At 70.8% G+C, this 55,306-nt stretch carries 56 protein-coding genes and 1 pseudogene (1 of these 57 cut by a window edge); 27 read left to right on the forward strand and 30 right to left on the reverse strand.

Features of this window, described 5'->3' with window-relative positions:
• Both F4553_RS35435 and F4553_RS35440 read right to left on the reverse strand, forming a co-directional pair.
• On the reverse strand, positions 1–151 hold the start of the coding sequence (locus F4553_RS35435; RefSeq protein WP_184845313.1) for an ROK family transcriptional regulator. 1,079 nt of this gene lie to the left of the window's left edge; 151 of the gene's 1,230 nt are visible here — the first part of the coding sequence; the start codon lies at positions 149–151; its stop codon lies beyond the left edge, outside the window.
• Positions 152–284: 133 nt separating this feature from the next.
• Positions 285–1,268 carry an ArsR/SmtB family transcription factor gene (locus F4553_RS35440; protein ID WP_184845314.1) on the reverse strand — a complete coding sequence of 328 codons (984 nt, stop codon included), beginning with the start codon at positions 1,266–1,268 and terminating at the stop codon, positions 285–287.
• Positions 1,269–1,422: 154 nt separating this feature from the next.
• Here F4553_RS35440 and F4553_RS35445 point away from each other — a divergent pair, with 154 nt between their 5' ends.
• Both F4553_RS35445 and F4553_RS35450 read left to right on the forward strand, forming a co-directional pair.
• Positions 1,423–2,244, forward strand: coding sequence for an alpha/beta hydrolase family protein (locus F4553_RS35445; protein ID WP_184845315.1), 822 nt, complete (start codon positions 1,423–1,425; stop codon positions 2,242–2,244).
• 53 nt (positions 2,245–2,297) lie between these two features.
• Entirely contained in the window at positions 2,298–2,813 is a 516-nt protein-coding gene (locus F4553_RS35450; RefSeq protein ID WP_221470611.1) for a hypothetical protein, read from the forward strand.
• Between the two features lie 87 nt (positions 2,814–2,900).
• On the opposite strand, the gene F4553_RS35455 is transcribed toward F4553_RS35450, so the two are convergent.
• The 4 genes from F4553_RS35455 to macS all read right to left on the reverse strand — a co-directional run bounded on the left by F4553_RS35455 (position 2,901) and on the right by macS (position 7,504).
• The gene (locus tag F4553_RS35455; protein ID WP_184845317.1) at positions 2,901–3,770 is read right to left on the reverse strand and encodes a DUF6999 family protein; all 870 of its coding nucleotides are present in this window, start codon (positions 3,768–3,770) and stop codon (positions 2,901–2,903) included.
• A complete protein-coding gene (locus F4553_RS35460; protein ID WP_184845318.1) occupies positions 3,760–5,625 on the reverse strand; it encodes a 3-oxoacyl-[acyl-carrier-protein] synthase III C-terminal domain-containing protein in 1,866 nt (621 codons plus the stop codon). The genes F4553_RS35455 and F4553_RS35460 overlap by 11 nt, the downstream gene beginning before the upstream one ends.
• A gap of 84 nt (positions 5,626–5,709) precedes the next feature.
• The gene (locus F4553_RS35465) at positions 5,710–6,369 is read right to left on the reverse strand and encodes a response regulator (RefSeq protein WP_246467569.1); all 660 of its coding nucleotides are present in this window, start codon (positions 6,367–6,369) and stop codon (positions 5,710–5,712) included.
• A gap of 10 nt (positions 6,370–6,379) precedes the next feature.
• On the reverse strand, positions 6,380–7,504 hold the full coding sequence (gene macS / locus F4553_RS35470; RefSeq protein ID WP_184845319.1) for a MacS family sensor histidine kinase: 1,125 nt from the start codon (positions 7,502–7,504) through the stop codon (positions 6,380–6,382).
• 144 nt (positions 7,505–7,648) lie between these two features.
• Here macS and F4553_RS35475 point away from each other — a divergent pair, with 144 nt between their 5' ends.
• Genes F4553_RS35475 through F4553_RS35485 form a run of 3 tightly spaced genes read left to right on the forward strand, consistent with a single transcriptional unit; the run spans position 7,649 to position 9,426 of the window.
• On the forward strand, positions 7,649–8,023 hold the full coding sequence (locus tag F4553_RS35475) for an SH3 domain-containing protein (protein WP_184845321.1): 375 nt from the start codon (positions 7,649–7,651) through the stop codon (positions 8,021–8,023).
• Between the two features lie 60 nt (positions 8,024–8,083).
• Positions 8,084–8,560: a ribonuclease HI gene (rnhA, locus tag F4553_RS35480; protein WP_184845323.1), complete on the forward strand. Its 477-nt coding sequence runs from the start codon at positions 8,084–8,086 to the stop codon at positions 8,558–8,560.
• Between the two features lie 41 nt (positions 8,561–8,601).
• Entirely contained in the window at positions 8,602–9,426 is an 825-nt protein-coding gene (locus tag F4553_RS35485) for a methyltransferase domain-containing protein (RefSeq protein ID WP_184845325.1), read from the forward strand.
• 57 nt (positions 9,427–9,483) lie between these two features.
• On the opposite strand, the gene F4553_RS35490 is transcribed toward F4553_RS35485, so the two are convergent.
• A complete protein-coding gene (locus tag F4553_RS35490) occupies positions 9,484–10,059 on the reverse strand; it encodes a TetR/AcrR family transcriptional regulator (protein ID WP_184845327.1) in 576 nt (191 codons plus the stop codon).
• A gap of 235 nt (positions 10,060–10,294) precedes the next feature.
• Between F4553_RS35490 and F4553_RS35495 the strand changes: the two genes are divergently transcribed.
• From F4553_RS35495 to F4553_RS35520, 6 genes are all read left to right on the forward strand, one after another.
• Positions 10,295–12,520, forward strand: a complete 2,226-nt coding sequence (locus F4553_RS35495; RefSeq protein WP_184845329.1) for an MMPL family transporter — start codon at positions 10,295–10,297, stop codon at positions 12,518–12,520.
• 353 nt (positions 12,521–12,873) lie between these two features.
• Positions 12,874–13,794, forward strand: coding sequence for an ABC transporter ATP-binding protein (locus F4553_RS35500; protein ID WP_184845331.1), 921 nt, complete (start codon positions 12,874–12,876; stop codon positions 13,792–13,794).
• Entirely contained in the window at positions 13,787–14,674 is an 888-nt protein-coding gene (locus F4553_RS35505; protein ID WP_184845332.1) for an ABC-2 transporter permease, read from the forward strand. The genes F4553_RS35500 and F4553_RS35505 overlap by 8 nt, the downstream gene beginning before the upstream one ends.
• Complete coding sequence (locus F4553_RS35510; protein WP_184845334.1) at positions 14,671–15,582, forward strand: ABC transporter ATP-binding protein; 912 nt, start codon at positions 14,671–14,673, stop codon at positions 15,580–15,582. Before F4553_RS35505 ends, F4553_RS35510 begins: the two co-directional genes overlap by 4 nt.
• Positions 15,583–15,593: 11 nt before the next feature.
• Positions 15,594–16,307: an ABC transporter permease gene (locus tag F4553_RS35515; protein ID WP_184845336.1), complete on the forward strand. Its 714-nt coding sequence runs from the start codon at positions 15,594–15,596 to the stop codon at positions 16,305–16,307.
• Between the two features lie 209 nt (positions 16,308–16,516).
• Positions 16,517–18,022: a vanadium-dependent haloperoxidase gene (locus F4553_RS35520; protein ID WP_184845338.1), complete on the forward strand. Its 1,506-nt coding sequence runs from the start codon at positions 16,517–16,519 to the stop codon at positions 18,020–18,022.
• A 47-nt stretch (positions 18,023–18,069) separates the two neighbouring features.
• Here the strand turns inward: F4553_RS35520 and F4553_RS35525 are convergent, their stop codons facing one another.
• Together F4553_RS35525 and F4553_RS35530 are read right to left on the reverse strand one after the other, a co-directional pair.
• A complete protein-coding gene (locus F4553_RS35525) occupies positions 18,070–18,447 on the reverse strand; it encodes a PIN domain-containing protein (RefSeq protein WP_312875514.1) in 378 nt (125 codons plus the stop codon).
• Between the two features lie 14 nt (positions 18,448–18,461).
• The gene (locus tag F4553_RS35530; RefSeq protein WP_184845340.1) at positions 18,462–18,815 is read right to left on the reverse strand and encodes a hypothetical protein; all 354 of its coding nucleotides are present in this window, start codon (positions 18,813–18,815) and stop codon (positions 18,462–18,464) included.
• A 225-nt stretch (positions 18,816–19,040) separates the two neighbouring features.
• Here F4553_RS35530 and F4553_RS35535 point away from each other — a divergent pair, with 225 nt between their 5' ends.
• A complete protein-coding gene (locus tag F4553_RS35535; RefSeq protein WP_312875515.1) occupies positions 19,041–20,492 on the forward strand; it encodes an SDR family NAD(P)-dependent oxidoreductase in 1,452 nt (483 codons plus the stop codon).
• 82 nt (positions 20,493–20,574) lie between these two features.
• On the forward strand, positions 20,575–21,153 hold the full coding sequence (ssuE, locus tag F4553_RS35540; RefSeq protein ID WP_184845342.1) for an NADPH-dependent FMN reductase: 579 nt from the start codon (positions 20,575–20,577) through the stop codon (positions 21,151–21,153).
• Between the two features lie 17 nt (positions 21,154–21,170).
• On the opposite strand, the gene F4553_RS35545 is transcribed toward ssuE, so the two are convergent.
• The 3 genes from F4553_RS35545 to F4553_RS35555 form a co-directional block, all read right to left on the reverse strand.
• A complete protein-coding gene (locus F4553_RS35545; protein ID WP_184845344.1) occupies positions 21,171–21,803 on the reverse strand; it encodes a response regulator in 633 nt (210 codons plus the stop codon).
• Positions 21,803–22,465: a sensor histidine kinase gene (locus F4553_RS35550; RefSeq protein ID WP_184845346.1), complete on the reverse strand. Its 663-nt coding sequence runs from the start codon at positions 22,463–22,465 to the stop codon at positions 21,803–21,805. The genes F4553_RS35545 and F4553_RS35550 overlap by 1 nt, the downstream gene beginning before the upstream one ends.
• A gap of 157 nt (positions 22,466–22,622) precedes the next feature.
• On the reverse strand, positions 22,623–23,600 hold the full coding sequence (locus F4553_RS35555) for a helix-turn-helix domain-containing protein (RefSeq protein WP_184845348.1): 978 nt from the start codon (positions 23,598–23,600) through the stop codon (positions 22,623–22,625).
• 225 nt (positions 23,601–23,825) lie between these two features.
• Here F4553_RS35555 and F4553_RS35560 point away from each other — a divergent pair, with 225 nt between their 5' ends.
• Complete coding sequence (locus F4553_RS35560; RefSeq protein WP_312875516.1) at positions 23,826–24,860, forward strand: S1 family peptidase; 1,035 nt, start codon at positions 23,826–23,828, stop codon at positions 24,858–24,860.
• A 45-nt stretch (positions 24,861–24,905) separates the two neighbouring features.
• Here F4553_RS35560 and F4553_RS35565 read toward each other — a convergent pair whose 3' ends face one another.
• The 4 genes from F4553_RS35565 to F4553_RS35580 all read right to left on the reverse strand — a co-directional run bounded on the left by F4553_RS35565 (position 24,906) and on the right by F4553_RS35580 (position 30,187).
• Positions 24,906–26,534 (reverse strand): acyl-CoA dehydrogenase family protein, encoded by a 1,629-nt coding sequence (locus F4553_RS35565; RefSeq protein WP_184845350.1) that lies wholly within the window; start codon positions 26,532–26,534, stop codon positions 24,906–24,908.
• A gap of 172 nt (positions 26,535–26,706) precedes the next feature.
• Positions 26,707–27,660, reverse strand: a complete 954-nt coding sequence (locus tag F4553_RS35570; protein WP_184845352.1) for a pirin family protein — start codon at positions 27,658–27,660, stop codon at positions 26,707–26,709.
• 9 nt (positions 27,661–27,669) lie between these two features.
• Positions 27,670–28,809 carry a glycoside hydrolase family 88 protein gene (locus F4553_RS35575; RefSeq protein WP_184845354.1) on the reverse strand — a complete coding sequence of 380 codons (1,140 nt, stop codon included), beginning with the start codon at positions 28,807–28,809 and terminating at the stop codon, positions 27,670–27,672.
• A gap of 94 nt (positions 28,810–28,903) precedes the next feature.
• Positions 28,904–30,187 carry a glycosyltransferase gene (locus F4553_RS35580; RefSeq protein ID WP_246467942.1) on the reverse strand — a complete coding sequence of 428 codons (1,284 nt, stop codon included), beginning with the start codon at positions 30,185–30,187 and terminating at the stop codon, positions 28,904–28,906.
• Positions 30,188–30,328: 141 nt separating this feature from the next.
• Between F4553_RS35580 and F4553_RS35585 the strand changes: the two genes are divergently transcribed.
• Positions 30,329–31,411, forward strand: coding sequence for a DUF5925 domain-containing protein (locus F4553_RS35585; RefSeq protein WP_184845358.1), 1,083 nt, complete (start codon positions 30,329–30,331; stop codon positions 31,409–31,411).
• A gap of 56 nt (positions 31,412–31,467) precedes the next feature.
• Here the strand turns inward: F4553_RS35585 and F4553_RS35590 are convergent, their stop codons facing one another.
• The 3 genes from F4553_RS35590 to F4553_RS35600 form a co-directional block, all read right to left on the reverse strand.
• The gene (locus F4553_RS35590) at positions 31,468–32,127 is read right to left on the reverse strand and encodes an FKBP-type peptidyl-prolyl cis-trans isomerase (protein ID WP_312875517.1); all 660 of its coding nucleotides are present in this window, start codon (positions 32,125–32,127) and stop codon (positions 31,468–31,470) included.
• A gap of 214 nt (positions 32,128–32,341) precedes the next feature.
• A complete protein-coding gene (locus tag F4553_RS35595) occupies positions 32,342–32,803 on the reverse strand; it encodes a hypothetical protein (protein WP_184845360.1) in 462 nt (153 codons plus the stop codon).
• 140 nt (positions 32,804–32,943) lie between these two features.
• Positions 32,944–33,378, reverse strand: coding sequence for a GNAT family N-acetyltransferase (locus tag F4553_RS35600; protein ID WP_184845361.1), 435 nt, complete (start codon positions 33,376–33,378; stop codon positions 32,944–32,946).
• 62 nt (positions 33,379–33,440) lie between these two features.
• On the opposite strand from F4553_RS35600, the gene F4553_RS35605 reads away from it, so the two are divergent.
• The gene (locus F4553_RS35605) at positions 33,441–33,839 is read left to right on the forward strand and encodes a hypothetical protein (protein WP_184845363.1); all 399 of its coding nucleotides are present in this window, start codon (positions 33,441–33,443) and stop codon (positions 33,837–33,839) included.
• A gap of 186 nt (positions 33,840–34,025) precedes the next feature.
• Here F4553_RS35605 and F4553_RS35610 read toward each other — a convergent pair whose 3' ends face one another.
• The 4 genes from F4553_RS35610 to F4553_RS35625 form a co-directional block, all read right to left on the reverse strand.
• A complete protein-coding gene (locus F4553_RS35610) occupies positions 34,026–34,451 on the reverse strand; it encodes a hypothetical protein (RefSeq protein WP_184845365.1) in 426 nt (141 codons plus the stop codon).
• A 21-nt stretch (positions 34,452–34,472) separates the two neighbouring features.
• Positions 34,473–34,985, reverse strand: a complete 513-nt coding sequence (locus F4553_RS42685; protein ID WP_184845367.1) for a methylated-DNA--[protein]-cysteine S-methyltransferase — start codon at positions 34,983–34,985, stop codon at positions 34,473–34,475.
• Between the two features lie 238 nt (positions 34,986–35,223).
• Positions 35,224–37,440 (reverse strand): hypothetical protein, encoded by a 2,217-nt coding sequence (locus tag F4553_RS35620; protein WP_184845369.1) that lies wholly within the window; start codon positions 37,438–37,440, stop codon positions 35,224–35,226.
• Positions 37,441–37,481: 41 nt separating this feature from the next.
• The gene (locus F4553_RS35625) at positions 37,482–38,423 is read right to left on the reverse strand and encodes a nucleotidyltransferase domain-containing protein (protein WP_184845371.1); all 942 of its coding nucleotides are present in this window, start codon (positions 38,421–38,423) and stop codon (positions 37,482–37,484) included.
• Positions 38,424–38,646: 223 nt separating this feature from the next.
• Between F4553_RS35625 and F4553_RS35630 the strand changes: the two genes are divergently transcribed.
• Positions 38,647–38,958, forward strand: coding sequence for a type II toxin-antitoxin system Phd/YefM family antitoxin (locus F4553_RS35630; protein ID WP_184845373.1), 312 nt, complete (start codon positions 38,647–38,649; stop codon positions 38,956–38,958).
• Entirely contained in the window at positions 38,955–39,347 is a 393-nt protein-coding gene (locus F4553_RS35635) for a type II toxin-antitoxin system VapC family toxin (protein WP_184845375.1), read from the forward strand. Before F4553_RS35630 ends, F4553_RS35635 begins: the two co-directional genes overlap by 4 nt.
• Positions 39,348–39,409: 62 nt before the next feature.
• Here F4553_RS35635 and F4553_RS35640 read toward each other — a convergent pair whose 3' ends face one another.
• The gene (locus F4553_RS35640) at positions 39,410–40,051 is read right to left on the reverse strand and encodes an RDD family protein (protein WP_184845377.1); all 642 of its coding nucleotides are present in this window, start codon (positions 40,049–40,051) and stop codon (positions 39,410–39,412) included.
• Positions 40,052–40,199: 148 nt separating this feature from the next.
• On the opposite strand from F4553_RS35640, the gene F4553_RS35645 reads away from it, so the two are divergent.
• A complete protein-coding gene (locus F4553_RS35645) occupies positions 40,200–43,193 on the forward strand; it encodes a C25 family cysteine peptidase (protein ID WP_184845379.1) in 2,994 nt (997 codons plus the stop codon).
• A 137-nt stretch (positions 43,194–43,330) separates the two neighbouring features.
• Here the strand turns inward: F4553_RS35645 and F4553_RS35650 are convergent.
• Both F4553_RS35650 and F4553_RS35655 read right to left on the reverse strand, forming a co-directional pair.
• A pseudogene (locus F4553_RS35650) lies at positions 43,331–43,831 on the reverse strand (GNAT family N-acetyltransferase); the annotation flags it as partial.
• Between the two features lie 2 nt (positions 43,832–43,833).
• Positions 43,834–44,304 (reverse strand): MarR family winged helix-turn-helix transcriptional regulator, encoded by a 471-nt coding sequence (locus F4553_RS35655; RefSeq protein ID WP_184845383.1) that lies wholly within the window; start codon positions 44,302–44,304, stop codon positions 43,834–43,836.
• 346 nt (positions 44,305–44,650) lie between these two features.
• Between F4553_RS35655 and F4553_RS35660 the strand changes: the two genes are divergently transcribed.
• Both F4553_RS35660 and F4553_RS35665 read left to right on the forward strand, forming a co-directional pair.
• The gene (locus F4553_RS35660; RefSeq protein WP_184845385.1) at positions 44,651–45,484 is read left to right on the forward strand and encodes an SGNH/GDSL hydrolase family protein; all 834 of its coding nucleotides are present in this window, start codon (positions 44,651–44,653) and stop codon (positions 45,482–45,484) included.
• Positions 45,485–45,670: 186 nt separating this feature from the next.
• Positions 45,671–47,035, forward strand: coding sequence for a carbohydrate-binding protein (locus F4553_RS35665; protein WP_184845387.1), 1,365 nt, complete (start codon positions 45,671–45,673; stop codon positions 47,033–47,035).
• 114 nt (positions 47,036–47,149) lie between these two features.
• Here F4553_RS35665 and F4553_RS35670 read toward each other — a convergent pair whose 3' ends face one another.
• Together F4553_RS35670 and F4553_RS35675 are read right to left on the reverse strand one after the other, a co-directional pair.
• Entirely contained in the window at positions 47,150–47,884 is a 735-nt protein-coding gene (locus F4553_RS35670) for a hypothetical protein (RefSeq protein WP_184845389.1), read from the reverse strand.
• A gap of 80 nt (positions 47,885–47,964) precedes the next feature.
• Positions 47,965–48,435 (reverse strand): DUF4190 domain-containing protein, encoded by a 471-nt coding sequence (locus tag F4553_RS35675; RefSeq protein WP_184845391.1) that lies wholly within the window; start codon positions 48,433–48,435, stop codon positions 47,965–47,967.
• Positions 48,436–48,528: 93 nt separating this feature from the next.
• Here F4553_RS35675 and F4553_RS35680 point away from each other — a divergent pair, with 93 nt between their 5' ends.
• The 3 genes from F4553_RS35680 to F4553_RS35690 are packed head-to-tail and all read left to right on the forward strand — an operon-like array spanning position 48,529 to position 51,087.
• Positions 48,529–49,137 carry a hypothetical protein gene (locus F4553_RS35680; RefSeq protein WP_184845393.1) on the forward strand — a complete coding sequence of 203 codons (609 nt, stop codon included), beginning with the start codon at positions 48,529–48,531 and terminating at the stop codon, positions 49,135–49,137.
• Positions 49,109–50,401, forward strand: coding sequence for a M20/M25/M40 family metallo-hydrolase (locus F4553_RS35685; RefSeq protein WP_184845395.1), 1,293 nt, complete (start codon positions 49,109–49,111; stop codon positions 50,399–50,401). The genes F4553_RS35680 and F4553_RS35685 overlap by 29 nt, the downstream gene beginning before the upstream one ends.
• Positions 50,402–50,442: 41 nt before the next feature.
• Positions 50,443–51,087 (forward strand): hypothetical protein, encoded by a 645-nt coding sequence (locus F4553_RS35690; RefSeq protein WP_184845397.1) that lies wholly within the window; start codon positions 50,443–50,445, stop codon positions 51,085–51,087.
• A gap of 210 nt (positions 51,088–51,297) precedes the next feature.
• On the opposite strand, the gene F4553_RS35695 is transcribed toward F4553_RS35690, so the two are convergent.
• Entirely contained in the window at positions 51,298–51,486 is a 189-nt protein-coding gene (locus tag F4553_RS35695) for a DUF5703 family protein (RefSeq protein ID WP_184845399.1), read from the reverse strand.
• Between the two features lie 50 nt (positions 51,487–51,536).
• Positions 51,537–52,490, reverse strand: a complete 954-nt coding sequence (locus F4553_RS35700) for an aldo/keto reductase (RefSeq protein WP_184845401.1) — start codon at positions 52,488–52,490, stop codon at positions 51,537–51,539.
• Between the two features lie 260 nt (positions 52,491–52,750).
• On the opposite strand from F4553_RS35700, the gene F4553_RS35705 reads away from it, so the two are divergent.
• Genes F4553_RS35705 through F4553_RS35715 form a run of 3 tightly spaced genes read left to right on the forward strand, consistent with a single transcriptional unit; the run spans position 52,751 to position 55,296 of the window.
• Positions 52,751–53,812 (forward strand): LLM class F420-dependent oxidoreductase, encoded by a 1,062-nt coding sequence (locus tag F4553_RS35705; RefSeq protein ID WP_184845403.1) that lies wholly within the window; start codon positions 52,751–52,753, stop codon positions 53,810–53,812.
• A gap of 7 nt (positions 53,813–53,819) precedes the next feature.
• Complete coding sequence (locus tag F4553_RS35710; protein WP_376776333.1) at positions 53,820–54,650, forward strand: undecaprenyl-diphosphate phosphatase; 831 nt, start codon at positions 53,820–53,822, stop codon at positions 54,648–54,650.
• A 13-nt stretch (positions 54,651–54,663) separates the two neighbouring features.
• Positions 54,664–55,296, forward strand: a complete 633-nt coding sequence (locus F4553_RS35715) for an Rv2135c family putative phosphatase (protein WP_376776334.1) — start codon at positions 54,664–54,666, stop codon at positions 55,294–55,296.
• Positions 55,297–55,306 lie beyond the last annotated feature (10 nt).

The raw sequence follows: 55,306 nt of genomic DNA on the forward strand, positions 1-55,306 counted from the left end.
CCGTGGGCCGTGAGAGTCCAGTGAGGACGGTCAGCTCAGCGCGCGTGCGGGGGCCGTGGATGCGAAGCACCTCAGCCACCCGGCGCGTGTTGGGGCTGAGCGTCCCGAGCATGCGGACATACTTCATCTCCGGCCTAGTTTTGTCAAACATTGACTGAACCTCGGGCAAGAGCCCGAAATGCCACGGCCCGTCCGACATCCGCCGTCACATTTTGCAGCAAAGCCCGCCTATTCATGCATGAATAGACGGGCTTTGCTGCAAAACATGAAGAGATCACGAAGGTTCAGTCATTGCGGAGCAGCTCCATGCCGAGGCGGGTGAGCTGATGGACCATGCGGTTGCGGTCGCGGTGGCTGGTGATCAGCCGGGCGTCGCGCAGGATGGTGGCGTGCTCGCTCGCCGACGCGACGGAGATGGCCGCCCGGCGGGCCAGATCGCTGGTCGTGGCACCGGTGCCGATCGCGTAGAGCATCGCCGACCGGGTCTGCCCGATCAGGGGGCCGAGGCTGCCGTTCTCCTTCGCCTCGACGGTGACGATGGTGCCGGGCGGCCGCTCCACCGGATAGATCAGCACCGGTGGCAGCTCCGGGTCGAAGAGCGTGACCGGCTGGACGAGGTTGAAGTAGGACGGGATGAGGGTCAGGCCGCGACCGCCGAGGTGCACCTCCTGGTCGCGGTGCGCCGGGACGCGCAGCTCGCCGCCGGAGTAGGAGGCCATCGGCCGAAGGCTGTTGAGCAGCGCCTCGACGCCGCCGTTCATCATCTCCCGCATCCGCTGGCCGCGGTCGCGGTCGATCGCCGAGTCGATCCGGGGCTGGTGCGGGGCGATCGCCAGCGAATGGAAGGCCCGCATCGAGTCGGTGAGCCGCTTCAGCGCCGCCGGCTCGCCCCGGACCAGTTCGGGGATGCCCGGCGGCAGCTTGCTGTTGCGCTCGGCGAGCCGCCGCAGATCGCGGCCCAGCATGGGGATCGGGGTCGAGCGGATCGCTTCGAGGCCGTACTCCAGTCCTCGGGCGGACTCGGCCGGGGTGAGGAAGTCGGGGTAATAGCCGATGGTCGGGCTCAACGCGAGCAGCAGCCGGAGCTCGTCGCGGGGCACCTTCGCCTTCAGCTCGGCCAGGCTCGTCTGCCGCCACTCGGTGAAGAGGAGGTCGCCCTGCTGTCGGCGGAGCATCTGCAGACCCATGATCATTTCCCAGCCGGGGTCCGGCTGGGACGCGATGCGCGTACGGGCGATGTCCTCGGAGGTGAACACGATCCGCAGCATGAAACCCCTCCCCGTCGAAGTGACGTGACTCTACCGCCAGGCGGCTACAACTGGTCAGACGCTGATGATGCCGCAGCGGATGCGCCGAGGGTCCACTATTTCCCACGGGCCGGGGCGCCCTCGCCCGCATGTTACCTATGCGTAGCATCGGGTCATGCAGTTCCTCGTCGATCGGGGCACGGACCGGCTCGCCGTTCGCCGCCACGACAATCCGCGGGCGGACACCGTCATCGTGATCTTCCCGGCGATGGGCGTCCCGGCCGGCTACTACGACCGTTTCGCCGCCGCCCTGGTCGGGGCGGGCTACGAGGTGGCCGTCGCCGACCTGCGCGGCACCGGGGACAGCACGCCCCGCCCCACCCGCGCCTCCGCCTACGGGTACGCCGACCTCGCCGACGACGTGGGCGCCGTCCTCGAATCGCTGGCCGACCGGCGGGCCGGACGCCGGACGCTGCTGCTGGGGCACTCCCTCGGCGGGCAGGCGTGCGTTCTCCGGCTGGCCCGGTCGAGTGCCTCGGTCGACGGGCTGGTGCTGATCGGCGTCGGCCTGCCCTACTGGCGGAGCTACGACCGCCGGCGCCTCGGCGTCTACGGATTCACCCAGGCGATCGCCGCCACGAGCGCCCTGCTCGGCATCTGGCCCGGCTGGGGCTTCGGCGGCAGGCAGGCGCGCGGGGTGATCCGGGACTGGGGACACACGGCTCGCCACGGAGTGTTCCCCGGCGGGCTCGGGGAGGAACGGCTCGCCGGGATCTCGGTGCCGGTGCTCGCCATCAGCGTCGACGACGACCGGTACACGCCGCCGTCGACCACCGACCACCTGACCGCGAAGCTGACCGGATCCGTGGTGACCCGGCACCATCTGAGCCGGGACGAGGCCGGTGTCGCGCTCGACCATTTCCGCTGGGTGAAGGCCGGATCGGCGATCAGCCGCCGCATCGACACCTGGCTGGGCGACCGGGTGATCGCCGACTGACCCGAGGGCTGCGGCCTTCGGCCGGGTCGGCATATCGTGCGAGGATGCCCGACATGGTGCGTCGCATGCTGCTGGTCGGAGGTGCCGCATTGGCCCTCATCGGTTTCGTCCTGGGCCTGAGCTCCATCGCCCTGCCGTGGCTCGACATCGATGTGGTGGCCCGGGTCGACCTCATCGGCTTCTCCCGCCAGCAGCACGACTCCAAGCCCGTCTTCGCCCTCGACGGCGGCGCCTGGTTCTTCGTCGTCCTGATGCTGCTCTTCCTGCTTGTCCTCGCCGCCACCCTCACCTCGGGCGCGGTCTCCCGCCTCCTCGGCGGCGCCGGCATGGCGCTCTCGGTGGCCGGCCTCGCGGTCGTGGTCGCGATCTGGCCCGACACCGATGCCGGAGACTCTTCCGTGGTCTCCGCCCTGGGCTTCGCCCAGGCCCAGACGGAGCTGACGGTGGGCGTGGGCGCCGTCCTGGCCCCGATCGCCCTGCTCATCCTGGGCGCCGCGGCCCTCCTGATCGGCCTGGGCGGCGGCATCGGCGACTGGCTCCGCCGAGTAGTGGCCGCAGCCGCCGCGTAACCCCAAAAATTCGCGTTGATCAAGGGAAGACTCGCCGCACATCGGACACCCGAGATGGTGAGTCTTCCCTTGATCAACGCGAATTTTTCAGTGGGCCGTGGACACGGTGGCGGGGAGGGGGCGGGAGCGGTGCTGGGCGCGCAGGCGCAGGAGGTACGCGTGGGCGTACTCGCAGATGACGGCGTGCTCGTAGACGGCCCTCGGGACGTCCAGCGTGCTGTCGACGCGGACCATCACGCCCGCCGGGGACCAGGTGCGGAACGTCGGGTCGCCGGTGATCGTCGACAGCACCGCCATGACCGACTCGTCCAGGCGCAGCGAGTGCACCGCCCGCCTGTACTCCTCGCTGCTCAAGCACAACGCGAACGGGATGTTCATCAGGCACAGCGCGGTCTGGATGTCCAGGCGCAGCCACCGCCTGGCCCCCGGCGACACGTCGATCGGCGGCACGGTCAGCATCGAGCAGTCCAGCTCGCCGATGGGCTTCGCGGCGAGCGGGCGCCCACCGGCGGCGACACCGAGCGAGATGAGCACGTCGTAGACGTTGATGTCGTGCTCGATCACCGCCCGGTTGCCGAGGTCCGCGATCGACGTCGGGCGCAGCGCCACCTCGGGCAGGCCGGGCAGCCCGGCGTTGCGGGCGGCGAAGACGAGCAGGTTGGTCTCGATGATGAAGTGCCGGATCAGCATCGTCGCGGCCTCCGGCGAGACGAAGCGGCGGATGAACCAGACACAGAGGCGGTCCATGGTGGCGTGCGCGGTGAACTGCACCGGGACGACCCGCTTGACGATCACGATGAGGGCGACGGCGAGCCGGGACACCACCCGCGTGACGGGGTAGAGCCAGCGGCGGGACCAGCCGCGCTGGTCGCGTACCACCATCCGGAGCGTGCCCGGGTCGAAGGGCAGGGCCGGGTCGGACAGGATGGCCGACCAGACCGTCGGTTCAGGCCGCATCGTCGACCTCCGCGAGCTGCATGGTGTAGAGCCGGGCCACGACGGCGGCCGTGCGGACGATCCGCTCGGCGCGCGGCCGGTCGATCAGCCCGGAGCGCAGCAGCGCCCGGAGCTGCTCGAAGTGGTCGTCGTCGTTGGCGCCGTGGTAGCGCAGGAACCGCACCTGGTCGTCGCCGAGATCGAGCTGCTCCTGCAGCCGCCGCGCCCAGCCGAGCGCCTTCGCGGTGCCGAGGCCCTCGATGACGAACATCGCGCCGAGCAGGTCGACCGGGTCGGGCTGGCTCGCCTGGTGGAACATGAAGGCCGACAGCGCCTCGGAGCCGATGTTCTTGCGCGCGCCCCGGATCTCGGCGAGGGTGCCGCCGACGGCGCAGAAGTCCTCCTCCAGCAGCTGGTAGTCGCGGTGCTCCTCGGCGGCGTGCCGGATCGCGGCGCTGCGCAGTTCGAAGAGGTCGACGGAGAAGTTCGAGGCCGCCCGGGAGATCCACCGGCCGCCCTCGACGACCTGCTGCCGCAGGTGCAGCAGCAGCGCCTGGTAGTCGCCGAGGGTCGCGGTGCCGGTCTCGATCCGGCGGATCAGCGGTACCTTCGCCAGGCGCCGCTCCAGGTCGCTCCAGACGTGAGCCAGCTCCAGCACGGTCCAGCGGACCACGCCGTTGTCGTCGGCGGCGGGTTCGCCGAGCGGGGAGGGCGTCTCGACCGGCGCCGCGACAGCGAGCGGTGCGCCAGAAGGCGACGGTCCGACGCAGGTCAGCAGCGCGAACGCGAAGGTGAACCGGCCCGACTCGGGCACGATCAGCAGGATCTGCTCACCGGGCTGGAAACGGTCGGTCTGCCAGCACTCCTCCAGCATGACGAAGATGCTCGCCGCGCCGGTGTTGCCCCGGGTCTGCAGGTTGCTGAACCACTTCTCCTCGTCGATCATCAGGTCGGCCTCGCGGAGCAGCCGGAAGATGTCGGCCTTGAAGTGCTCGGCGCTGTAGTGGCACAGCACATGGTCGATCTGCGCCGGGTCGAACTTGCCGGCCCGAACCAGGGCGACGAACTCGCGCAGCCCGACCTGGAAGAGCCCGGGCAGCGCCCGGACGTCCTGGCGCAGGCGGAGCATGCCGTCGGCCTCCGCCTGCGCCACGCTGGGCTGGTCGAACCAGGTCCGGCCGACCTCCGCCACCGGGCCGTCGAGCCCCGCCCGCATGCAGACGGGGTGCTCGTGGGCGTAGGAGACGGTGTGCACCCAGTCGACCCGCAGGCTGGTCCGGTCCGGCCTCGGCTCGGCCTCCAGCACCACCGCGCCCGCGCCGTCGGAGAGCGTCCAGCGCAGGAACTCCGCGTCGAACGTGCTCCGACTCCCCGTGGCGAAACGGCGAGCGGTGAGGGTCCTGCTGACGAGTTCCGATCCGACCGCGACGGCCATGTCGTGCTCGCCGAGGCGTACCGATGCGGCTGCCGCCTTGAACGCGGCCATGCCGGAGGCGCAGACGCCCGAGGAGGAGAGCAGCTCCATCGGACCGCCGCCGAGGCGGCCGTGGACCATCGAGGCGAACCCCGGGACCAGCAGGTCGCCCTGAGTCGTGCCGGTGGCGAGCATGCCGACCTCGTCGATCGTCACGCCCCGGTCCTTGGCGGCCCGCTCGACCGCCTCGGCGGCGAGCTCCTCGTTGAGCATCGTCGTGGTGCCGTCGTCGTCGATGGCGTAATGCCGGGTCCGGATGCCGTTGGCGGACAGGACCCGGGCCCGCGAACCCGGCGCGTCGTGCTGCGCGCCGAGCCGGCGGGCGATCTGCTCGTTGTCGACCGGCTCCCCGGGCAGGAAGGCGCCGCAGCCGGTGATGTAGATGTCGCGCGTTTCAGCCATGCCCCTATCCAGCCACCGCGAGGGCCGGGGCGGATCCGCGCGCGGGCTCAGATCCGCCGGGGGGTGCTACTCAGGTCGACCTACTCAGTCCTCGGCGTCCAGGCCCTGCTCGATGGCGTATCGCACCAGCTCCACGCGGTTGTGCAGCTGCAGCTTGCCGAGCGTGTTCTGCACGTGGTTCTGCACCGTGCGGTGCGACAGCGTGAGCCGCTCGGCGATCTGCCGGTAGGCGAGGCCCTTCGCCACCAGCCGCAGCACCTCGGTCTCCCGCTCGGTCAGGGTGGGCGCGCCCGCCCCGCCGCGCGGTGCGTCGGCCATCCGGCGGAACTCACCCAGCACCAGCCCGGCCAGGCCGGGGGTGAAAACAGCATCACCATCGGCGGTACGCCGGACCGCCGCCAGGAACTCCTCGCGCGCCGCCGACTTGACCAGGTATCCCGCCGCGCCCGCCTTGACCGCGTCGAGCACGTCCTGCTGCTCGCCACTGGCCGAGAGCACCAGGATCCGCGGGCAGACCCCGAGCAGCCCCCGGATCACGTCGACCCCCGACATGTCGGGCAGGTGCAGGTCGAGCACGACGACATCGGGACGGGCCGCACCGGCCACCCGGACCGCCTGGGCGCCCTCGCCCACCGCCGCGACCACGTCGTAACCCGCCTCGGCGAGGTCCCGGGCCACGCCCTCGCGCCACATCGGGTGGTCGTCGACGACCATCACCCGGGTCGCCCGCTCCTGACCTGTCATGACCGGGAGCCTAGCGGCCCGGCCGGGACATGCCGAAGTCGCGGACCCGCATCTCGACCTCGACGCCCTGCCCGGGCGCGCTGGTGATGGCGACCTCGCCGCCCAGCTCGCGGATGCGTCCCCGGATCGACTGGGCGACACCGAGCCGCCCCGCCGCCTCGGCCTCGGCGAGCCGTTCCGGAGCCATCCCGACGCCGTTGTCGCGGACCGTCACGGTGACCTCGCCCCGCTCCTCCTCGACCAGCACCCACGCCTTCGCCCCCGGCCCGGCGTGGGCGCGGACGTTGTCGAGCGCCCCGGCGACCGCCGCGGCGAGCTCGGTGGCGGTCGCCCGGCCCAGGATGACCGGCGTGGCCGGGGTGGCTATCTCGACATCGGTGGTCGTCATCGGCCGCAGCAGTTGCCGCAGGTCGACCAGCCCGGCCCCGGCGCCCGCCTCGACCGGCCCGAAGCCGACGAGGGCACGCAGCGTCGCCTCCTGCTCCCCGGCGAGCCGTCCCAGCTCGGCAGCCTCGCCGCCCAGCTCCGTACCGCGGCGCTGGACGAGCGCGAGCACCTGGAGCACGCCGTCGTGGATGCCCCGGGCCAGCCGTTCCCGCTCGCGGGTCGCCGCCTCCAGCTCGACCGCGTGCTGCATCCGGGCCTCGGCGGCGGCGGTGACGTGGGTGAGGTAGCCGACGGCGAACCCGGCGAGCAGCAGCAGGACGGTGCCGTTGAAGACCGACTGGTTGACGGTGCCCCGGACGCTGAGGTCGAGTGCGCCGAGGAAGAGCGCCGTCGCGACGGCCCACCGGCGCCCGCCGAGGATGGCGCTCGCGAGCACGGGACCGGCGACCCACGCCATCGTCAGCGTCGACGCGCCGGACCGCAGCGCGGCGGCGGGGATGACGAGCTGGCTGGCGAGCAGGCAGGCCGAGGTGACGGTGAGGTCGGCGGCGACGAGCGGCCAGCCGCGCCGTTCGGGGGAGGAGTACCCCCAGACCGAGACGCCGGTCCAGGTCACCATCACGCCGAAGATCATGAAGCCCAGGACCGGGCGGGTGAAGGTGGCGTAGTTGCTGATCGTGAGCACCGCGGCGTACCCGAGGGAGGCGATGCGGAACGCGCCGATGGCCCGCCACAGCGGAGTCTCCATGCTCACAAACAATGATCATGGCATGAACTGTCACCGTGGGGCAACCACGCGTGATCGTTGCAGCATGGACCACAAGGGACACTTGACACCGTCAATGGTTCCTGGCAAGGATATGCCCCGGGTCACATAGAAGGGGTCGCACTTATGAATCTTCGTTCTCTCCAGGCGGCGGGGGCCGCGGTCCTGCTCGGCGCGGCGATGAGCGTGGTCGCGTTCGCCACCCCCGCCAGCGCCGGCTGCGCCCGCGGGTATTACGACTGGGACAAGCTGCCGGTGGGCAAGCTCTTCGACGGTTCCAACGTCAACATCCGCACGGGCCCGTTCCTCAGCTGCGGCGTCGTCGGCACCGGGCAGCTCAGCCACTCCGTGGACTTCTGGTGCTACACCACCGGTGACACGGTCACCCGCAACGACGAGACGATGCGCACCTGGACCTTCGTCCGCGACACGACCAACGGCGCCACCGGCTGGGTGGCGGACCTGTTCCTGGACTACAACGGCAGCGGCTACTCCTGCTGACCGCCGCGACGGGCCCGGCATCCCGGGCCGGGCCCACGGCGCGGAGTAGAGTCGGCGACCATGTCCGACCTCCCAACAGCGACCGTCGTCGAGATCTATACCGACGGGGCGTGCAGCGGCAACCCCGGCCCCGGCGGCTGGGGAGCGCTGCTGCGCTACGGGGCGCACACCCGTGAGCTGTTCGGCGGGGAGCCGGAGGAGACGACGAACAACCGGATGGAGCTCATGGCGGCCATCCGGGCGCTGGAGAGCCTCAAGCGGCCGGTCTCGGTGCGGCTGCACACCGACAGCACCTATGTTCGCAGCGGGATCCTGAGCTGGCTCGCCAAGTGGAAGAGCAACGGCTGGCAGACCTCGGCGAAGCAGCCGGTGAAGAACGCCGACCTGTGGCGCCGCCTGGAGGCCGCGGTCGAGCGGCACGAGGTCGAGTGGCTGTGGGTCAAGGGGCACGCCGGCGACCCGGGCAACGAGCGCGCCGACGCGCTCGCCAACATGGGCGTCGAGGAGGCGCGCGGCGCGTTGAGTCGAGCACGCTGACCTACGCGCGCGATCACGGCCGGAAGCGGATACTGAGGGGCATGAGTACGGTTCAGCCTGATCGGTCGCCGTTCACGCAGCTTGACCAGATGTCGCAGGAGATGCGGGACTCCGTCATCGCCGCCCTCGACGGGATGGCCGCCGACCCCCAGATCCAGCGGGTACGCGCCAGAGCGCTCGACGCCCTGCGCCCCGCACCCGGCCAGCGGCTCCTCGACGTGGGCTGCGGCGGCGGGGAGGTGGCCCGGGGGCTCGCCGCCTACGCCGCACCGACCGGTCACGTCACCGCCGTCGACCTCGCCGAGGCGGTGGTGGAGATCGCCAGGTCCCGTGACGACGGCAGCCACGTCACCTACGAGGTGGGCGACGTGCAGAAGCTCGGATACCCCGACGGGTCGTTCGACGGGGCGCGGACGGAACGCGTACTCCAGCATGTCGCCGACCCCGACGCTGCCGTCGCCGAGCTGGTCAGGGTGACCAGGTCCGGTGGCCGCGTGTGTTTGATCGACACCGAGTGGGACTCGCTGCAGTTCGACGGGCTGCCGCTGGAGCTGGTCGGCGCGATGCGGCAGACGCTGCTCGGCGGCGTGATGCTGCACCACACCGACATGGGGCGCACGCTGCGGCGACGGCTGGTCCGGGCGGGGCTGACCGAGGTGGCCTGCGAGCCGGTGCCGCTGTGGTGGACCGATCCGGCGAAGGCCGCGGTCGTGCTGCCGATGGTGAGCAGGCACCTGCCGAAGAAGGCCGGGATCATCCCCGCCGAGCTGCAGAAGAGCTGGTTCGAGGCGGTCGACGAGGCGGCGGGCCGCGACGAGTTCCTGGCCCACCTGACCATCTGGGTCGCCGTCGGCGTCGTCCGCTAGCTCGCGCGGGGCCGCGCTCAATAGCACCAACTCTTCAAGAGTTGGTGCTATTGAGATTCAGGCGGCGGTGAGGGTGCGGCGGGGGGCGCGGAGGCCGAGCAGGCGGCGGCCCGCCGCGAGCAGGTGATCGCGGAGCGTGGCGTCGTCGAGGTGGGTGAGCATCGGCGACGACGCCGTGCAGGCGATCCCGGACAGCGCCAGGCTCGCGTTGACCTCCCCGGCCGGGCCGGGATCGGCGGCGGCGAGCAGGGTGAGCGGCTTGCCGAAGAGCTCCGCGATGTCGGGGTGGGTGCTGAGCGCGTGGCCGACCCCGGGGTCGGTGCCGACGATGCCGATCAGCTCGCGGTGCCGCACCGTCATGTCGACGAAGCCGACCAGCAGCGCGTCGGCGCGGGCATGCGGCGTGCGCAGCGACTCGGCGTAGGCGATGAGGTCGCGCAGCTCCTCCAGCGCGGGCTGGAGCACCGCGGTGAGGATGTCGTCGCGGGTCTTGAAGTGGTGGTAGATCGCCGCCTTGGTCACGCCGAGGTTGTCGGCGATCATCTGCAGCGACGTCCCCGCGAAGCTGTGCAGGGTGAACAGGCGCAGGGCGCAGTTGAGCAGGCGGTCCCGGGTGTTCTCACGGGTGATCATCTCGCCTCCCTCCTGCCGGTTGATTCACTCTAGGTACGGGCCTCATTCACGTCAAAGGTATCCGATCGCCGTGGTGATCTCCTAGCCGATCGTAAAGTTAATCACTAGCCGATCGGCTTGTGAATGCCTTTACGATCGGCTAGCTTCGGCCTGTAGGCGGCGGACTCCATCGAGCAACGTGAACTGCGTGTTTCGGTCCGGTGTCGGCCCACGACCCCTTCCTTGGAGTGCATTCATGGCCACGCTGCTCTACCGCATCGGGAGCTTCTCGTTCCGCCGGAGATGGCTCGTGACGAGCGTCTGGGTGCTGCTGCTGGCGCTGCTCGGCGTCGGCGCGGCCACGATGTCCGGCAAGACGTCCAACGAGTTCTCCATCCCCGGCACCGAGGCGCAGCAGGCCATCGACCAGCTCCGCGACAGGTTCCCGCAGGCCAACGCCGGTGGCGCGACCGCCCGCGTCGTCTTCGGCGCCCCGGCCGGCCAGACCGTCGCCGACCCGGCCAACCAGGCGGCGATCGCCGCGGTCGTGCAGCGCCTCGGCGGCGTGCCGCAGGTCGCCAACGTGCTAGACCCGTTCACCGCCAAGACGATCTCGCCGGACGGTCACTACGCGTTCGCGCAGGTCACCTACAAGGTGCAGGGGCCGCAGCTCACCGACGCCGACAAGGACGCGCTCTTCGCGAGCGCCCAGCCGGGGCGTGACGCCGGGCTGGTCGTCGAGTTCGGCGGGGACGCGCTGCGAGCCAACCCCGAGACCGGCATCGTCGAGGTGCTCGGTGTCGCCATCGCCGCCCTGGTGCTGATCATCACCCTCGGCTCGCTGATCGCGGCCGGGTTGCCGCTGCTCACCGCCGTCGCGGGCGTCGGCGTGGGCGTCGCCGGGCTGCTGCTCGCGGCACGCTTCGTCGACATCAACGCCAACAGCCTGATCCTCGCGGGCATGCTCGGCGTCGCGGTCGGCATCGACTACGCGCTCTTCATCGTCTCTCGATACAGACACGAGTTGACCCTTCGCAGCGACCCCGCCGAAGCGGCCGGGCGGGCCGTGGGCACCGCCGGCTCCGCCGTGCTCTTCGCCGGGCTCACCGTGATCATCGCGCTCGCCGGGCTCACCGTCGTCGGCATCCCGATGCTCGCCAGCATGGGCCTGTCGGCCGCCGCGACCGTCGCGGTCGCCGTCCTCGTCGCGCTCACCCTGCTCCCGGCGCTGCTCGGCTTCGTCGGTCCGCGCATCGCCAAGGGCAAGCTCTTCGGCCGCAGCACCCCGGACCCCGAGTCCGACTCCGGCCCCACCCCGATGGGCGAGCGCTGGGTGAAGTTCGTCGTCAAGATGCGCTGGCCGGTGCTGGTCCTGGCGCTGCTCGGCCTCGGTGTCGTCGCGATCCCCGCCGCCGACCTGCGCCTGGGCCTGCCCGACGACGGCATGGCCGCGACGGACACGACCCAGCGCAAGGCCTACGACATGCTCAGCGCCGGCTTCGGGCCGGGCTTCAACGCGCCGCTCACCCTGGTCGTCTCGACCAACGGCAAGGACCCGCAGGCCACGATCGGCGCCGTCGCGGGCACGCTGCAGAAGGTCGAGGACGTCGTCTACGTCAGCCCGCTGGGGGTCAGCCCCGACGGGGGTACGGCGCTGCTCGCCGTCATCCCGAAGGAGGGCCCCAACGCGGAGTCCACCACCGACCTGGTCAACACGATCCGCGACCAGTCCGGTGAGATCAAGACGGCGACGGGTGCCGACATCGCGATCACCGGTCCGACGGCGCTCAACATCGACGTGTCGCAGACGCTCAACGACGCGATGCTGCCCTACCTCGGTGTCGTGGTCGGGTTGGCGTTCCTGCTGCTGATGCTGGTGTTCCGGTCGATCCTGGTGCCGCTGAAGGCGACCGCGGGCTTCCTGCTGAGTGTCGCGGCGACCTTCGGCGCCGTGGTCGCGGTGTTCCAGTGGGGCTGGCTGAGCAGCGTCTTCGGGGTCAAGGAGACCGGGCCGATCATGAGCATGCTGCCGGTGCTGCTGATCGGCATCCTGTTCGGGCTCGCGATGGACTACCAGGTGTTCCTGGTGACCCGGATGCGGGAGGAGTTCGTGCACGGTGCGGACGCGCAGGCGTCGATCGTGGCCGGGTTCCGGCACGGCGCCCGGGTCGTCACGGCCGCCGCGATCATCATGATCAGCGTGTTCGGCGGGTTCGTCTTCTCGGGGGAGCCGCTGATCCAGTCGATCGGGTTCGCGCTCGCGTTCGGGGTGCTCGTGGACGCGTTCATCGTGCGGATGACGCTGGTGCCCGCGGTGATGTCGCTGCTGGGCCGGGCCGCCTGGTGGCTGCCGAAGTGGCTCGGGCGCATCCTGCCCAATGTGGACGTCGAGGGCGAGAAGCTGCAGGCCAAGGCGCCCGCTGTCGTACCGGTCGAGGTTCCCGCCGCCGTGTCGGACGACGTGCCCGTGCGGGCGCGCTGACCGATCGCGATGGTTCACCCGGCGCGGCGCCACCTCGCCGCGCCGGGCCGCCATGATCGCCGCAACTCTTCAAGAGTTGCGGCGATCATGGTCGCTGCCGGAGGTCTCCGCTGCTGCTGCGGGGCTCCGGCACTGACCAAGATCGGATTGTTTCGCGGAAGTAGTCCCCTCGGAGCGTGCCGGTAGGGCCTGTTTCCGGGAAGAAGCACGACCTTGCGCGGCGGTAGGGCGCGATCACCGCCGTGCCGCGGCACGGCACGGCGCGTCCCCCTAAGGGCTCTCAGCGAGAGATCAGGGAAGCCTCGGGTCGGCGCCTGATGCGCGATGAGCGGCGGGACGTTTACGGTGACCCGGTGACCCTGATCTCTACCGCATCGCTGACCAAGCGCTACGCCAACGGCGTGGTCGCCCTCAGCGACCTCACGGTGGACGTGCAGCCCGGCGTGGTCGGTCTCGTCGGCGCCAACGGTGCCGGCAAGTCCACCCTCATCAAGATCCTCCTCGGCCTGGTCGAACCGACCACCGGCAGTGCGAAGGTGCTGGGCCTCGACCCCGCCACCGAAGCCGAGAAGATCCGCGCCCGGGTCGGCTACATGCCGGAGCACGACTGCCTGCCACCCGACCTCGCCGCCGCCGAATTCGTCACCCACATGGGCCGGATGAGCGGGCTGCCCAAGACCACCGCCCGGGAACGCGCCTCCGAGGCCCTGCGCCACGTCGGCCTCTACGAGGAGCGCTACCGGCAGATCGGCGGCTACTCCACCGGCATGAAGCAGCGGGTGAAGCTGGCCCAGGCGCTCGTGCACGACCCGGACCTGCTGCTGCTCGACGAGCCGACCAACGGCCTCGACCCGGCCGGGCGCGACGCGATGCTGGGCCTGATCCACCGGATCGGCTCCGAGTTCGGCATCTCGCTCATCGTCTGCTCGCACCTGCTCGGCGAGGTCGAGCGGATCTGCGACTCGCTGATCGCGATCGACGGCGGCAGGCTGCTGCGGGCCGACACCGTCGCGGGCATGACGACCGCGCGCGACGTGCTCGCCGTCGAGGTCTCCGAGGGCACCGAGCAGCTCGTCGCGCACCTGACCGGGCTCGGCCTGCCGGTCACGGTCGACGGCCACCTGATCCTGGTGCCGCTCGCCGACGACGCGACCTACGACCGGATCCTGGGCGCGGTCGCCGCGCTGGATCTGCCGCTGCACCGCCTCGACCAGCGCCGCCACCGCATCGCCGAACTCTTCCAGACCGCCGCTCCGGAGGCCACCCATGTCTAACCCCGACATCGCCAGTGGGGTCATCCACGACATCGGCTACCAGCGCTATTCGGGGGTCCGGCTCGGCCGGGGGTACGCCGCCCGCTCCCTCTACGTCCACGGTGTCCGGACGGCGTTCGGATTCGGGCGCAGCGCCAAGGCGAAGATCTTCCCGTGGTTCGTCGTCGCGGTGATGCTGCTCGTCGCCGTGATCCTCACCGCGATCCGCTCCCTGCAGGGCGAGGTGGTGCTCGGCTACACGGCGTTCCCCGATGTGATGAGCCTGCTCACCGTGCTCTTCTGCGCGATCGCCGGTCCCGAGCTGGTGTCTCGTGATCTGCGCACCGGCGTACTCCCGCTGTATTTCAGCCGACCGCTGGCCCGCAGCGACTACGCGCTGGCCAAGTGGGCGGCCCTGGTGACCTCGGCCTGGCTGCTGCTCGCGGCACCGCTGGCGGTGATGTTCTTCGGCGGGGCGTTCGGCGTCGCCGACATGGGCGAGTTCTGGACGGAGCTCGGGCACTTCCTCGCCGGTCTCGGCTACGCCGGGGTGCACGCGCTGCTCTTCGCGTCGATCGCGATCCTGATCGGGTCGCTCTCGGGCCGGCGGGCCGTTTCGGCGGCGATCATCGCGGCGTTCTTCCTGCTCGCGACCGCCGTCTTCGGCATCATGGCCTCGCTCGGCTTCGCCACCGAGAACACGACGCTCACCGAGCTGTCCCTGCTCTTCAGCCCGCCGACCCTCGCGCAGGGGGTGGAGCTGTGGTTGTTCAACCCGCGCCCGGAGGACCTCGACCTGAGCATCGGCGACTTCGGCCCGGTCTACGGCCTGGCCTGGCTGGGCTTCACCCTCCTGTCCGTCGCCCTGCTGCTGCTCCGTTACAGGAAGGTGGCCCGATGAGCGTCGAGCTGCAGACCGTGTCCAAGTGGTACGGCAACGTCGTCGCCGTCAACGACGTGACGATGACCCTCAACGCGGGCGTCACCGGGCTGCTCGGCCCCAACGGCGCCGGCAAGACGACGGTGCTGCACATGATGGCCGGGTTCCTGCCGCCCTCGCGCGGCAGCGTGCTGATCGAGGGCGAGCCGTCCTGGCGCAACCCGGCGATCTACGCCAAGCTCGGCCTCGTCAGCGAACGCGAGGCGGTGCACGGCTTCCTCACCGCGTGGGAGTTCGTGCTCGCCAGCGCCAGGCTGCACAAGCTCGGCGATCCGAAGGCGGCCGCGAAGCGGGCCCTGGCGCTGGTCGAGATGACCGACGCGCAGGACCGGCGGATGGAGACCTACTCCAAGGGCATGCGCCAGCGCACCCGGGTCGCCGCCGCGCTCGTGCACGACCCGTCGGTGCTGCTGCTCGACGAGCCGTTCAACGGCATGGACCCGCGCCAGCGCCTGCACATGATGGAGCTGCTGCACGGGATGGGTGCCGACGGGCGCACGGTGCTCTTCAGCTCGCACATCCTGGAGGAGGTCGAGCAGGTCAGCGGCACCGTCCAGGTGATCGTCGCGGGCCGGCTCGCCGCCTCGGGCGACTTCCGCACCATCCGGCGCCTGATGACGAACCGGCCGCACGTCTTCACGATCAAGTCCAATGACGACCGGCGGCTCGCCGTCGCGCTGATGGGGCAGGCCTCGGTCAGCGGCGTCGAGCTCGACCCGGCGCTGGGCCTGACCGTCCGCGCGGCCGACTACGGCACCTTCACCCGGGCCCTGCCCAAGATCGCCCTCGGCGAGGGCATCCGGGTCGAGCGGATGCTGCCGACCGACGAATCCCTGGAGAGCGTCTTCTCCTACCTCGTGGCTGCCTGAGAAGAGTCGACATGAACCTCACCATCGCCTCGATCACCCTGCGGGGCCTCTTCGGCCGCCAGCGGTTCCTGCTGCTCCTGCCCCTGCCGGTGCTCCTCGTCGCGCTCGCCGCGCTGGCGCAGTCGCTCGGCGCCGACCCGTCCGACTGGGGCGGCCCGGTCATCGTCGGCCTCGGCCTCGCCGTGGTACTGCCGGTGATGACGCTGATCATCGGCACCGGCGTACTCGGGTCCGAGATCGACGACGGGACGATCGTGCACATCCTCACCAAGCCGATCGCCCGGCGGGAGATCATCCTCGCCAAGCTCGCCGTCGCGGTCCTCGTCAGCGCCGTCGTCTCCGGGCTCGCCCTCTTCGCCACCGGGCTCATCGCCGGGTCGACGAAGCTCGCGATCGGGCTGCTCGCCGGTGCGGCGCTGGGGTCGCTCGCCTACTCGGCGCTCTTCCTCGCGCTCAGCCTCGTCACCCGGCGGCCGGTGCTGGTCGGGCTCGTCTACGTGCTGATCTGGGAGGGCATCCTCGGCAACGCGATCAGCGGGACCAAGGTGCTGTCGATCCAGAAGTACGTGGAGGCCGTGGCCGACAAGATCGCCGGATCGGACGTGCTCAACGGGGTGGTGTCGCTCCCGCTGGCGCTGATCATGGCCGGGGTCTTCACGGTCGGCGCGACGCTCCTCGCGATCGACCGGCTGCGCTCCTTCAGCGTCGCCGGCGAGACCTCCTAGCCCTCCACACCCAAGATCGCCGCAACTCTTGAAGAGTTGGTCCTAAACCCCGTTAGGACCAACTCTTCAAGAGTTGCGGCGATCTTGGGTGCAACGCTTTCGTTACCCGTGCTTAAGGCTTCGGGGCAGCGCGCGACGACATCGATGGATAGCCTCCGGTCAGTGGATCACGGGGATCCACTGACGACTCTTAGCACGGGGAGGTTTCTATGAGTCGGTTATATCGTCATGCCCTGGTGGGCGCGCTGACCGTGGTCATCGGTGCCGTCGGCGCGGTGGTGGCGCCCGCGACGCAGGCCCAGGCGGCAGCACCCGCCGACCACGTCCTCTACTGGAACGACGTTCTCCTGCGCACCTACCGGCAGGTCGGCGGCGCACCGACCCCGCTGGCCCGGGCCGGTGCCATGATGCACGGCGCCATCTACGACGCGGCCAACTCGGCCACCTGCCGCCTCGGCGAGGCGGTCTTCCCGGTCGCCGACACCTGCATCGCCAAGCGCTACCTGATCAAGGCTCCGGGGCAGAACGGCGACTTCAACCCGGTGCTCGGCTCGGCCATCGACTACGCGGCGGTCACGGTCCTGCGGTCGGTCTTCCCGACCGTCAACTTCAACGCCGACCTCGCCACCGCGCAGACCGGCACGACGAGCTCGGCATCGCAGTCCGAGGGCGTCACGATGGGCAAGCAGGCGGCGAACGCGATGATCGCGGCGCGGGTCAACGACGGCTCGACCAACACCACCGCCTACACCCCCGGCACGGTGCCGGGCGCCTGGCGGGAGACGGGTTCCGGCTCGGCCGCCACGCCCAACTGGGGACTGGTCAAGCCGTTCGGCCTGACCACCGGTGCCCAGTTCCGCCCGCAGACGCCGGCCGGCTTCACCACCTATCCGACCCTGCTGGCGAGCTCCGCTTACGCCGCGCAGGTCAACGAGGTCAAGGACCTGGGGTCGGCCACCTCGACCACGCGGACCGCGCTGCAGACTCAGATCGCGTGGTTCTGGGCCAACGACCTCAACGGCACCTACAAGCCGCCGGGCCAGCTCTTCGCGCACACCCAGATCGTCGCCAAGGCGAAGGGCCTGAACCAGCGCTCCAACGCCCGGCTCTTCGCCCTCGTCGGCTTCGCCATGGCCGACGCCGCGGTCGCGGCCTGGGACGCCAGATACCAGACCAGCATCGACCTGTGGCGGCCCGAGTCGGCGATCACGCTCGCCGACACCGACGGCAACGCGGCGACGGTGAAGGACGCTGCCTGGCAGCCGCTCTCCGCCGACACCGCCGGGGTGCACTTCTCGCCCCCGTTCCCGGCCTACGTCTCCGGCCACGCCACCTTCGGCGCGGCCTGGGCCGGTGCGATGAAGGCCTACTTCGGCACCGACACCTACACGTGGACGGCGACGACGGAGGACCCGCACGCGGTCGGGGTCACCCGCACCTTCACCACCTTCACCGCTGCGGCGACCGAGAACGCCCGCAGCCGGGTCTACCTCGGCGTGCACTACCAGTGGGACGCCGACTACGGCATGGCGGCCGGCAGCAGCGTCGCGGCGTACCAGGCGACGAAGCTGCTGACGCCGTGGAGCCTCTACCAGCACTACGCCGACGCGAGCTCCTGCCAGGACGAGGGCGGCAACCTCGTGCTGCAGGGCCTCTACACGGAGTACAAGTGCGAGGTCTTCGTCAACGAGAGCGCGGATCTCTACGTGCGCTGACCGATGACGCGGCAGGCCGCCCGGATCCCGGGCGGCCTGCCGCACTCTCAGGGGTAGGGCAGTGTGCGCGGGCCCTGGGTGCGGGCGCCGAGGGCGTGGACGCGGTCGCGGAGCCCGCGGTCGGCGGTGACCACGACCACCTCGCCGGACTCGGCCCGCCTCGCCGCCACCAGGGCCACGATCGCGTCGTCGCCGGAGTGCGGGGCCGGCTCCACGCGTACCGAGCCGATGGTTTCGACACCGCGGGCCGCGCCCTCCACGACCAGGACGACCTCCAGCGGGCCGGGGAGGTCCGGCAAGCCCGCGGCCGCGAGCGGGTCGATAGCGTCCCGCAGCCGCCGCGCGGCACCGCGGCGGTCGCGCCACCAGCCGTCGGGCACGGAGCCCACCACGTTGGCGGCGTCGACCACGAGCAGCGTCAGCACCGGATCATTCTCGGCTATCGGGTGGATCGGCCCAGCACGACGCGGCCGACCAGCGCCAGCAGCCCCGGCACGATGGTCGGGATGAAGCCCGTGACCGTCGCGACCTCCATCGCGCGCTTGGCGTAGTGCGCCTTGTTGCGGACGACGAGAACGACCGCCGTCGCCGCGGACAGGACGGCCACCGCCTGGCTGATGACGAAGACCGTGAAGAGGAACGTGAAGCCGGTGCTCTCACCGTCGACCGCACCGCCCGGGTCGGCGATCACGTCATAGGCGGTCGGCGTCAGCAGCACCGCGATCAGCGCCATCAACACCGTCGTCGCGGCGAGGACATAGGTGGCGAGGCGGTTGGGGCTCATCGAGGCCATGCGGGTCTCCTGGGGCTCATCGGGACACTGGCCGCTCCGCGTCCGGAACCGGCACAAGGGTGATGCCCGGCGAAGCCGACCGCCAATCGACCCCCCGTGTCACGTTTTGCAGCACGGCGTGGCCTCGGTGCGAGAAATGGGCACGCTGTGCTGCAAAACGTGACAGCGGGCGGGGCGGGGAAGGTCACGGTGCGGGTGCCGGGTCGGCCCACGTAAAGTGTGACGGTGAGTGAGATCGACACCGACCGGCCCGAGATCGACCCCGCGCGCCTCGAGATCTGCCTGAGCGTACTCGCGGAGGCCGGTGAGCTGCCCGGCGAGCACCCGCACGCGGTGGCGCTGCGGATGGCGACCGCGCAGCTGTTCAAGGCGGTGAAGAAGCAGCGCCGGGCCGACCGGCGCGAGGCGGTGGCGGCGGCCGACAAGGCGGTGATCGCGGCGACGGCGACCGGTGCGCCGGGGCGCATCGACGACGAGACCGCCGGAGTGCAGCTCACCACGCAGACCGTCGGCTCCACGGCCGGGTTCCTGATCAAGTCGCGGCCCTGCTACATCTGCAAGCAGCACTTCCGCGAGGTGCACGCCTTCTACCACCAGCTCTGCCCGACCTGCGCCAAGCTCAACTGGGAGCGCCGCGAGGCCCGCGCCGACCTGTCCGGCAAGCGCGCGCTGCTCACCGGCGGCCGCGCCAAGATCGGCATGTACATCGCCCTGCGGCTGCTCCGCGACGGCGCGCACACCACGATCACCACGCGCTTCCCCAACGACGCCCTGCGCCGCTTCCAGGGCATGCCCGACAGCGCCGACTGGCTCCACCGGCTGCGCATCGTCGGCATCGACCTGCGGGACCCCGCGCAGGTGGTCGCGCTCGCCGACTCGGTCGCGGCCCAGGGGCCGCTCGACATCCTGATCAACAACGCGGCCCAGACGGTACGCCGATCGCCCGCCGCCTATTCGCAGCTCGTCGCCGCCGAGTCCGCGCCGTTGCCGGACGGGCCGCTGCCGGAGCTGATCAGCTTCGGTCACTACACGGGGGAGAGCCCGGCCGCCGCCGCGATCGGGTCGATGCCGCACCAGCGGATGGCACCCGAGCTCGTCACGGCGCTCGCCCTGACCACGGGCGGTGCCTCGCTGGAGCGGATCGAGGCGAACACGGCGATCGACGCCGGCGGGCTCGTGCCCGACCTGCACCACACCAACAGCTGGGTGCAGCACGTCGACGAGGTCGACGCCGTGGAGCTGCTGGAGGTGCAGCTCTGCAACGTGACCGCACCGTTCGTGCTGGTCAGCAGGCTGCGCCCGGCGATGGCCGCGTCGAGCGCCCGCCGGAAATACATCGTCAACGTCTCGGCGATGGAGGGCCAGTTCGGCCGGGGTTACAAGGGGCCGGGCCATCCGCACACCAACATGGCGAAGGCGGCGCTCAACATGCTCACCCGGACCAGCGCGGGCGAGATGTTCAGCACCGACGGCATCCTGATGACGAGCGTCGACACCGGCTGGATCACCGACGAGCGCCCGCACCCGACCAAGATCCGGCTCGCGGACGAGGGCTTCCACGCCCCGCTGGACCTCGCCGACGGCGCGGCCCGGGTCTACGACCCGATCGTGCGCGGCGAGCTCGGGGAGGACGTGCACGGCTGCTTCCTCAAGGACTACGCCCCGATCGCGTGGTGACCGGAGCGCACGACGGCGAGGGGCGCGGCCGGGCCGCTGCGCGCTACCGTGGCAGCCGACGCAGCCGACGATGGGGGAGCAGATGACGACGCCGATCCTCGGCACCCGGCCCGATGCGCCGGCCCCGCGCGTCACGACGATCCTGGCGATCTCCGGCTCGCCGTCGCCGACCTCCAAGACCGCGCGGGTGCTGAGGCACGTCGCCGACTCGCTGCCCGGGCTCACCACCTGCGACGTGCGCATCCTCAAGGTCCGCGACCTCTCGCCGGAGGTCCTGCTCGGCGCCGATCCGAACCACCCGGAGATCCTCGCCGTCCTCGAGGCGATCCGGGCGGCCGACGGGGTGATCATCGCCACCCCGGTCTACAAGGCCGCCTACAGCGGGGTGCTGAAGGCACTGCTGGACCTGCTGCCGCAGTTCGCCTTGGAGGGCAAGGTGGTGCTCCCGCTCGCCACCGGCGGCACCATCGCGCACGTGCTCGCCATCGACTACGCGCTGCGCCCCGTGCTGAACTCCATGGGCGCCACGCACGTCGTGCCGGGCTTCTTCATCCTCGACAAGCTCATCACCGAGCACGAGGACGGGATCGTCATCGAGGAGCCCGCTCAGACGCTCCTCGACGGCGTCGTGCGGGCTTTCGTCACCGCACTGCGCACCTGATCCCGCCCTCCCGTCTCCTACTCGCTGGGCGGGGGCAGGATGCCGTTCGCCATCGCCGCGGTGACCGCCGCCGTGCGGTCGTGCACGCCGAGCTTCTCGAAGACGTGCACCAGGTGCGTCTTCACCGTCGTCTCGCTGATGTGCAGGGCCCGGCCGATCTCCGGATTGGACATTCCCGTCGCCACGTGCCGCAGCACCTCCGCCTCGCGGGGGGTCAGCGCCGGGAGGGCGCCGGTGCGTACCTTGCGCATCAGGGTGGCGGCGACGGAGGGGGCCACCACCGACTCCCCCCGGGCGGCGGCGCGTACGCCGTCCACCAGCTGCCGCCGCGGCGTGTCCTTGAGCAGGTAGCCGATGGCACCGGCCTCGACGGCGGCGAGGATGTCGGGCTGCGCGTCGTAGGTCGTCAGCACCAGCACCCGCGACAGCCGCGCCGAGGTGATCTGCTTCGTCGCGCGTACCCCGCCCATCCCCGGCATCCGCAGGTCCATCAGGACCAGGTCCGGTCGCAGCTTCGCCGCTGCGGCGACCGCCTCCTCACCGGAGCAGCACCTCGCGGCCACCTCGATCCCCGGCTCGCTCATCAGGATCGCGCCCAGCCCTTCCCGGACCACGACGTGATCGTCTGCCACGACGACGCGTACCGACATCATTGCCTCCCCATGATCGGCAGCCGGAGGCGGACGGTCGTGCCCGCCCCGGGTGCGCTCTGAACACTGAGCTCGCCACCGGCCTGGGCGACGCGGCGCCACATCCCGGCCAGTCCGAAGCCCTGACCACGGTCGTCGTCGGCGGTGAAGCCGCGGCCGTCGTCGCTGATCTCCAGGGTGACCTCGGTGTCACCACGGGAGAGCCGTACGTCCACCCGGCTCGCGCCGGAGTGCCTGCCCGCGTTGGCGAGCGCCTCCTGCGCCGCGCGGAGCAGCGTCACGTGCTGCTCGTAGGGCAGGTCCGTGCCGCCGGAGGCGCTGAAGGTGGCGGTCACCCCCCGTTCCCGGCCGAACCGGCGGACCAGGGTGCCGAGGGTCGCGGGCAGCGTCTCCGGCTCCGGGTCCCCGGCCGCGAAGGTCGCGACCATGGTCCGGGTCTCGCGCAGGTTCTCCCGGGCCGTCCGGGCCGCGCTCGCCAGCCGCCGCCCGCATGCCGCCGGATCGGTCGCGAGCTCGACCTCGGCGGCCTGGATGAGCAGCAGGATGCCCGCGAAGCCCTGCGCGAAGGTGTCGTGCAGCTCCAGCGCGATCCGGTCCCGCTCGGCGAGCACGCCGGCGTCGTGGTGGGCCCGGCAGAGCGACGAGAGCTCGGCCGGGCCCATCCATCGACCGGAGGATGCGGGCCTCCATCCACCGGAGGTGGTGCTGGATCGGGTCACACCACGATCCTGTGGGGAGACGATTCGTTCTGTCCCGCCCGAGCGTGTTCGGGCTTGTTCGGCTTTGTTCGAGCCGTGTTCGCAGAGGTCGGAGGCTTGCCTACAGTCGGTCGAAGGTGAAGACCTGCCCCATGTCGTCGGGATCGCAGCGGAGCTGGAGCACGGCCGCCCAGGCCTTGCGGGACGCGCCGAGCACCGCCATGCACATCTGCGTGTTCAGCACGCGGATGTGGTAGCCCTTCAGCGGGGTGTCCACCGGATCCAGGTGGAACTCCTCGATCCGTTGCGGCCCGCAGGTCTCGTCTGCGGCCGGCGCTCCCGAGCGGAGGCTGCCCGCGAGAATTCCCAGGCAGCCCGCACCGAACTGGGGGTGCTCGGTGCCGATCCGGTAGGTGCCGCCGTCCAGCGGGATGAGGGAGCGTTCGGGGAAGCTCTCCTCGCAGGGGGCCTGGAAGATCTCCCCGCTCTCCAGATCGTGCCGCTCGGTGAAGCAGAGTCCGGAGTTGGCGGACCGGATGTTGATCAGCCCGGCGGCAAGGGGATCGCTCGCCACGGCCGAGGGGGAACCGGAGCCGGAGACGGTGACCGGCGGATCGGTGGCGGAACGCTGGATCGCGAAGACGACCCCGGCTGCCACCACCGTGAGCAGCGCGACACCGGCGATGAGGGCCGACAGCCGCCGTCGCGGCGCGGCGGCGGCCGGCGGGGGGTCGTCGCCGGCGTCGGTCGTGACCACATCGGATTCGGTGGAGTCGGCCCGGTCCGATGCCACGGGTGTGCCGAAGGCCGGACGGGAGGCGGCGAGCCGCTGCCGAGCGGCCACCCAGGCGGCCACCTCGTCGGGCGACGCACCGCAGGCGCGCAGCAGTGCCGAGACGAGCTCCTCGCGCGGCAGCGTCTCCCGGCCCAGCAGCGTGGCGAGGGTGCTCGCCGGCAGCGTCTCCCCGGCGGCCGCGGTGATCTTCTCGATGGCGCGGTAGGTGAGCCCTGACCGTTCCCGCACCCGCCGCAGCAGGTCGATGAACTCGGCGGGAGTACGCGCACCGGTGGGGTCGAGGTCGACGTGGTCATCCGTCATGGAACTTCCCTTCGCGCGTTTGCAGATCCGTTACCTGAACGCGGCGATGAGGGTATCTCGTTGGCATCGATTCGCGGATTTCCGTCCGGCATGGCGCGTAACACGCCATTTACATATCGAAGATGTTGACTGGACACCTATTGAATGGAAACATTTCGATAGGTATTCAACCTCCGTGATCCGGCGGCACGACCTGCCGAGGATCCACAGCCCCCAGGAGGAACCGTGAGAATCGCTCGACGCCTCGCCCTGGCCACCGCCGTCGTCACCCTGACGGCCGGTGCGGCCGCGGCCACCACCACACCGGCCGCAGCCGCCCCCGCGGCCCCGGCCAGCATCAACGCCACCGCCACCGCGCTCGCCGAAACGCTCGGTGACGCGCGCAGCGCGGGCTCCTACCGCGACGAGGCGACCGGTCAGCTGGTCGTCAACGTCACCGACGCGGCAGCAGCCGACGCCGTCCGCGCCACCGGCGCCACCCCGCGCCTCGTCAGCCGCAGCACCGCACAGCTCACCGCGCTGCGGGACAGCCTCGACGCCGGCGTGGTCGGCACGGCCTGGTCCCTGGACCCGGTCACCAACCAGGTGGTCGTGACCGCCGACTCCACCGTCACCGGCACCCGCCTCGCCGACCTGCGCGGCACCGTCGACAAGTCCGCGGGCGGCGCCCGCATCGTGCAGACGCCCGGCGTGTTCCGGCCGCTCATCTCCGGCGGCGACGCGATCTACTCCGGCGGCTACCGCTGCTCGCTCGGCTTCAACGTGCGGGCCGGCAGCGTCTACTACTTCATCACCGCCGGTCACTGCACCAACATCGGTGTGCCGTGGTACTCGAACTCGGCCCGGACGATCAAGCTCGGTGACCGTACCGGCACCAGCTTCCCGACCAACGACTACGGCATCGTCCGCTACACCAACACGTCGATCGCCATCACCGGCGGCGTCGGCTCGCAGGACATCACCGCCGCCGCCAACGCCTACGTCAACGAGAACGTGCGGCGGCGCGGCAGCACCACGGGCATCCACAGCGGCAAGGTGACCGGCCTCAACGCGGTCGTCAACTACGCCGAGGGCACCGTACGCGAGATGATCCAGACCAACGTCTGCGCCGAGGGCGGCGACAGCGGCGGCTCGCTCTACGACGGCAGCCTCGCCATCGGCCTCACCTCCGGCGGCAGCGGCAACTGCAGCAGCGGCGGGGTGACCTTCTTCCAGCCCGTCCCCGAGGTCCTGAACCGCTACGGCGTCCAGGTCTTCTAGGACGGCACCACGCACCGGCGGTCGGATCCTGGCGCGCTCTGGACGTCAGGATCCGGCCGTTGGCGCGTGCCGGTCGATGATCCCGCCGAGATCGAGCCCGCGCGGCAGCTCGCCGTAGGCGAGGCCCCGATCGCTGCCCAGCCGCGCGGCGCAGAACGCGTCGCTCACCGGCCCCGGGGCGTAGCGCAGCAGCAGCGACGCCTGCAGTGCCAGCGCCATCTCCGCCACCAGCCCGCGTGCCTCGGCCTGCTCCACCCGGCCACCGCCGATCCGTCGACGCAGCCGCGCCACCAGCTCGTCGAGGCGCCGATCCGCACCGCCGGTCAGCGCGAGCTCGGCGAGGAAGGCGTCCACCGCGGCCGGGGAGCTCTCCATCGCCCGCAGCACGTCCAGGCAGATCACGTTGCCCGAGCCCTCCCAGATGGAGAGCAGCGGCTGCTCGCGGTAGCGCCGGGCGAGCGGCGCCTCCTCGACGTAACCGTTGCCGCCCAGGCACTCCAGCGCCTCGGCGGCGTGACCCGGACCCCGCTTGCAGATCCAGTATTTCGCCACCGCCGTCGCCAGCCGCCGCAACGCCTTCTCCTCCGGGGTGTCGGCGTCGTATGCCGAGGCGAGGCGGACGGCGGTGACGAGGGCCGCCTCCGCCTCCAGCGCCAGGTCGGCGAGGACCGCGCGCATCAGCGGCTGGTCGACGAGACGGGCACCGAACGCGCTGCGGTGCCCGGCGTGCCAGATCGCCTCGGCGGTGCTCTGCCGCATCCCGGCGGTGGTGGCGAGCACGCAGTCGAGCCGGGTGTGGTTGACCATCTCGATGATCGTGGGCACGCCGCGCCCCTCCGGCCCGACCAGGTGTGCCCGCGCCGCCTCGAACTCGACCTCGGCCGAGGCGTTGGACCGGTTGCCGAGCTTGTCCTTGAGCCGCTGCAGCCGCAGCCCGTTGCGGGTGCCGTCGGGCAGCACCCGGGGCAGCAGGAAGCACGACAGGCCGCCCGGTGCCTGCGCCAGCACGAGGAACGCGTCGCTCATCGGCGCCGAGCAGAACCACTTGTGCCCGGTGAGCTCGAACTCCCCGCCGCCGACCGGGACCGCGCGGGTGCTGTTGGCCCGTACGTCGGAGCCGCCCTGCTTCTCCGTCATCGCCATCCCGACCAGCACGCCCGCCTTCTCCTGCGGCGGCCGCAGCCCCGGGTCGTAGACGGTGCTGGTGATCAGCGGCTCCCACACCGCCGCGAGCTCGGGATCGGCGCGCAGTGCCGGAACGGCCGCGTAGGTCATCGAGATCGGACAGCTGTGCCCCGGCTCCACCTGGTGCATCAGCATGACGACGGCGGCCCGGGCCACGTGCGCGCCCGGTTTCGGGTCGCGCCACGGCGATCCGTGCGCGCCGTGGCCGACCGCCGCGCCGAGGAACGAGTGCCAGGCCGGGTGGAACTCGACCTCGTCGACGCGGTGGCCGAAGCGGTCGTGCGTACGCAGCACCGGCGGGTATCGGTGCGCCTGATCGGCGCGCAGCGCCGCGTCGGCCGTGCCCATCTCGGCACCCACGGCGGTGACGTGGTCCACCGCCCAGCCCGCGCCGCCCCAGGCGAGCGCCTCGGTGAGCGGGGTGTTGGCGGTGAAGAGGTTGCCGCCGACGAGCGGCGGTGCCTGGTTGGTCACGTCATGGGTCGCCATGCGCCGAGCTTAACGCTCGTGCAGGAGCGCTGCCCGCTCACGCGTTCCGCCCGACGAGGCTCCCCGCCCCGGTCACGTTTTGCAGCAAAACGTGGCCTCGGCGCCGAGAATGGCCACGTTTTGCTGCAAAACGTGACCGGGGGCGCGGCGGCAGGGCGCGGGGCGAGGACGGTCAGCGGTGGCGGCCTCGGGGCTTCAGGCGGGTCGCGGGCAGCTCGGGGGCCGGGATCGACGAACCGTCATAGCCGGTCACCGTCCCGAAGCGGTCGCCGTCGGCCCACGCCGCCCGGGCCGCCACGATCTCGTCGTGGTCGCGGGCGACGAAGTTCCACCACATCACCAGCTCCTCCGCGAAGGGCTCGCCGCCGATCAGCAGCAGCCGTGCCGCCGGCTGTGCCACCAGGTCCAGGCCCGTGCGGCCGGTGCCCAGGTAGAGCAGCGGCCCGGGTGCCAGCTCCAGCCCGTCGACGAGGGCGGTGCCGGTGAGGGCGAGGACGGCGTACTCGAAATCGGGGCGCAACGGGAACGACCGGCGGGACCCGGGTGCGAGCGCGATCTCCGCGCCCACCAGCGGGGTGTAGGCCTTCGCCGGCGACACCAGGCCGTCGAGCTCACCCATGAAGACCGTGACGCCGTCGCGGCGCGGGAGATCGCCGTGGTGCTCGAAGTGCGCGGCCACGTCGCGCTGGTCGGCGGGGAGTGCCACCCAGAGTTGTACGCCGTGCAGCCGCTGCGGAGCGTCGCCCGGTGACTCCTCCGAGTGCGAGATCCCCCGCCCCGACGTCATGAGGTTGAGCTCGCCCGGGGTGATCCGGGCCAGGCTGCCGACGCTGTCGCGGTGCACCACGTCGCCCTCGACGAGCCAGCTCACCGTCTGCAGACCGCAGTGCGGGTGCGGCCCGACGCGCATGCCGGGACCGCCCGCGATGGAGACCGGCCCGTAGTGGTCCACGAAGCACCACGCCCCGACCATCCGGCGGTCCCGGTGCGGGATGGTCCGGGTGACGGTGAGGCCCCGGGTGCCGCCGAGCACCACGTCGCGCCCCACGAGCAGCTCGTGGACCGGGCCCTCGGCACCCTCGGCGCCGCACTGGATCTCCTGCGGGGCGGGTTCGACGTTGCTCATGGACCCAATCTAAACCGTCAGCTTCGCGACCTCGCTCCCGGCGAGCAGGAACGCGCCCACGCCGAAGTCGCTGGTGGAGGTGCTGGTGACGGGCTGGCTGGAGTCGGGGTTGGCACCGACGCCCTGCACCCAGCCGAGCAGCCCGCTGGGGCGGACCGCCGTGGCGACCATCCCGTTCCACGCCTTCGCGACCACGGGCAGGTAGGTCGCGCTCGGCAGCAGCCCGGTGCGGATGCCGTAGGCGAGCCCGTAGGTGAAGAACGCGGTGCCGCTCGTCTCGGGGCCGCCCCGGTGCGCGGCGTCGGCGAGGTTGACGTTCCAGAAGCCGTCGGCGCGCTGGATGCCGGGCAGGGCGGCGCTGAGCGCCTGCAGCGTGCTGACGTACTCGGCCCGTTTCGGATCGGTGGCGGGCAGCAGCGCGAGGACCTTGGCGTGCGCGGCGAGCGCCCAGCCGTTGCCGCGGGACCAGTAGACCTTCTTGCCGTTGGGGGAGTGCGAACCCGAGCCGTTGGGCCAGATGTAGCCGGCGTCGCGGTACCACAGCCGGTCGGTGGCGTTCCACAGCCCGACCCCGGAGATCTGCTTCTTCGTGTAGTCGTAGAGCTTGCCCAGCTTCGTCAGGTAGGTGGCGTCGTTGCGGTAATTGGCGACCCGGACGAAGACCGGCATCGCCATGTGCAGGGCGTCGACCCACCACCAGTCGGTGTTGGACGTGTTGGAGCCGTAGACCATCAGCCGGATCGACTCGTTGATCGCCGTCAGGTGGGACGCGTTGCCGTCGATCTCGTAGAGGTCGTAGTAGGCCTGCCCGGCGTTGTGGTTGTCGGCGTGCCGGGTCGACGTACCCCCGTTGAGCGCGTAGTTGTTCTGCTGCGCCCAGTTCCGCGCGTAGGTGAGGTAGCTCGCCACCCCCGTCGCGCGGTAGGCGGCGATGGTGCCGCTGACATAGGTGGCGCGGGCCCACTGGTTGTTGCCCGGGTCGGCGTGCCCGTTGATCCAGTAGTCGTTGACGAGCCGCATGCCGGCGAGCACGGCGGAGCGGGCGGGGAGCGTGGTGCCGGGCGCGGCGAGGGCGGTGCCGGGGAGTCCGGCGGCGCCGATGCCGCCGGCGAGCGCGGTGCCGGCCCGGAGCAGGGTGCGACGATCCATGCGGCTCAATATAAAGGAAACTTGACTAACAGTCCACGATCGATACGACCATCCTCGATCACTCAAGATCGCCACAACTCTTCAAGAGTTGGTCCTATGGGACCGGCGCGACGCTCCCTCTCGGCGCGACCGCGGAAGAAACCGGCGCAACTCTTGAAGAGTTGGTGCTATCCGCCGCCAGCGCCTGGGCGTAGACGGCGAGCATCGACGTCGCGAACTCCGCCGGGGTGTGCCGGGCCGCGTTCGCCGCCGCCGTCGCACCCAGCGCCCGCGCGGCCCGAGGATCCCCGAGCAGCTCCAGCACCCCGTCCGCGAACGACGCCGGGTCCGGCTCCACGCACCGCGCGGCACCGCCCAGCGGCCCGGTCCGGTGCAGCTCCGGGTCGACCATCACCGTCGGCACCCCCGCGTGCGCCGCCTCCTGCAGCACCAGGGCCTGCGTATCCGTCCGCGACGGGAACGCGAAGACGTCCGCGCACGCGTAGGCCGCCGCCACCACCTCCGGCGGCTGCTGCCCGGTGATCACGACATTCGCCGCCGCGAGCGCCCCCGCGCGCGCCAGCAGACGCCGCAGCCAGCGCGGTTCATAGACCGCGCCGATCAGCACCAGCCGCGTCGCGGGTCGCTCCCGCAGAATCCGGGTGTACGCCGCCAGCAGCAGCTCCACCCCCTTCTCCCGGTTGACCCGGCCCACGAAGAGCAGCACCTGCCCGTCCTCGCGCAGCCCGTACCGCGCCCGGAACGCCGCCACCGCCTCGGCATCCGCCGCCCGCGGCCCCACGCCCGTCGGCACCAGGAACATCCGCCGCGCCGCGACCGGCAGCGACACCCGCTGCAGCACCGCCGCGGTCGGCAGCACCACCGCGTCCGCCGGGCCCAGCAGCAGCCGGTTGCCCGCGTCCAGCGCCGCTCGCCGCCCGCCGCCGGTCAGCTCCGGCATCGGCGTACCCAGCCGCCGGGCGTAGGCCTCCGCGAGCACCCGCAGCGCCACCGCCGGCACCCGATAGGCATCGGCATAGGCGTGCAGATCCGTGTGGTAGGTCTGCACCAGCGGCACCCCCAGCCGCTGCGCGGCGAGCACCCCGAGCAGCCCCGTCGGCCCCGGCGAGTGCACGTGGATCACGTCGGGGAGGTAGGCCTTCAGCCCGTCGAGGAGCTCCTGGCGGGCCGGGCGCAGCGGCCACCGCGACAGCCGCAGGTCCGCGACGCCGCAGGGGAGCGCCGGCAGGCGTACCAGCCACGGTTCTGGCTCTTGACCGGAGTGGGCGGGCGCGACGGTGACGCTCGCGTGGCCCGAGGCGGCGAGGGCGGCCCGCAGGGTACGCAACGAGGTGATGACCCCGTCGCGACGCGGCAGGTACGTGTCGGTGAAGTGCATGATGCGCACCCCCGCAGCGTGGGGAGGCCGGACCAACGCCAGACGGCCGCCAGGTGAAGCGCGGCTCGTTCGGCTGTGAATATTGCGGGTTCGTCGATAATCGCTGGTGCAAGCGGATTTCCGGGGCGGATCATCTGCGCCGTGACCGACCTCCAGCAGTTGCCGACGCAGCTCACCGTCGATGACGCGGACTCACCGCGAGACATCGTCGATGCGCTGATCCTCGCTGCGTTCGTCAGCGGAGATCAGCCCTTCGCGCACACCTCGCGGCTCACCCGCGTACGCAAGGAGGCACAGCTCCTCCCCGAGTCCGGCACGATCCTGCGCGCCGCGACCGACGACGGTCAGCGCAGCCACCTGGCGCTGGGCGACGGCTGGACGCTGCGCGCCGTGCGCTGGCGCGGCGGGACCGCCGACATCACCGTCACCGCCGTCACCGAGGAGCTCGCCAAGCGGGTCGTCGAGGAGGCCTCGGCGGGCGCCTGCGAGGAGATCGAGGAACCGGCCGAGGCGATCGAGATCGGCTTCTGGCACCGCAGCCGGCACGGCGCCCAGCGCACCAGGCGCAGCATCACCGCGCCGGTCTGGGCGGAGATCCGGCACAACTACTCCCGCGCCGTCATGGACGCGATGGACCAGCTCATGGCGGTGACGCCGGAGACGGCGACCGGCCGGCTGCTGCTCATGCACGGCCCGCCCGGCACCGGCAAGACCACCGCGCTGCGCTCGCTCGCCCGCGCCTGGTCCTCGTGGTGCCAGGTCGACGTGGTGATGGACCCGGAGAGCCTGTTCAGCGAGTCGAGCTACCTCATGGAGGTCGCGGTCGGCGACGAGGAGTCCGAGGAGCGGCGCTTCCGGCTGCTGCTCTTCGAGGACTGCGACGAGCTGATCACCTCGGCGGCGAAGCAGTCGAGCGGGCAGGCGATGTCGCGCCTGCTCAACCTCACCGACGGCATGCTCGCGCAGGGCCGCGACGTGCTGATCGGGCTCACCACCAACGAGCCGCTGGCCCGGCTGCACCCGGCGGTCATCCGGCCGGGGCGCTGCCTGGCCCAGATCGAGGTCGGCAAGCTGCCCCACGAGCAGGCGGTCGCCTGGCTGGACGGGCACCCGGCCCGGGTCGACGCCGGTGGTGCGACGCTCGCCGAGCTCTACGCCCTGCGCCGCGGCGACGTCCCGATGGTCACCACGGCCGCCGAACCGCCGGTGGGCTACTACCTCTGACCGACTACGAAGGGCCCTGCCGGAAACGGCAGGGCCCTTCGTCACACATGACAGGGTTACTGAGCGGCGAGGACGTCCACGACGAAGCGCAGCGGGCCGGCCGGCTTACCCGCCGCCGTGGCGGCGGCCTCGTCGGCGCCGTAGGCGAGGGCGCTCGGGATGTCGATGAGGACGCGGCTGCCGACCTTCACGCCGACCAAGCCCTGGTCCCAGCCGGGAATGACCTTCTGATTGCCGATCTGGAAGGTTGCGGGCTCATTGCGCGACCAGGAGGAGTCGAACTCCTTGCCGTCCTTGTAGAAGACGCCGACGTAGTTGACCGTGATCTGCTGCTTGGCCACGACGGCCGGGCCCGTGCCCTGGATCAGCGTCTTGACATCCAGCTTGGTGAGCGTCGCGGCGTCGCCCTTGGTGACCTCGGGCTTCTTCGCCAGCGCCGGGGGCACCTCGACCTTCGGGGCGGGCGGATCGGCGGCCGGCTGGTCCGTGGCGACCGCGCCCGGCGAAGCCTGCGAGTCCAGCGCGGCGGGCGTCTTGGCCGAGAAGGCACCCAACAGGGCCAGCAGGCCGACCACGGCGCCGATCGCCACCACGGCGACGATCATGCCGGTGAACGCGTTACGGCGGCGGGCGGCCGCCTCCCGCTCAGCGGCAGCCTGCTTGAGGGCGACTCGCTTGGCCGCCTTCTGCGCCTCTCGTGCTTCTCCGATGCTCACGGATCTAGCCTCTCGTCGTCGTTGGATCGCGGCGAAGTGTAGCTCAACGGACGCCACCCGGCAGCCTCCCGGGCGTGGTTGATTCACCAATTGCGATACGCGGGTTGCCTGCCGCGGCACGTTGGGGGCAACGCCGACGAGACCCCCACCCGGTGGAGGTCTCGTCGGCGTTGCGGAGCGGTGGCTGTTCCCTCAAGGGCGCCCCGGCTCCGGGTCAGAAGATGGTGACCGAGGTTCCGGTGAACCGCGAGCTGCCGTAGGAGAACGTGGTGCCCGGAGGCAGGATCGGGCTGCAGACGGTGCCGCCGTTGATCCAGCAGAACTGCGTCGTGTAGCCCCCCGACCTTCCGCCGCTGCGGTAGGGCCAGCTGCCGAAGAACGTTCCGGGAGTTCCATAGAACCCCTGGTGGGCGTACGGGACCTGGCCGGAGTAGAAGCAGGCATATGACGCGGTCGAGCAGATGTTGGTGTTGCTGATCTCGAGGCCGGCCCGGTCGAGCGGTTGAATGGAGATCACCTTGCCGCTTGCCGGATCGAGTACGACGAATGATCCCGGCGGTATCTGCTCGGGCTCGGCGGCCTGGGCCGGCGTCGCGAACAGTCCTACGAGAGCCGCGACCAGCAACCCGAGGCCGGCGTGGCGGATCTTCCTTGTCCAGGTCCGTTGACCCAACATCTTTCCCTCCAGCTTTCCCTGTTTGGGCGAGAAGGGTTCAGGCTAGACGCAGTGATCCACGTGTGTAAATATCGTCGAGATGACAATCATCGATATGTTGCGGTGTATGCGTTCCCTGCCTTCGGCCGGCCGGGGGGCCGCTACGGAGTGGTCGGCTGCGTCAGGGCGCCCCGCGCCGGGCGTTCGAGATAGCTCGGGCCGGGCGGTGCGAAGCCGAACCGCTCGTAGAGCCCGTGCGCGTCCAGGGTATGCAGCATCCAGCGGAAATCCCGGCCCGGACCCTGCTCGATCATGAGGTCGACGAGGGCCACGCCGAGGCCGCTGCCCCGGTGGTCGGGGTGCACGTAGACGTCGGCGAGGTAGGCGGTGGCGAGACCGTCCGAGAGCGCCCGGGCGAACCCGACCAGCGCACCGGACTCGTCGTCGTAGGCCGCGACGACCCGCCACGCCTCGTCGATCTGCCGCTGGACGGCGGCCCGATCACGCCAGCGACCCCAGTACGCCTGCTCGGACAGGAACGCCCAGATCGCGTCGGAGTCGAGGCGGGCGGGATCGTCGTCGAGGCTGTAACCCATCCACCGATGATCACATGGTGGGTGCGCATACTTGTGCGAGGGGTCTTCGCCGGGGAGGCATGATGACGACACCGATCGACGAGCTTATCTGGCGGATCAACAGCCGGGATCCGCTGCGGCCCGCGTCCGACGCGATCGACGACGCCATCGCCGCGGCGGACGCGTCGGTGCTGCCGAGGCTCGTCACGCAGCTGCAGATCTATCTCGAAGACGGCAATGTGGACGGTCGCGACATCATGTGCCAGATGCTGACCGCCCTCGTCGGCATCGAGGCGCTGCCGACCCTGGTCCGGGCCTCCGCGCAGGATCTCGGCGACGACCAGGACGCACTCCAGCACCTCATCATCGAGCTGATCGAGCTCTATCCCGCGCCCGCCGCCGACCTGGTCGAGGAGCTCCTGCGCGACCGCAGCGTCGCGGTCCGCGAGGTGGCGGTGTGGGCATGGGGGTTCGTGGAGTGAGCATGATCGTGCTTGTTCCCGGAAACAGTCCCCTCGGATCGTGCCCGTAGGGCCTGTTTCCGGGAACAAGCACGATCATGCTCGAGGGTAGGGGCATTTTCCCGGAACGTGCGCGATCACCGCCGGGTCCGTGCAGCTCGCGCCGAGCCTGCGCAGCCTGCGCTCAGCGCGCTCATGCCCCGCTAGCTAGTCCAGCAGCCAGACGAGGATCGTCGCCACCGGCGGGGTCAGTGCCGCGGCGAAGACCAGCACTGACAGCACCGTCGTCGCGAGCAGCGTCCGCCACCGGGCGGGCTCGGCCCGCATCCGCGGCGTCGCGAGCCGCACCACCGACACGATCGCCGCGACGAACGCGAAGACCGGGGCGAGCCCGATGGTGAGGATCAGCACCCACCAGACCAGGTAGGCCGCGCCGGGCCAGATGTCGGCGCTGCCCGTGTATTCGTCACCCTGGTGCGGCAGGTAGAGGAAGCCGGACAGCGATGCGGCCCGGCCCAGCGCGATGGCGAGGCAGGCGGCGTATGCCCCGGCGACCACGAGGTGGAGCCTGGTCAGCACGCTGCCGGGCGCCCGCCGGGGCGAGGCCATGGCGAGCGGAGCGGTCGTCGTCATATCGAGGACGTTACTGCGCCGTCAGTCGAATAGCGATGGTTGTAGAACCCGCTCCAGCACCAGGATGCGCCGCTTGAGCTCCAGACCGGGGCCGTAGCCGCCGAGCCCGTCGGAGGCGAGCACCCGGTGGCACGGCACGATGATCGGGATCGGGTTGCTGCCCATGATCTGCCCGACGAGCCGGGCCTCACCGGGCAGGCCGGACCGGCTCGCCAGCTCACCGTAGGTGATGGTGGTGCCGAAGGGCACGGTCTCGTAGAGCGTGCGGAGCACCCGCTCCTGCACTCCGGAGGTGAGCGACCAGTCCAGCGGCGCATCGAAGACCTCGCGGCGGCCGACCGCCCATTCGCGGACCTCGCGGACCCCGTGCGCGAGCGCGGTGTCCGCGGCGGTGCCGGGGCGGACCCGGCCGTGCCCCTCCCAGGAGCGGACGGCGGGTCCCCAGGCGCCGAAGCCGATGCCGACGACACCGGTCTCGGTGGCGGCGACGGTGAAGTCGTCGAGGGGCGTCGGCACGCTGGTCCAGGCGATCACCCGACCACCCTACGACCGGGGTCCGACAAAGGCAGCCGGGCCTGCGGGCGGGCAGGCCCGGCTGCGGTCTCAAGCCGACCGGGCCGGTCCAGGCCGAGCGGGTCCAGGCCGAGCCGGTCCAGGCCGAGTGGGTCCAGGCCGAGTGGGTCCAGGCCGAGCGGGTCCAGGCCGAGCGGGTCCAGGCCGAGCGGGTCGGTCCAGGCCGAGACGAGTCCAGGCCGAGACGGTGCAGGCCGGGTCAGGTCAGGCCGAGGATCGAGGTACCGATCGCCTGCTGCTTCGCCGAGGTCTGCGGCAGGTTGGTGAAGGGGTGGTCCTCCGCCCTCGGGTAGGGCCCCAGCCACCAGCCGAAATTGATGAGCATCGTGATACGGCGGTTGGCGGCGGCGAGGTTGAGGAAGGTCTGCTGCTTCGCCGCGATGGTCGCGTCGGTCGCTCCCGCGCACTCCTGCGGAGCCGACTCCGGTACGAGGAAGATCTGCTGCGCGGCGTTGGGCAGATTCGTGCCGAGCCACGTGATCGAGCTGGTCAGATCCGCCGCCGAGGCGCAGTACATGTCGAATCCGACCCGGTCGACGCCGGTGACCGGAGGCTGGGCGGGGTTGCCGAGGGTCGCATCCCGGCCGAAGAGGGTGAGCGTCAGTACCGCACCCTGGAACACCGCCCGGATCTGGCTGACGGCGTTCTGCAGATCGGCCTGGAGCACTCCCTTGAGGTAGGGCTCGTCGATGAGGTAGATCGAACCGATCTTGTCGATGTTCGATCCGATCTGCGCCCTCAGGCGGCCGAGCTGTCCCGGTGCGTCGCCGCGCGGGCTCCAGACGCCGCCGCTGCCGGGCAGGAACGTCTGCCACTGGGTGTCCACCGCGCACGAGTGCGGGCGGCAGTAGTCGAGGTACCCCTGGGCGACGTCCTCCAGGTAGATGTTGAGGTTGGTGTATCCGGCGACCTCCGGGGAGTGGTCGGCGTGGTCGGCGGGGTCCATCACGTCGAAGTAGCCGTAGTGGTTGAGCCCGCCGAGTTTCGACAACCGCAGCTCGTCGACGGTGCTGACCGGCCCCGGCGCGGTGATGTAGCTGCCGAGCGAGACGTACTCCTGCACGCCGAGGTCGTACCCGAGGGTGAGGAAGAAGTTCTGCCCGTTGACGACGAGCGCGACCTCCCGTCCGGCGACCGTGAGCCCGACCCGGAAGGAGCCGTCGGCGGCGGGCGCCACGGCGGGCTCGGTGGTGAAGGTCGGGGCGCCGCGCCGGTAGAGCTGCAGCCGCCCGCTGGACCGGAGCACCAGTCCCAGGTCCACGTCGGCGTCGGTGACGTAGCCGTTGCCCGTGGCGCTCGGGCTGAGCATCAGCGACAGCCAGTCCGTGCCGGCGGTGTCGCCGACGACCGGGTCGAGCGTGGCACCGACCGCCGCGACGCCGTCGAGCGCCGTCGCGAGCGGCTTGTCGAGCCGGACCGCCGACGGTGCCAGGTGGAAGCTGAGCCGGTCCGGGTTGACCAGGTGGTTCACCTGCGACAGCCACGGCTGCGGCGGGGTCGAGGAGTTCCACAGGCCCGACGTACGCGTGTAGCGGTTGGCGACCACCCCCGGCTGGCGGGCGCGCAGCCCCTGGTTGAGGCCGTAGTCGGTGCCGGAATCCGCGCCGTCGAACGTCTCGGCGAACAGTTCCGGACTCGCCGCGATCGAGGTGTCGACCCGGGACACCCGCAGCGTGTCGAAGGTCGTCACGGCGCTCCCGCCGGAGAGGTAGGCGCCCAGGTAGAGGTAGGCGAGGCTGGGCCAGCGGTGCTGCCCGGCCGGGACCGGCACCGAGAAGACCTGCCCGTTGACGGTGAGCGTCGCCGCGAGCGGCGCGACCGTCAGCGACACCTGGTAGGCGGCGGCCGGGGCGACCGAGCCGGTGAAGATCGGCTGCGCCGCGCGGCGGTAGACGGCGAGCGCACCGGCTGAGCTGACCGTCAGCCCCAGGTCGACATCGGCGTTGGTCGGGTAACCCCAGCTCAGGCGCGACCGGCTCAGCACCAGCGAGCCCCAGTCGGCGCCCGCGGTGCTGCCCGCGACCGGATCGATCAGCGCCGAGACGGTGAACTGCCCGCTTGCGTCGGCGACCGCCGGGGCACCCAGCATGATCGCCGAGGTGCCGAGGTGGAAGCTCAGCCGGTCGGGGTGGGAGGGCTGGTTGACCTGCGCGTACCACGGCTTCGGCGGCACGCCCGTGTTCCACAGCCCGGAGACCCGGGTGTAGGAGACCGGCCCCGAGGTGCCGGTCTGCCGGGTGTCGAGCCCGACGTTGAGCCCGTAGAGGGGATCGGTGTTGGACGATCCGGTGAAGTCGTCGGCGAAGCTGCCGTAACGGAACAGGTCGACGGGGGCCACCGCGGCCCGCGCGGGCGCGGCGGTGCCGACCAGGGTGGCGGCCAGCAGGGTGAGGACCATCAGGGCACGACGGATCATGCTCGCTCCAAGGTCTGCATGGGACGTTAGCGCCGCCGAGTCTAGGAGCGCGGCGCCGAATCACCAGGTGCAGAAGCTGGGGCTGACAGCGTCTCCCGGGCGCTGCGGGCCCGCACCGACCGGAGCCAGGCGTCGACCCGGGCCGCGTCCGGTGCGGCGGGCAGCGGCGTGTGGTCCAGGGCGTCGTCGAGCTCCGCGTGCAGCCGCAGCCGCCACGCCTCGACCTCGGTCCAGGGGACTTCGCCGCGGCGTACCCGCAGGAGTTTTTCCCGGTCGTCGCCCACATCGACCACGACGCGGCCGTGCCGCAGCAGCTCGCGGGCCGCGAGCAGCAGGCGGAGCAGGTGCATCACGTGCTTCCACTTGGGTTCGCCGTCGCGGCGCAGGTCACCCTCGATCTTCTTGAACTGGCTCAGCACATAGCCCGAGTAGGTCTGGTAGACGAGCTGCGACAGGAACGCCCCGCGCAGGTCGAGCAGCTCCTCGCCGAGCGGCGTCTGGGTGATCACGATGGGGGAGTGCAGGACCTCCAGCAGGTTCGGGTTGGCCTTGAGCGCCAGCTCGCAGAAGCGCTCGACCTCCCAGGAGAACTGCTCGGGCGCAGGCCCCTCCAGGTGCATCGGCGGCTTGCTCAACGACCAGAAATCGCTGGTCGGGGCCGCGTAGACCCCGCGCAGATCGGTGTCCGAGCCCGCCACGGCGAGGCCGTAGGCCTGCGACCCGACCACGGCGGCATAGATCGTGTGCGCGGTCACCAGCTCCGTCCCGCCGGTCGCGGGAAGAGTCGATTCCGACTGGTACGCCTTGCGCAGCGCCAGCTCGCCCCGCGCGCCCGGGATCTCCCGCCCGTCGGCGAGCCGGACGAGGTAACGCCCGTCGGCGGCCCGCTCCACGACCCGCCCGGTCGCACCCTTCTGCGCGCCGTCGATGAGGGTCCGCAGCACCACCTGCGTACCGACGGGCAACTCCGGCTCCGCAACCATCCCCGCAGCCTAGAGCTCCCCTCCCGCCCCCGCACCCGAAGATCGCCGCAACTCTTGAAGAGTTGGTGCTTCATAGCACCAACTCTTCAAGAGTTGCGGCGATCTTGGGGGTTCGTTGGGCATGCCCAACGAAGCGACTGCGCGGCTGGGCCCCGTTTTAGCACCAACTCTTGAAGAGTTGCGGCGATCTCGGGGTCTACTAGAAATCTAGTAGAGTGGGGGGATGGCGGCGAAGGCGAAAGCGGGCGGCGCGCCCGTGACGGTGACCGAGCTCAACCAGCAGACGACCGCGGTCCTGCGGCGGGTCAAGGAGGGGCAGTCCCTGCCGATCACCGAGCGGGGCCGGATCGTGGCGTTCCTGACGCCGCCGCCGCCGACCGTGACCGGCAATCCGACGGTCGACCAGTGGATCGCCGAGGGGCGCCTGGTCCCGGCGCTCGTGCCGGGCACCGTTCTCGACCTGCTGCCGCTGCCCGACCCCGACGACGGCGACTTCTCCCTCGCCGACGCCGTGATCGCCGAGCGTGACCGGTGATCTATCTCGACACCTCGGCGGCGGCGAAGCTCGTGCAGCACGAGCGGGAGTCGCAGGCGCTCGCCGTGTGGCTGGCGGCGAGGATCGGCCGGCCGCTCGTCTCCTCGGCGCTCATCTATCCGGAGCTGATCCGCGCGGTCACCCGGCACCGGCCGGGCCTCGCCGACCGGGCCATCGCCCTGTCGCAGCGGATCATGACGGTGCCGATCGCCGCCGACATCGTGGCGAGCTCGGCGACGGTCGGCAATCCGGGACTGCGCACGCTCGACGCGATCCACCTCGCCACGGCGGTGGCGATCGGGGCCGAGCTGGAGGCGTTCGTGACCTATGACAAGCGGCTCGCGGCGGCGGCCGCGGAGATCGGCCTCACCGTCGCCGCACCCGCCTGAGAGCACCCGCCGCTCGGCGGCGCCGTGCCATCGGCCGACCGGCGGGCGCTCGGTGCAGCGCGTCAGCCGATCCGGATCACGACGGTCTTGGCCGCCTTGTCGTGCAGGCACTGCTGCAGCGGCTTGTCCCAGAGCTGCCACAGCCCGTCGAGGTAGGAGAAGAACGGCACGATCGTCCCGACGACCTGGCTGACGGCCCAGCGCTTGGCGAGGTCCGACCGGGTGAGCACGGTGACCGCGGGGTCGGCCGGCACGATCTTGATCTTCAGGACCCGCTTGCCGACCGTCTGCCCCTTGCGGAGCTGGTACTCGACGAAGTAGAGGTACGAGAAGATCATGACGACGCCGATGATGGCGAGCTCGATCAGCAGGAAGATCCAGATCGATGCGAAGGGCATCGCCGGGTCGTAGGTCGAGCCGTAGGTGTTGGCGTTCGCCTCGAACTCCTGGAAGAAGTAGATCATCCAGATGATGAGCGCCGGAATGGCGACGACCATGGAGATCGCCCCGACGATGAGGCCGTCGAGCATGTAGGCGCCGAGGCGGTACCAGAAGTCGGCGAGCGGCGCACCGTTGGGCGCGGCCGGCACGAGGCGGACCTGCATCGGCGGCGCACCGTAGGGCGCACCCGGCCCGTACTGCTGCTGCGGGGGCGGTGTCCAGCCACCGGGGATAGGGCTGGGCGGTTGCTGGGGTGTCGTCATGGTCGACATCCTCGCACTGCCGTGCACGTCGTGCAGCCCCAGCGTGGCAGCCTGGGACCGCCGAGGGGCCGACCCGATCCTGCGCGGGGGCGGTCCGCTTTCTGTCACAGGCTCGGCAGGGGTTGCGGGGGTGCCTACGGTGTGGGGCATGAGCATCAGCCGACACGAGGGCAACCAGGTCGACGTCGCCCTGACCTACTCGCCGAAGGACGTGGTGATCAAATCCACGCCCTATGGCGCACTGATCACACTGGACGGCGCCGCGGGCGTCGGCGAGCCCGGGGACCCGGCGCTGCCCAGGGCCGTCGTCCGCGTCGCGCTGCCCGAGGGGGCCATCGCCGTCAGCGCCACCGCCGAGGTGATCGAGACACGGCAGCTCTCCAAGGAGCCGGTTCTGCTCGCACCCGTCCAGCCGCTGCGGGCCGGGATCAAGGAGTCGCTGCGGCGTACCCGGCTCGGTGGTGAGCGCGAGGCGGCGCCCGTACCCGCGATCGTCCTTCCGAACCTGGAGCGCTACGCGCGGCTGATGGCCGAGCCGCGACCCGTCGCGCGCCTGCTCGCGGTCGGTGACGGGCAGGCACCGGTGGCGACCGTGGAGATCAACCCGCTCGCTCTCGACGAGGCCGGCCACCTGATCCTGCACGAGCAGATCACCGTGACGATCGGCTACCGGTTGCAGGACGAGGTGACCCGGGCGCAGAAGTGGCGCGACGTGACGCAGGGCCGGTTCACCTCGGCCACGCAGGCCGCCGACCACTTCAACCTGCTGCGCAACCTCGTGCTCAACCCCGACGACGTGGTCCGCGTGCCGCCGTGGCTCGACGAGATCGTCGTCATCCGCAACGCGGAGTACCTCGTCATCACCGACCGGCACTACTGGAACGCCGAGACGATCACGGCGGTCGCGTCGATCGCCGACGGCGACCCGGTCGCCGAGTTCGAGCGGCTCGCCGCCTGGAAGCGGGCCCGTGGCCTCAGCGCCCGGGTCGTCACGGTCACCGACATCGTCGGCGGTCACTACGGCGACTTCCGCACCGGCGCCCGGGACCTGCCCGAGGTGATCCGCAACTTCGTCAAGCACGCGCGGCGCTCCTGGGGCACCCGGTGGCTGCTGCTCGGCGGCGACACCGAGATCGTGCCGACCCGCATCGCCGACGGCGGCTTCCTCGCCGAGGTCACCCCCGGGTCGGCGAACCCGCCCGCCGCGGGCGGCTCGCACTGGGCCGGGACCGAGCTGCACATCAACACCACCGGGATGGCGATCTGGTGGGGCGCGGACAGCGAGAACACGCTGATCCGCCCCGACACCGGCCTCGTCGTACCCTACGACCCGACCGGCACCGCGGCGCTGGGCTGGCACTTCACCACCGACAACAGCTACGCCACCGCCTGCGGCTACCCGACCGACTTCGTGGTGGCGAAGGGCAGCGCCGCCCAGCTCAACACGACGCTGCGCTTCCTCTACCACTGGAACAAGATCCCGACCGACTTCTACTACGCGAGCCTCATCGGCACCGGCTACGGGGTGAGCGGGCGGCACGACTGGGACTTCCGCGGCAACGGCGTCTACGGCGAGCACGGTGTCGCCGACGTGGACGACCCCGACGTGATCACCTGGCAGGCGCACGTCAGCGTCGGCCGGGCACCCGTCAACGGCGCGATGCAGGCGCGGACCTTCGTCACGAAGGTGCTCACCTACGAGCAGATGCCGCAGGCGGCGCTGCCGTTCGGGCCGTCCTACGAGCGGGGCATGGTCGTCGTCGGGGACAGCTGGGGCGGCCGGATCGGCGTGTGGCCCGCGACGATGAGCGCGCTCGGCGAGAACCAGTATGTCCACCCGGCCCGCGCCGACCACAGCGTCATCCAGCTCACCGCCGCCGAGATCCCGATCAGCTACCACCTCTTCGCCCAGGTGGCCGATAACGACCTGCGGCAGATCCCCTACGACGCGGCGGTCCGCTCGGGCGGGCGGGGCTGGCACTACTGCCTCAGCGCCACGGACGTGACGCCGTCGACGCGTACCTTCGACTTCGGCCCGGGGATGCGCTTCCGCCTGCCGGTGCCCAGCGGGTTCATCGCCGTCTACAGCGACCGCGCCGAGGAGCTCACCCCGACGCTCTACATCCTCGACGAGCCGGTCGCCGACGGCAGCATGCTCGACCAGGAGCAGGTCGTCGACATCGCCCGCGCGTCCCTGCACGGCATCACCACGATCGACCGCCTCTACACCGACGAGGTCGACCTGCCCGCGGGCCGCCCGGCCGGTGCCCGCCACCTCCACCGGGCCAGCCTCACCGAGGCGCTCAACAAGGCGCCGCACCTGGTCAGCCTCTCCGGACACGGCAGCATGGACGGCGTCGCCTACCTCGACGGGGCGATGGCGAGCACGCTCAGCAACGGCCTGCCGGGCTTCATCGCCTATGCCGACTCGTGCCTCACCGGCGCCTTCGAGTGGGGCGAGGCGATGAGCGAGCAGCTGCTCACCAACCCGGACGGCGGCGCGGTCGCCTACATCGGCAACAGCCGCTTCTCCTGGATCGGGGTCGGCGACGACTTCCAGCGCCTCTTCTGGCAGCGCCTGAGCACCACCCGCAACCTGGGGCTGCTCGCCGACAGCCGGTGCGAGCTGGTGCACACGGCCGGGCTGCACCCGACCAACACCAAGTGGGTGGTGCTCAGCCTCAACCTGCTCGGCGACCCCGAGATGCCGATCTGGACCCGGGCGCCGCGCAAGGTGCGCATCCCCCGTACCATCCCGGTGATCAAGGAATGGGAGTGGCCGATCCGCGACGACCTGCGCCGCCTGGTCCCCGACGCGGTGCTCACGATCATCGCGCACGGCCAGACGGTCAACGTCCGGGCCGACGCGGGCGGCATCGTCCGGATCGACACGTCGACGCTGGTGGCGCCAGGTGCGACCGTCGAGGTCGAGGTGATCGTGACGGCGCCGGGCCACGCGCCGGACCGCGGCCACGTGACGCTCGTCGGCGCCGCGCCGTCGTCGCCGGTCAGCCTCCTGGCCGGGTACGCCGACAACGCCTACGCCGACGACCAGCCCACGTCGATCCTCGGCATCCCCGCGTCCCAGTCGGGCATCGACCCGGCAAACCTGACCCGCGACTTCCGCTTCGTCGCCGAGTAACCTCGCCCGCCCACACCCCGAAAATTCGCGTTGATCAAGGGAAGACTCGCCGCATATCGGACACCCCGGATGGTGAGTCTTCCCTTGATCAACGCGAATTTTCGGGGGTTACCGCGAGGGCTGGGGGGAGAGGTCCTCGCTAGGAGGTCCATGAGGAGGCCGTCGTGCCAGCCCTTGCCGTCGGTGTCCCGCTCGTATTGGCGCAGGATGCCGACGGGGCGGAAGCCGACCCTCGTGTAGCAGGCGATCGCCGCCGCGTTGTCGGCGGACGGATCGATGACGAGGCGGTGGAAGCCGCGCTCGGCGATGAGGTGGCGCGCCAGCGTACGCACGGCGTCGGTGCCGAGGCCGCGGCCGTGCACCGCCGGGTCGAGATAGATGTCGATGCTGGCGTGGCGGTAGATCGGATCTTCCTCGGCGCCCCACTGGATCGCACCGACCACCGTGCCCCCGTGCTCGACGACGAGCGTCGCGAGCTCCGGGTCGACGAGGTCCTCGGCGAGCTCGGCGGGCAGGTCGCCATCGGTGTGCCAGTGCGCCAGCACCGCCGGTGTCGCCCGGATCTCGGCCAGCCGGGGGATGTCGGCGGTGGTGGCGGGCCGGAGCAGGACGGTGTCCCCGGTCAATGTCGCAGTCATGGTCACACGGTAGGCCGGGCACCCGCTTCCCCGGCGAGGATTTTCCGGCAAAGAACGCCGAGCTGGTGGGCCTCGGCACTGGTGAGCGGGTCGAAGATCCGGCGCCGGACCTCCTCGACGTGGCCGGGTGCGGACTCGACCAGGGCGGCCAGACCCGCATCGGTGAGGACGGCGATGTTGCCGCGCTTGTCGGTGGGGCACGGGTCGCGCCGCACCCAGCCGCGCTCCTCCAGCCGGGCGACGGCGTGCGACAGCCGGCTCTGCGAGTAATTGTTGATCGAGGCGAGCTCGCTCATCCGCAGCGCGCGGCCGTCGGCCTCGGAGAGCATCGCGAGAATCATGTAGTACGCGTGGGGCATCTCGGAGTCGCGCTGCAACTGCTTGTCGAGCGACTCCTCGACCAGCCCGATCGTGGCGATGAGCGCGCGCCACGTCGCCTGTTCGTCGTCGTCGAGCCACCGGGGTGAAGCCATACCCCCAGTGTACCGCGATAGTTGAGCGCTCAAGTGACTATGTATCTCCCGCGAGCCCGCCGACCGGGTGGGTCCGGCGAGCTGAGGGACTGTTCCTGGTGCTGGCGGGCCCCGGGGGCGACGGTGGCGTTCGGCGCGGTGTATCGAGTGGCGTAACCATATATCCACTCCGCGTGCCTCTGGTGATCTGGGTCACGCCGATGTTACTGTGCCGTAGCGATATTAACCCATCGTTAATCATCGCTTTCCGCGATGCGTTGAGCAGCTCTAACGGGCTTCGTCGGCGCATGCGCGGATCCACATCGTCCCCCGCTCCCACGTCCCCCACACGAAGGATGGACACACTATGCGGTACGCGCGAACGTCCCTCGCGCTCGTCGGCGGCCTGGTTGCCGCGCTGCTGCTGGCGGGCGCGCCGGCAGCAGCGGCGGATCCGGGTCCGCCGCCGAGTTCCATGGCGAGCCTGGGTGACTCGATCACCCGCGGCTTCAACGCCTGCGGCTGGTACTCCGACTGCGTGTCGAGGTCCTGGAGCACCGGCGACTACTCGTCGATCAACAGCCAGTACCTGCGGATCCGGGCGAAGAACTCGGCGATCAACGGCAAGAACTACAACGACGCCCGGTCCGGTGCCAAGGCCGCGGACATGCCCGGCCAGGCCGCGACCGCGGTCGGCCAGGGCGCCGGATACGTGACGATCCTCATCGGCGCCAACGACGCGTGCACCAGCAGCGAGGCGTCGATGACGTCGGTGGCGGCCTACCGCGCCTCCATCGACTCGGCACTGTCGACGATCAAGAACGGGCTGCCGAACGCCAAGGTGTTCCTCGCCTCGGTGCCCAACGTCAAGCGGTTGTGGGAGGTCGGCAAGGTCTCCTCGTCCGCCCGCTCGGCGTGGTCGCTCTTCGGCATCTGCCAGTCCCTGCTCGCCAACCCCACCTCGACCGCCCAGGCCGATGTGGACCGGCGCAACCGGGTCCAGCAGCGGGTCGCCGACTTCAACGGCCAGCTCGCCCAGGCGTGCGCGGCCTACGGCGCCAACTGCGACTTCGACGACAACGCGGTCTTCAACTACCCGTTCGCGTTGAACCAGATCTCCACCTGGGACTACTTCCACCCCAACAACGCGGGGCAGACGGTCCTGGCGAGCGTCACCTACGCGGCCGGCTTCGGCTGGTAACACCTCCTCCACGGATGCCGTGGCCGGGACGGTCTCCGTCCCGGCCACATCGACGTCTGTTGACATCTTTGTTTCGCGGGTGTTTCCTGTTGTCACGAACCGAAGAGAGCGCTCTCGCGGAATACCGGCAGCGTGATCGTGAGCCGTGGACGCGCTCCATCACCCTCTTCGAGGAGGCAACGGCGCATGAGACTCCGCTCCCGCGTACTGCCGATCGCCCTTGCTCTGACCGTGACCGGCGTCGTCGCCGTGACCGTCAGCGCGAACGCCGCGGTCCCGTCGACGCCCACCGGCTGGACCCTCGCCTTCAGCGACGACTTCACCGGCGCGAACAACACCCTCCCCTCCGGTGCCAACTGGATCATCGACACGGGTACGAGCTACCCCGGCGGCCCGGCCAACTGGGGCACCGGTGAGGTGCAGAGCTTCACCAACAGCACCAGCAACCTCAAGCAGGACGGCGCGGGCAACCTCGTCATCACGCCGATCAAGAACGGCAGCTCCTGGACCTCGGCCCGGATCGAGACCCAGCGCACCAACTTCACCGCACCCGCCGGCGGCATCCTGCGCATCGAGGGCCGCATCCAGATGCCGAACGTCACCGGTGCCGCGGCGGCCGGCTACTGGCCCGCGTTCTGGGCGCTGGGAGCGCCCTATCGGGGCAACTACTGGAACTGGCCCGGTATCGGCGAGTTCGACATCATGGAGAACGTCAACGGCATCAACGCCGTCTGGGGCGTGCTGCACTGCGGCGTCAACCCCGGCGGACCCTGCAACGAGACGACCGGCATCGGCGCCAACCGGGCCTGCCCCGGCACGACCTGCCAGGCCGGATTCCACACCTACCGCTTCGAGTGGGACCGCAGCAACGAGAGCGCCCAGCAGCTGCGGTGGTATGTGGACGGAACGCTCTTCCACACCGTGAACCAGTCGCAGGTCGGCTCCTACTGGGGCCAGATGACGAGCCACGCGGGCTACTTCATCCTGCTCAACGTCTCGATGGGTGGAGCGTTCCCGAACGCGCTCGCCGGCGGCGCCACGCCGACCGGGAGCACGGTCTCCGGCGTACCCATGAAGGTTGATTATGTGGCGGTCTGGACCAAGGGCGCGGGGACGCCGCCGAGCAGCCCGCCGCCGAGCAGCCCGCCGCCGGGCGGCAACCGCGACGCCTACACCGCGATCCAGGCCGAGAGCTACAACGGCAACAACGGCGTGGTCAACTCCGGGACCTACATCTCGGCGTTGCGCAACGGTGACTGGGCCCGCTTCGACGGCGTCAACTTCGGCTCCACCAGCCCGAAGGACTTCGTGGCCCGGGTCGCGTCGGGTGCCGCCGGCGGAGTCAGTGGATTGATCGAGGTACGCATCGACAGCGCCACCGCGACCCCCATCGGCTCCTTCGCCGTGGCCAACACCGGCGGCTGGACGACCTGGCGGGACGTCCCCGGCAACGTCGCGGCGGTGACCGGCACCCACGCCGTCTACCTGACCTTCACCAGCGGCCAGCCGTCCGACTTCGTGAACGTCGACCAGTTCCTCTTCCGCCACTAGCCCGCAAATTCGCGTTGATCAAGGGAAGACTCACCATCCGGGGTGCCCGATATGCGGCGAGTCTTCCCTTGATCAACGCGAATATCGGGGCGGGGCGGGGGGCGGGGTGGGGGGTCAGAGGGCGAGGAGGGTTGCTGCCGCCGCCGTCGCGACGGCGGCGTAGGCGGCTATCGCGGCGCGGACCGCTTGGACGCGGCGGGGCTCGGTCCAGCGGGTGCGGATCAGCCACGCCAGCAGCGGCAGGACCAGGACGGCGTGCATCGTCACCGCGTGGACCGGCTTCAACGTGCCCAGCGCCGCATAGGCGGCCTGCTGGTTCTCGCCGAAGACGGTGCGTACGCCGTTGAAGATCATCACTGCGCCGGTGAGCAGGGAGACGTCCAGGATGAGCAGCCCCGCCCGCACCGCCAGCCGCATGCTCGGCGCGACGGTGGGGTGGGGCCGCAGCGACACCACCGTCAGCGCCGCGATCACGGCGATCAGCACGAACCCGCCACCGGCGAGCACCCGGGCGATCATCGAGTCCGTCGCCGTCTCGAAGTTGATGTGCGACGGCACCCCGCGCCAGGCCTGCACGCTGATCAGGCCGACCTCCACCACACTCGCCCCGGCGAGCAGCCCGAGCAGCCACCCCCGGCCGCGGTCACCCAGCGGCAGGAAGGAGGCGACCCACGCGATCGTGATCAGCGTCAGCCCGAAGGAGACGCCGAAGGTGGCCGGCTTGCGCAGCGAGACCGGCCCGGACCAGGAGCCGCCGGTCACCACCAGCACCACCGCGTGGGCCAGCCCGGCCGCGATCAGGCCGAGGCCGAGCAGGTAGCAGAGTCGTTCGACGGGGCGCACAGTCATCCCCACAGGGTGCCGGTCGGGGGTGCCCCGGTCGTCGTCCCGGTGGCGGCACTCCGACTACGCCCGGGGGAGTAGGCGGCTCAGTAGCCGTACGGGGAGGGCGTGGGGTCGATGAGGCCGGCCATCCCGGCGGTGCCGCAGATGCCGACCATGAAGACCCCGTAGCAGAGGCAGATCGCCACCGACAGGCCGGTGAAGACGTAGCCCAGGATGAGCCCGGCGGTGGCGAGGCCGTCGCCGCTCTCGCCGGAGACCTTGATCTGGTTCTTCGCCATGTGGCCGAAGACGATCGCCAGCGGGGAGAAGATGAAGGCGAAGACGATCGCCAGGATCGCCATCGTGTTCGTCGGCGGCGCCACGACATACTGCGGGCCGTAGGGCTGCGAGCCGTACGGCTGCTGACCATAGGGCTGCTCAGCGCCGTAGGGTGGCGGCGGGCCGTAGGGCTGGGGCTGGCCATAGGGCCCCGGGCCCTGGTAGGGCTGCTGCTGATAGGGGTCGGGCGGGAGCTGCGGCTGTTCGCCGGGGTTCCCGGGCGGCAGGTCGGTCATACGGGCTCCTCTTCAGCAGGTACGCCCGAAGGCTACTGCATCGGCGCTCGTCCCGGGTGGGTACAGTGGCAGGCCCCTCGACCAGGAGAAACAGTGACTGAGCCCCTGCCCGCCGGCCCCGGCTGGCACCCCGCGCCGAGCCCCGTCCGCGGCGGGAGCGCACTGCGTCCGGGTCGGCGCCACCGGGACGGCGAGGGCTGGTCGAACCGCACGATGGCCGCCGGCGCGCTCATCCCGCCCGCCGACCTGGCCCTGTCGCCGTCGACCCCGCCGCGGTCGTCGGCGGCTCGCAACGCGCTGGCGCTCGCGATGTTCCTGCCCGCCGTCGGCGCGGGCTACGGCGTCCACCGGGGCGTGGCGTGGCTCACCGGCCTCGACCGGGCCGGGTACGCCGCCACCGCCCTGTTCGTCGCCGGGCTCGTCGCCTGGCTGGCCCCGAAGGTCTCCTACCGCCGACGGGACGCCGTCTGGGTCGCCGCCGTCCCGTACTCCGCCCTCTACCTCGGCTGGCGGTTCGCCCGTCGGCTCGCCTACCTGCCGCACCGGGACTGGCCGCCCCGCGACGACGAGGCACCGGGGTGGATCCAGGTCAGCCACCCGACCGAGCCGGGTGCCCTGCTCTATGTGCAAGCCTGCGACACCGCTCCCGCCGCTCAACTGGTAGGAATGCAGGATGAGCGACGTCGTCGAGCTGTGCCGTGACCTGATCCGCATCGACTCCACCAACACCGGTGACCTGGCCACGAGTGCCGGGGAACGGGCCGCCGCCGAATACGTGGCCGGCGTGCTCGGCGAGGCCGGGCTCGAACCGGCGGTGCTGGAGACGGCGAAGGGGCGTACCAATCTGGTGGCCCGGATTCCCGGCCGGGACAGCTCGCGCGGCGCGCTGCTGGTCCACGGCCACCTCGATGTCGTGCCCGCCGACGCGAGCGAGTGGTCCGTGCACCCGTTCTCCGGCGAGCTGCGCGACGGCTACGTCTGGGGCCGCGGCGCCGTCGACATGAAGGACTTCGACGCCATGATGCTCGCCACGGTGAAGCAGTGGCACCGCGAGGGCTACGTCCCGCCGCGCGACATCGTGCTCGCCTTCACCGCCGACGAGGAGGCGGGCGGCGACTACGGCGCCCACTACCTGGTCCGCGACCACCCGGAGCTCTTCGACGGCTGCACCGAGGCGATCGGCGAGGTCGGCGGCTTCTCCGTCTCCATCGGCGGTGACCTGCGTCTCTACCTGATCCAGACGGCCGAGAAGGGCATCGACTGGCTGCGGCTGCACGCCACCGGCCGCCCCGGGCACGGCTCGATGATCAACGACGACAACGCCGTCACCGCGCTCTGCGAGGCGGTCGCCCGGCTCGGCCGCCACCGGTTCCCGCTGGAGGTGACGCCGACGACCAAGGCGTTCCTGGAGCACATCTCGGAGATCCTCGGCATCGAGCTCGACCTGGAGAACCCGGAGGCCGCGGTCGCCAAGCTCGGCCCGATCGCCTCCCTGGTCGGCGCCACCCTGCGCAACACGGCCAACCCGTCGCGGCTCGCCGCGGGCTACAAGGACAACGTCATCCCCGGCCGGGCCAGCGCCACCATCGACTGCCGCACGCTGCCGGGCTTCGAGGAGACCTTCCGCGAGCAGCTCCGCGCGGTCATCGGCGACGGTCTGGAGATCGAGACCGTGCACCACCAGGAGGCGCTGGAGACCACCTTCGACGGTCCGCTCGTCGACGCGATGGCCGCGGCGCTGCGTGCCGAGGACGCCGGTGCGCGCCCCGTTCCCTACATGCTCTCGGGCGGCACCGACGCGAAGGCTTTCGCGACGCTCGGCATGCGCTGCTTCGGTTTCTCGCCGCTGAAGCTCCCCGCCGACCTCAACTTCGCCGCACTCTTCCATGGCATTGACGAGCGGGTGCCGGTCGAGGGACTAGAGTTCGGCGTGCGGGTGCTCGACCGGCTGCTCCGTAACAGCTGACGTCTCGCCCGAATCTCGAACACGTCCGAAGGGGACCACTCATGAGCTACACCGACGCACAGGTCGACGCCGCACTGGAGGCGGTCGTGAGCGCGCTGCGCACGCACCTCACCGCGGTCCGCGCTGCCGGTGGCAAGATCGATGACGACGATGTGTGGCGCAGCTACGTCGCGCTCAACAACGCCTCGGTCGCCTACGATGACCACCTGCTCGATGTCTACGGCGAGGTCACGCCGTGGCAGGTCGACCCGATCGACCCGGAGAAGGCCGATCAGTTCTTCGATTCCTCCGCCGAGGACTCCGACGACCCGCACACCAAGGTGATCTCGGTCCGGCAGCGCCGCGACTACAAGATCCCCAGCGTCTCCGCGCTGCTCAAGGCCGGTCAGGAAGCCCGCGACGCGATCATGGAGGAGGGCGAGAGCCCCGACCCGGTCGAGACCATCAGCGAGGCCCTGATCGAGCTGCTGCAGTCCGGTGACGGATCGCTCGCCGCCCTCGACATCCCGGAGCTCGAGCCGCTCGACGGCATCGTCACGGTCGCCGAGGTCGAGAGCGCGCTGGACCCCGAGGCCTACGAGGAGACCGACGCCGACGGCCCGTTCTCGCTCGGCAGCACCGACCGCCTCATCGGCCGCATGGACGAGCACCTGCACCTCGAGGACCACGAGGGTCACGAGCACTGAGTCATGGCGTCACCTCCGGTGACGCTGGCGGTGTCCCTCGGGACCCGGTCGTTCGCGATCCTTCTGCTCCTTCGGAGCAGCAGAATCCCGAACACCGGCGGGACACCGCGACGTGGGCGCGGCCCTTGTCGGTCGCGCCCCTTGTCGGTCGCGGCCCTTGTCGGTCGGCCTTTTCTTCAACCTTTCGATTGTTACGCCTTGCGGGGCTCTCTAGGTCGAAAGGCCTGGCAGCGGGGCTCGTTGGGGGCGGCGGAGGAGGACCTGCCGGGTGCCGTCCTTGAGCAGGCGGACCCGGGCGAGCTCCCAGCCCGCGAACTCGGCCTGGATCGCCAGCCGCACCGCGGCGGTCACCCTGTCGACATCCGGTGGTATCCGCAGCGGTGCGTATTCGTAGTCCATGTCGATAATGGTGCTCCCGACGGGCGACGTTTTCCAGAGTGTCTCGCCTCTTACGTGACGGATTCTGCCGATACGTCGTCCAGGGCTCGACTGATCTCCGGTGGCAGATCGATCCCCTCGACCGGGAGCGCCTCCATGAGCTGATCGAGCGTCCGGGCGCCGATGACGGGGGCGGTCACGCCCGGCCGATCGCGTACCCAGGCGAGCGCGACCAGCCCCGGGCTCACGCCGAGGCCGCTCGCGGCGGTCATCACCGACTCGACGATCGCCGAGCAGCGCGGGTCCAGATAGGCGAGGACGAACCGGTCGAAGGTGCGCGACGCGGCCCGGGAGTCGGCCGGACGGCCATGGCGGTATTTGCCGGTCAGGACGCCGCGCCCCAGGGGCGACCAGGGGAGCACCCCGATCCCCATCGCCGCGCACGCGGGCAGCACCTCGCGTTCGATGCCCCGCTCCAGCAGCGAATACTCCACGCCGGTGGCGATGATGGGTGCCCGCTGCGGCCAGGCCGACTGCCAGGTCGCCGCCCGGGCCATCTGCCAGCCGGTGAGGTTGGCGACCCCGGCGTAGCGGGCCTTGCCGGTGGCGACGGCGTGGTCGAGGGCGGAGAGGGTCTCCTCCATCGGCGTATCGGGGTCGTAGCCGTGCACCTGCCACAGGTCGACGTAATCGGTGCCGAGGCGGCGCAGGGTGACGTCGAGGCTGCGCAGCAGGTGGCCCCGGGACGCGTCGTGACGGCGGCTGCCCCGGGCCCGTACGCCGGCCTTGGCGACGATGATGAGGTCCTCGCGGGCGACCATCGCGTCGAGTAGGGTTCCCAGGACTGCTTCGGCCTCGCCGTCGGCGTAGACATCGGCGGTGTCGATCAGCGTGCCGCCGGCGTCGACAAAGGACTTCAGCTGCGCGCCCGCGTCGTCGGGGTCGGTATCCTGACCCCACGTCATGGTGCCCAGGCCCAGCCGTGAGACCGCCAGTCCGCTTCGGCCGAGCGGTCGCTGCTGCATGCCTGAACGATATTCTTCGTCGGCGTGTCGCGAAAAGCGTCCGTGTGTCGTGATCTTGACTGCTGTTTGGTTGCGCTTCGGGGTTTCCGGGGCGGATCGACCCGCTCTGGGCGGTCAGGCGTGATCACGACGCGGGTCGATCCGCCCCGGAAACCCTGTCCCGGTGCAGGTGGCAGGAGTCCTACCGGTGGGTAACACCGCAGCACGGTTGCCCGGTAGGGTGGAACCACTCTTGTTGCGTGGTGATTGGTGGCTTTGTTATGAAGCTTGGGCTGAATCTTGGGTACCAGACTGCTTGGACTTCTCCTGGGGACCACCTTTTGCTGGCGCAGGAGGCCGATCGGCTGGGGTACTCGGTGGTGTGGGCGGCTGAGGCCTATGGATCCGATTCGCCGTCGATCCTCGCCTGGATCGCCGGGCAGACGTCGCGGATCGACGTGGGGTCCGCGGTCATGCAGATCCCGGCCCGTACTCCGGCCGCCACGGCGATGACTGCGGCGACCATCGATGCCTGCTCGGGCGGGCGGTTTCGGCTGGGGCTGGGGGTGTCGGGGCCGCAGGTGTCGGAGGGCTGGCACGGGGTCCGGTTCGCCAAGCCGCTGGCGCGGACGCGGGAGTTCGTGGAGATCGTGAAGCTGGCGATCGGGCGGCAGACCGTGGAGTTCCACGGCGAGCACTACGAACTGCCGCTGCCCGGCGGACCGGGGAAGGCGCTGCGGTTGAGCTTCCACCCTCCGCGGGAGCACATCCCGATCTACCTCGCCGCCGTCGGACCCAAGAATCTGGAGCTCGCCGGGGAGATCGCGGACGGCTGGCTGGCGATCTTCTACTCGCCGGAGTACGCGTCGGAGTCCCTCGCCACGATCGCCAAGGGGCGGGGGAAGGCGGGGCTGACCCTCGACGGGTTCGACGTGGTGCCGAGCGTGCCGGTGGTGATCGGCGACGACGTCGAGATGTGCGCCGAGCTGGTGCGGCACTACGCGGCGCTCTACATCGGCGGGATGGGCAGCCGGGAGAAGAACTTCTACAACGAACTGGCCGTCCGGATGGGCTACGGCGAAGCCGCGGCGAAGATCCAGGAGCTCTACCTCGCCAAGCGGCGCGAGGAGGCGGCGGCGGCCGTACCCATGGACTTCATCGACCAGACCAGCCTGCTGGGGCCGAAGGAGCGGGTCGCGGCGAGGCTGCGCGACTTCGCGTCGGCGGGGGTGACTACGCTCTGCGTGTCGCTCTTCGCGCCGGACCCCGAGTCGGGTGCGCAGACGCTGCGGGACGTGGCGGACGCACTGACCCTGTCCGGGGTCGGCGACCTAGGGGAGTAGGTAGTACGTGGAGATCTCGATCTGGCAGGCCATCGTGCTGGGCATCGTGGAGGGCATCACCGAGTTCCTCCCGATCTCCTCCACCGGCCACCTCACCATCGTCGAGGAGCTGATGGGCCTGTCGATCGAGGACTCCGGTGTCACCGCCTTCACCGCGGTGATCCAGGTGGGTGCGATCGCCGCCGTGCTCATCTACTTCGCCAAGGACATCGGGCGGCTCGCCGCGGCCTGGTTCAAGGGCCTCTTCTCCGCGCAGGCCCGGCAGAACCACGACTACCGCTTCGCGTGGTATGTCATCGCGGGCTCGATGCCGATCGCCCTGGTCGGCTTCGCCGCCAAGGACTTCATCACCGGGCCGCTGCGCAGCCTGTGGGTCGTCGCCGCCGGTCTGATCATCTGGAGCGGCGCGATGGCCTTCGCCGACCACGCCGCCACCCAGCTCAAGGACGAGAAGGCGCTCACGCTCAAGGATTCGCTGATCATCGGCTTCGCCCAGTGTCTGGCCCTGGTCCCCGGCGTCTCCCGGTCCGGCGCCACGATCACCACCGGTCTGCTGCGCGACTTCAACCGGGTCACCGCGACCCGGCTCTCCTTCTTCCTCGGCATCCCGGCGCTGACCGCCGCGGGCATCTACGAGCTGCCCGACGCGCTGAAGTCCGACTCCGTCTCGATGAGCTCGCTCGCTGTCGGCACCGTCGTCAGCTTCGTCGTCGCATACGCCTCCATCGCATGGCTGCTGAAGTTCGTCGCCAACCACACCCTGAAGGTGTTCATCTGGTACAGGGTGATCCTCGGCGTGGCGATCATCGGGTTCCTGCTCTGGGGTCCACAGGCCTGAGAGGCTGACCACGATGGGCACCGTCATTCTGCTGCGCCACGGGCGTACCACCGCTAATGCCGCCGGGATCCTCGCCGGTGACACGCCGGCGGAGCTCGACGACCGCGGCCGCGCGCAAGCCGCCGCGGCGGGCGAGCGCCTCGCCGACCTGCCGCTCGCGGCGGTCGTGACCAGCCCGCTGCTGCGCTGCCGGCAGACCCTGGAGTTGGCGTTGCCGCAGGCCACGCCGGAGGTCGAGGCCGACCTGACCGAGTGCGGCTATGGCGATTGGACCGGCCGATCGCTCAAGGAGCTGGCCGAGGATCCGCTGTGGACGACGGTCCAGCAGCACGCCTCCGCCGTCACCTTCCCCGGCGGCGAGTCGATGTCGGCGATGTCGGCCCGTGCCGTCAACGCCGTGCGCCGCCACGACGCGGCGCTCGGCCCGGACGCGGTCTGGCTCGCCTGCTCCCACGGCGACATCATCAAGGCGATCGTCGCCGACGCGCTCGGCCTGCACCTCGACCAGTTCCAGCGGATCAACGTCGAGCCGGCCTCACTGACGTTGATCCGATACACGCCGCAGCGGCCCTACCTGCTGCGCCTGAACGACCTGGGCGGGGACCTGAAACCCCTCGTCACCCCGACCGTCGGCGGAGCCGCCTGATACGCCTGGA

This window comes from Allocatelliglobosispora scoriae (genome assembly GCF_014204945.1).
GTDB classification, from domain to species: Bacteria; Actinomycetota; Actinomycetes; order Mycobacteriales; family Micromonosporaceae; genus Allocatelliglobosispora; species Allocatelliglobosispora scoriae.

Coding starts and splice junctions, on each gene's coding strand:
- F4553_RS35440 (WP_184845314.1), bottom strand. CDS start 1,268: ATGCTGCGGATCGTGTTCACCTCCGAGGACATCGCCCGTACGCGCATC.
- F4553_RS35445 (WP_184845315.1), top strand. CDS start 1,423: ATGCAGTTCCTCGTCGATCGGGGCACGGACCGGCTCGCCGTTCGCCGC.
- F4553_RS35450 (WP_221470611.1), top strand. CDS start 2,298: ATGGTGCGTCGCATGCTGCTGGTCGGAGGTGCCGCATTGGCCCTCATC.
- F4553_RS35455 (WP_184845317.1), bottom strand. CDS start 3,770: ATGCGGCCTGAACCGACGGTCTGGTCGGCCATCCTGTCCGACCCGGCC.
- F4553_RS35460 (WP_184845318.1), bottom strand. CDS start 5,625: ATGGCTGAAACGCGCGACATCTACATCACCGGCTGCGGCGCCTTCCTG.
- F4553_RS35465 (WP_246467569.1), bottom strand. CDS start 6,369: ATGACAGGTCAGGAGCGGGCGACCCGGGTGATGGTCGTCGACGACCAC.
- macS (WP_184845319.1), bottom strand. CDS start 7,504: ATGGAGACTCCGCTGTGGCGGGCCATCGGCGCGTTCCGCATCGCCTCC.
- F4553_RS35475 (WP_184845321.1), top strand. CDS start 7,649: ATGAATCTTCGTTCTCTCCAGGCGGCGGGGGCCGCGGTCCTGCTCGGC.
- rnhA (WP_184845323.1), top strand. CDS start 8,084: ATGTCCGACCTCCCAACAGCGACCGTCGTCGAGATCTATACCGACGGG.
- F4553_RS35485 (WP_184845325.1), top strand. CDS start 8,602: ATGAGTACGGTTCAGCCTGATCGGTCGCCGTTCACGCAGCTTGACCAG.
- F4553_RS35490 (WP_184845327.1), bottom strand. CDS start 10,059: ATGATCACCCGTGAGAACACCCGGGACCGCCTGCTCAACTGCGCCCTG.
- F4553_RS35495 (WP_184845329.1), top strand. CDS start 10,295: ATGGCCACGCTGCTCTACCGCATCGGGAGCTTCTCGTTCCGCCGGAGA.
- F4553_RS35505 (WP_184845332.1), top strand. CDS start 13,787: ATGTCTAACCCCGACATCGCCAGTGGGGTCATCCACGACATCGGCTAC.
- F4553_RS35510 (WP_184845334.1), top strand. CDS start 14,671: ATGAGCGTCGAGCTGCAGACCGTGTCCAAGTGGTACGGCAACGTCGTC.
- F4553_RS35515 (WP_184845336.1), top strand. CDS start 15,594: ATGAACCTCACCATCGCCTCGATCACCCTGCGGGGCCTCTTCGGCCGC.
- F4553_RS35520 (WP_184845338.1), top strand. CDS start 16,517: ATGAGTCGGTTATATCGTCATGCCCTGGTGGGCGCGCTGACCGTGGTC.
- F4553_RS35530 (WP_184845340.1), bottom strand. CDS start 18,815: ATGGCCTCGATGAGCCCCAACCGCCTCGCCACCTATGTCCTCGCCGCG.
- ssuE (WP_184845342.1), top strand. CDS start 20,575: ATGACGACGCCGATCCTCGGCACCCGGCCCGATGCGCCGGCCCCGCGC.
- F4553_RS35545 (WP_184845344.1), bottom strand. CDS start 21,803: ATGTCGGTACGCGTCGTCGTGGCAGACGATCACGTCGTGGTCCGGGAA.
- F4553_RS35550 (WP_184845346.1), bottom strand. CDS start 22,465: ATGGGCCCGGCCGAGCTCTCGTCGCTCTGCCGGGCCCACCACGACGCC.
- F4553_RS35555 (WP_184845348.1), bottom strand. CDS start 23,600: ATGACGGATGACCACGTCGACCTCGACCCCACCGGTGCGCGTACTCCC.
- F4553_RS35565 (WP_184845350.1), bottom strand. CDS start 26,534: ATGGCGACCCATGACGTGACCAACCAGGCACCGCCGCTCGTCGGCGGC.
- F4553_RS35570 (WP_184845352.1), bottom strand. CDS start 27,660: ATGAGCAACGTCGAACCCGCCCCGCAGGAGATCCAGTGCGGCGCCGAG.
- F4553_RS35575 (WP_184845354.1), bottom strand. CDS start 28,809: ATGGATCGTCGCACCCTGCTCCGGGCCGGCACCGCGCTCGCCGGCGGC.
- F4553_RS35580 (WP_246467942.1), bottom strand. CDS start 30,187: ATGCACTTCACCGACACGTACCTGCCGCGTCGCGACGGGGTCATCACC.
- F4553_RS35595 (WP_184845360.1), bottom strand. CDS start 32,803: ATGTTGGGTCAACGGACCTGGACAAGGAAGATCCGCCACGCCGGCCTC.
- F4553_RS35600 (WP_184845361.1), bottom strand. CDS start 33,378: ATGGGTTACAGCCTCGACGACGATCCCGCCCGCCTCGACTCCGACGCG.
- F4553_RS35605 (WP_184845363.1), top strand. CDS start 33,441: ATGACGACACCGATCGACGAGCTTATCTGGCGGATCAACAGCCGGGAT.
- F4553_RS35610 (WP_184845365.1), bottom strand. CDS start 34,451: ATGACGACGACCGCTCCGCTCGCCATGGCCTCGCCCCGGCGGGCGCCC.
- F4553_RS35620 (WP_184845369.1), bottom strand. CDS start 37,440: ATGATCCGTCGTGCCCTGATGGTCCTCACCCTGCTGGCCGCCACCCTG.
- F4553_RS35625 (WP_184845371.1), bottom strand. CDS start 38,423: ATGGTTGCGGAGCCGGAGTTGCCCGTCGGTACGCAGGTGGTGCTGCGG.
- F4553_RS35630 (WP_184845373.1), top strand. CDS start 38,647: ATGGCGGCGAAGGCGAAAGCGGGCGGCGCGCCCGTGACGGTGACCGAG.
- F4553_RS35640 (WP_184845377.1), bottom strand. CDS start 40,051: ATGACGACACCCCAGCAACCGCCCAGCCCTATCCCCGGTGGCTGGACA.
- F4553_RS35645 (WP_184845379.1), top strand. CDS start 40,200: ATGAGCATCAGCCGACACGAGGGCAACCAGGTCGACGTCGCCCTGACC.
- F4553_RS35655 (WP_184845383.1), bottom strand. CDS start 44,304: ATGGCTTCACCCCGGTGGCTCGACGACGACGAACAGGCGACGTGGCGC.
- F4553_RS35660 (WP_184845385.1), top strand. CDS start 44,651: ATGCGGTACGCGCGAACGTCCCTCGCGCTCGTCGGCGGCCTGGTTGCC.
- F4553_RS35665 (WP_184845387.1), top strand. CDS start 45,671: ATGAGACTCCGCTCCCGCGTACTGCCGATCGCCCTTGCTCTGACCGTG.
- F4553_RS35670 (WP_184845389.1), bottom strand. CDS start 47,884: ATGACTGTGCGCCCCGTCGAACGACTCTGCTACCTGCTCGGCCTCGGC.
- F4553_RS35675 (WP_184845391.1), bottom strand. CDS start 48,435: ATGACCGACCTGCCGCCCGGGAACCCCGGCGAACAGCCGCAGCTCCCG.
- F4553_RS35685 (WP_184845395.1), top strand. CDS start 49,109: ATGAGCGACGTCGTCGAGCTGTGCCGTGACCTGATCCGCATCGACTCC.
- F4553_RS35690 (WP_184845397.1), top strand. CDS start 50,443: ATGAGCTACACCGACGCACAGGTCGACGCCGCACTGGAGGCGGTCGTG.
- F4553_RS35695 (WP_184845399.1), bottom strand. CDS start 51,486: ATGGACTACGAATACGCACCGCTGCGGATACCACCGGATGTCGACAGG.
- F4553_RS35700 (WP_184845401.1), bottom strand. CDS start 52,490: ATGCAGCAGCGACCGCTCGGCCGAAGCGGACTGGCGGTCTCACGGCTG.
- F4553_RS35705 (WP_184845403.1), top strand. CDS start 52,751: ATGAAGCTTGGGCTGAATCTTGGGTACCAGACTGCTTGGACTTCTCCT.
- F4553_RS35715 (WP_376776334.1), top strand. CDS start 54,664: ATGGGCACCGTCATTCTGCTGCGCCACGGGCGTACCACCGCTAATGCC.